At 49.7% G+C, this 57671-nt stretch carries 52 protein-coding genes (2 of these 52 only partly in view); 42 read left to right on the top strand and 10 right to left on the bottom strand.

Annotation, left to right across the window (positions count from 1 at the left end; all coding sequences use genetic code 11):
- From priA to spoVM, 10 genes are all read left to right on the top strand, one after another.
- Positions 1-231 carry the 3' end of a primosomal protein N' gene (gene priA, locus A3844_RS02545; RefSeq protein ID WP_074106505.1) on the top strand. It extends 2301 nt beyond the left edge of the window, so the window shows 231 of its 2532 coding nt (coding positions 2302-2532); its start codon lies off the left edge, out of view; its stop codon occupies positions 229-231.
- Between the two features lie 125 nt (positions 232-356).
- A complete protein-coding gene (gene def, locus A3844_RS02540) occupies positions 357-842 on the top strand; it encodes a peptide deformylase (RefSeq protein WP_074101679.1) in 486 nt (161 codons plus the stop codon).
- A gap of 5 nt (positions 843-847) precedes the next feature.
- A complete protein-coding gene (gene fmt / locus A3844_RS02535; RefSeq protein WP_074106504.1) occupies positions 848-1786 on the top strand; it encodes a methionyl-tRNA formyltransferase in 939 nt (312 codons plus the stop codon).
- A complete protein-coding gene (rsmB, locus tag A3844_RS02530) occupies positions 1783-3279 on the top strand; it encodes a 16S rRNA (cytosine(967)-C(5))-methyltransferase RsmB (protein WP_083606647.1) in 1497 nt (498 codons plus the stop codon). The genes fmt and rsmB overlap by 4 nt, the downstream gene beginning before the upstream one ends.
- Before the next feature lie 195 nt (positions 3280-3474).
- Positions 3475-4515 (top strand): dual-specificity RNA methyltransferase RlmN, encoded by a 1041-nt coding sequence (rlmN, locus tag A3844_RS02525; RefSeq protein ID WP_074101681.1) that lies wholly within the window; start codon positions 3475-3477, stop codon positions 4513-4515.
- Positions 4516-4521: 6 nt separating this feature from the next.
- Entirely contained in the window at positions 4522-5298 is a 777-nt protein-coding gene (locus tag A3844_RS02520) for a Stp1/IreP family PP2C-type Ser/Thr phosphatase (protein ID WP_074088601.1), read from the top strand.
- Positions 5295-7493, top strand: a complete 2199-nt coding sequence (gene pknB, locus A3844_RS02515; RefSeq protein WP_074106503.1) for a Stk1 family PASTA domain-containing Ser/Thr kinase — start codon at positions 5295-5297, stop codon at positions 7491-7493. The genes A3844_RS02520 and pknB overlap by 4 nt, the downstream gene beginning before the upstream one ends.
- Before the next feature lie 123 nt (positions 7494-7616).
- Positions 7617-8522, top strand: coding sequence for a ribosome small subunit-dependent GTPase A (rsgA, locus tag A3844_RS02510; protein WP_074088603.1), 906 nt, complete (start codon positions 7617-7619; stop codon positions 8520-8522).
- Between the two features lie 4 nt (positions 8523-8526).
- On the top strand, positions 8527-9195 hold the full coding sequence (gene rpe / locus A3844_RS02505) for a ribulose-phosphate 3-epimerase (RefSeq protein WP_074106502.1): 669 nt from the start codon (positions 8527-8529) through the stop codon (positions 9193-9195).
- A 282-nt stretch (positions 9196-9477) separates the two neighbouring features.
- Complete coding sequence (gene spoVM / locus A3844_RS02500) at positions 9478-9558, top strand: stage V sporulation protein SpoVM (RefSeq protein ID WP_020431362.1); 81 nt, start codon at positions 9478-9480, stop codon at positions 9556-9558.
- Positions 9559-9659: 101 nt separating this feature from the next.
- Here spoVM and rpmB read toward each other — a convergent pair whose 3' ends face one another.
- Positions 9660-9848 carry a 50S ribosomal protein L28 gene (gene rpmB, locus A3844_RS02495; RefSeq protein ID WP_019911441.1) on the bottom strand — a complete coding sequence of 63 codons (189 nt, stop codon included), beginning with the start codon at positions 9846-9848 and terminating at the stop codon, positions 9660-9662.
- Between the two features lie 191 nt (positions 9849-10039).
- Here rpmB and A3844_RS02490 point away from each other — a divergent pair, with 191 nt between their 5' ends.
- The 5 genes from A3844_RS02490 (at position 10040) to A3844_RS02470 (ending at position 15798) form a co-directional block, all read left to right on the top strand.
- The gene (locus A3844_RS02490; protein ID WP_074106501.1) at positions 10040-11818 is read left to right on the top strand and encodes a DAK2 domain-containing protein; all 1779 of its coding nucleotides are present in this window, start codon (positions 10040-10042) and stop codon (positions 11816-11818) included.
- Between the two features lie 102 nt (positions 11819-11920).
- A complete protein-coding gene (locus tag A3844_RS02485; RefSeq protein ID WP_074088606.1) occupies positions 11921-12781 on the top strand; it encodes a DegV family protein in 861 nt (286 codons plus the stop codon).
- Positions 12782-12794: 13 nt separating this feature from the next.
- Positions 12795-14846 (top strand): ATP-dependent DNA helicase RecG, encoded by a 2052-nt coding sequence (gene recG, locus A3844_RS02480; RefSeq protein WP_074106500.1) that lies wholly within the window; start codon positions 12795-12797, stop codon positions 14844-14846.
- A 72-nt stretch (positions 14847-14918) separates the two neighbouring features.
- The gene (locus A3844_RS02475; RefSeq protein ID WP_074088608.1) at positions 14919-15206 is read left to right on the top strand and encodes a stage VI sporulation protein F; all 288 of its coding nucleotides are present in this window, start codon (positions 14919-14921) and stop codon (positions 15204-15206) included.
- Positions 15207-15402: 196 nt separating this feature from the next.
- Positions 15403-15798 carry a DUF2500 domain-containing protein gene (locus A3844_RS02470; RefSeq protein WP_244169664.1) on the top strand — a complete coding sequence of 132 codons (396 nt, stop codon included), beginning with the start codon at positions 15403-15405 and terminating at the stop codon, positions 15796-15798.
- Positions 15799-15899: 101 nt separating this feature from the next.
- Here A3844_RS02470 and A3844_RS02465 read toward each other — a convergent pair whose 3' ends face one another.
- Positions 15900-16832, bottom strand: a complete 933-nt coding sequence (locus tag A3844_RS02465) for a C40 family peptidase (protein ID WP_244169663.1) — start codon at positions 16830-16832, stop codon at positions 15900-15902.
- Between the two features lie 323 nt (positions 16833-17155).
- Between A3844_RS02465 and A3844_RS02460 the strand changes: the two genes are divergently transcribed.
- The 20 genes from A3844_RS02460 (at position 17156) to A3844_RS02365 (ending at position 43036) form a co-directional block, all read left to right on the top strand.
- A complete protein-coding gene (locus A3844_RS02460; protein ID WP_074106498.1) occupies positions 17156-18196 on the top strand; it encodes an ABC transporter substrate-binding protein in 1041 nt (346 codons plus the stop codon).
- Between the two features lie 70 nt (positions 18197-18266).
- A complete protein-coding gene (locus A3844_RS02455; protein WP_074088611.1) occupies positions 18267-19193 on the top strand; it encodes an ABC transporter permease in 927 nt (308 codons plus the stop codon).
- Complete coding sequence (locus A3844_RS02450; RefSeq protein ID WP_074106497.1) at positions 19180-19974, top strand: ABC transporter ATP-binding protein; 795 nt, start codon at positions 19180-19182, stop codon at positions 19972-19974. The genes A3844_RS02455 and A3844_RS02450 overlap by 14 nt, the downstream gene beginning before the upstream one ends.
- A gap of 166 nt (positions 19975-20140) precedes the next feature.
- The gene (locus A3844_RS02445; protein ID WP_083606659.1) at positions 20141-21934 is read left to right on the top strand and encodes a sensor histidine kinase; all 1794 of its coding nucleotides are present in this window, start codon (positions 20141-20143) and stop codon (positions 21932-21934) included.
- Complete coding sequence (locus A3844_RS02440; RefSeq protein ID WP_074106496.1) at positions 21909-23468, top strand: response regulator; 1560 nt, start codon at positions 21909-21911, stop codon at positions 23466-23468. The genes A3844_RS02445 and A3844_RS02440 overlap by 26 nt, the downstream gene beginning before the upstream one ends.
- Before the next feature lie 148 nt (positions 23469-23616).
- A complete protein-coding gene (locus A3844_RS02435) occupies positions 23617-24942 on the top strand; it encodes an ABC transporter substrate-binding protein (protein WP_074103238.1) in 1326 nt (441 codons plus the stop codon).
- 107 nt (positions 24943-25049) lie between these two features.
- Positions 25050-25946 carry a carbohydrate ABC transporter permease gene (locus A3844_RS02430; protein ID WP_074088690.1) on the top strand — a complete coding sequence of 299 codons (897 nt, stop codon included), beginning with the start codon at positions 25050-25052 and terminating at the stop codon, positions 25944-25946.
- A 3-nt stretch (positions 25947-25949) separates the two neighbouring features.
- Complete coding sequence (locus A3844_RS02425) at positions 25950-26789, top strand: carbohydrate ABC transporter permease (RefSeq protein WP_074088616.1); 840 nt, start codon at positions 25950-25952, stop codon at positions 26787-26789.
- A 142-nt stretch (positions 26790-26931) separates the two neighbouring features.
- The gene (locus A3844_RS02420; protein ID WP_074103237.1) at positions 26932-27723 is read left to right on the top strand and encodes an SDR family oxidoreductase; all 792 of its coding nucleotides are present in this window, start codon (positions 26932-26934) and stop codon (positions 27721-27723) included.
- A gap of 259 nt (positions 27724-27982) precedes the next feature.
- On the top strand, positions 27983-28705 hold the full coding sequence (locus A3844_RS02415) for an MgtC/SapB family protein (protein WP_074088691.1): 723 nt from the start codon (positions 27983-27985) through the stop codon (positions 28703-28705).
- A gap of 83 nt (positions 28706-28788) precedes the next feature.
- The gene (locus tag A3844_RS02410) at positions 28789-29778 is read left to right on the top strand and encodes an aldose 1-epimerase (RefSeq protein WP_074106495.1); all 990 of its coding nucleotides are present in this window, start codon (positions 28789-28791) and stop codon (positions 29776-29778) included.
- Between the two features lie 245 nt (positions 29779-30023).
- Positions 30024-31832 carry an LTA synthase family protein gene (locus tag A3844_RS02405; protein ID WP_083606646.1) on the top strand — a complete coding sequence of 603 codons (1809 nt, stop codon included), beginning with the start codon at positions 30024-30026 and terminating at the stop codon, positions 31830-31832.
- A gap of 204 nt (positions 31833-32036) precedes the next feature.
- Positions 32037-33050, top strand: coding sequence for a substrate-binding domain-containing protein (locus tag A3844_RS02400; RefSeq protein WP_074106493.1), 1014 nt, complete (start codon positions 32037-32039; stop codon positions 33048-33050).
- A gap of 24 nt (positions 33051-33074) precedes the next feature.
- The gene (locus tag A3844_RS02395) at positions 33075-34937 is read left to right on the top strand and encodes a cache domain-containing sensor histidine kinase (RefSeq protein WP_074106492.1); all 1863 of its coding nucleotides are present in this window, start codon (positions 33075-33077) and stop codon (positions 34935-34937) included.
- Positions 34938-34964: 27 nt separating this feature from the next.
- The gene (locus tag A3844_RS02390; RefSeq protein ID WP_074088622.1) at positions 34965-36203 is read left to right on the top strand and encodes a response regulator transcription factor; all 1239 of its coding nucleotides are present in this window, start codon (positions 34965-34967) and stop codon (positions 36201-36203) included.
- A gap of 427 nt (positions 36204-36630) precedes the next feature.
- Positions 36631-37725, top strand: coding sequence for a multiple monosaccharide ABC transporter substrate-binding protein (chvE, locus tag A3844_RS02385; RefSeq protein WP_074103232.1), 1095 nt, complete (start codon positions 36631-36633; stop codon positions 37723-37725).
- Between the two features lie 105 nt (positions 37726-37830).
- Positions 37831-39360, top strand: a complete 1530-nt coding sequence (gene mmsA, locus A3844_RS02380; protein WP_074088624.1) for a multiple monosaccharide ABC transporter ATP-binding protein — start codon at positions 37831-37833, stop codon at positions 39358-39360.
- Between the two features lie 6 nt (positions 39361-39366).
- Complete coding sequence (gene mmsB / locus A3844_RS02375) at positions 39367-40530, top strand: multiple monosaccharide ABC transporter permease (RefSeq protein ID WP_074106491.1); 1164 nt, start codon at positions 39367-39369, stop codon at positions 40528-40530.
- 229 nt (positions 40531-40759) lie between these two features.
- Positions 40760-41428, top strand: coding sequence for a TraX family protein (locus A3844_RS02370; protein WP_074088626.1), 669 nt, complete (start codon positions 40760-40762; stop codon positions 41426-41428).
- A gap of 90 nt (positions 41429-41518) precedes the next feature.
- Positions 41519-43036: a copper amine oxidase N-terminal domain-containing protein gene (locus A3844_RS02365; protein ID WP_083606645.1), complete on the top strand. Its 1518-nt coding sequence runs from the start codon at positions 41519-41521 to the stop codon at positions 43034-43036.
- A gap of 76 nt (positions 43037-43112) precedes the next feature.
- On the opposite strand, the gene A3844_RS02360 is transcribed toward A3844_RS02365, so the two are convergent.
- A complete protein-coding gene (locus A3844_RS02360; RefSeq protein WP_074106490.1) occupies positions 43113-44543 on the bottom strand; it encodes a metallophosphoesterase in 1431 nt (476 codons plus the stop codon).
- A gap of 276 nt (positions 44544-44819) precedes the next feature.
- Here A3844_RS02360 and A3844_RS02355 point away from each other — a divergent pair, with 276 nt between their 5' ends.
- Positions 44820-45419, top strand: a complete 600-nt coding sequence (locus tag A3844_RS02355) for a nitroreductase family protein (protein WP_074106489.1) — start codon at positions 44820-44822, stop codon at positions 45417-45419.
- 121 nt (positions 45420-45540) lie between these two features.
- Here A3844_RS02355 and A3844_RS02350 read toward each other — a convergent pair whose 3' ends face one another.
- The gene (locus A3844_RS02350) at positions 45541-46755 is read right to left on the bottom strand and encodes a foldase protein PrsA (RefSeq protein WP_074102198.1); all 1215 of its coding nucleotides are present in this window, start codon (positions 46753-46755) and stop codon (positions 45541-45543) included.
- 217 nt (positions 46756-46972) lie between these two features.
- Positions 46973-47308 carry a LytTR family transcriptional regulator DNA-binding domain-containing protein gene (locus A3844_RS02345; RefSeq protein ID WP_074088630.1) on the bottom strand — a complete coding sequence of 112 codons (336 nt, stop codon included), beginning with the start codon at positions 47306-47308 and terminating at the stop codon, positions 46973-46975.
- A 221-nt stretch (positions 47309-47529) separates the two neighbouring features.
- Here A3844_RS02345 and A3844_RS02340 point away from each other — a divergent pair, with 221 nt between their 5' ends.
- The gene (locus A3844_RS02340; RefSeq protein ID WP_074106488.1) at positions 47530-48642 is read left to right on the top strand and encodes a lactonase family protein; all 1113 of its coding nucleotides are present in this window, start codon (positions 47530-47532) and stop codon (positions 48640-48642) included.
- A 145-nt stretch (positions 48643-48787) separates the two neighbouring features.
- On the opposite strand, the gene hfq is transcribed toward A3844_RS02340, so the two are convergent.
- Complete coding sequence (gene hfq / locus A3844_RS02335) at positions 48788-49009, bottom strand: RNA chaperone Hfq (protein WP_074088632.1); 222 nt, start codon at positions 49007-49009, stop codon at positions 48788-48790.
- Between the two features lie 110 nt (positions 49010-49119).
- On the opposite strand from hfq, the gene A3844_RS02330 reads away from it, so the two are divergent.
- The gene (locus tag A3844_RS02330) at positions 49120-49776 is read left to right on the top strand and encodes a phosphatase PAP2 family protein (RefSeq protein WP_074102195.1); all 657 of its coding nucleotides are present in this window, start codon (positions 49120-49122) and stop codon (positions 49774-49776) included.
- Between the two features lie 59 nt (positions 49777-49835).
- Here A3844_RS02330 and A3844_RS02325 read toward each other — a convergent pair whose 3' ends face one another.
- Complete coding sequence (locus tag A3844_RS02325; RefSeq protein WP_074106487.1) at positions 49836-50351, bottom strand: hypothetical protein; 516 nt, start codon at positions 50349-50351, stop codon at positions 49836-49838.
- 222 nt (positions 50352-50573) lie between these two features.
- Here A3844_RS02325 and A3844_RS02320 point away from each other — a divergent pair, with 222 nt between their 5' ends.
- Complete coding sequence (locus A3844_RS02320; RefSeq protein ID WP_074102193.1) at positions 50574-51605, top strand: FUSC family protein; 1032 nt, start codon at positions 50574-50576, stop codon at positions 51603-51605.
- A 270-nt stretch (positions 51606-51875) separates the two neighbouring features.
- The gene (helD, locus tag A3844_RS02315; RefSeq protein WP_074106486.1) at positions 51876-54233 is read left to right on the top strand and encodes an RNA polymerase recycling motor HelD; all 2358 of its coding nucleotides are present in this window, start codon (positions 51876-51878) and stop codon (positions 54231-54233) included.
- 121 nt (positions 54234-54354) lie between these two features.
- Here helD and A3844_RS02310 read toward each other — a convergent pair whose 3' ends face one another.
- The 3 genes from A3844_RS02310 to fsa all read right to left on the bottom strand — a co-directional run bounded on the left by A3844_RS02310 (position 54355) and on the right by fsa (position 56809).
- Complete coding sequence (locus tag A3844_RS02310; RefSeq protein WP_074106485.1) at positions 54355-55575, bottom strand: MFS transporter; 1221 nt, start codon at positions 55573-55575, stop codon at positions 54355-54357.
- 12 nt (positions 55576-55587) lie between these two features.
- Positions 55588-56031, bottom strand: a complete 444-nt coding sequence (locus A3844_RS02305) for a MarR family winged helix-turn-helix transcriptional regulator (RefSeq protein ID WP_074102190.1) — start codon at positions 56029-56031, stop codon at positions 55588-55590.
- A gap of 130 nt (positions 56032-56161) precedes the next feature.
- Positions 56162-56809 (bottom strand): fructose-6-phosphate aldolase, encoded by a 648-nt coding sequence (gene fsa / locus A3844_RS02300; RefSeq protein WP_074088639.1) that lies wholly within the window; start codon positions 56807-56809, stop codon positions 56162-56164.
- Positions 56810-57039: 230 nt separating this feature from the next.
- Here fsa and A3844_RS02295 point away from each other — a divergent pair, with 230 nt between their 5' ends.
- Positions 57040-57507, top strand: a complete 468-nt coding sequence (locus A3844_RS02295) for a hypothetical protein (protein ID WP_074088640.1) — start codon at positions 57040-57042, stop codon at positions 57505-57507.
- Positions 57491-57671, top strand: the beginning of a protein-coding gene (locus A3844_RS02290) for a macro domain-containing protein (protein ID WP_074102189.1). The gene runs 374 nt beyond the window's last position; only the first 181 of its 555 coding nucleotides appear in the window; the start codon lies at positions 57491-57493; its stop codon lies beyond the right edge, outside the window. The genes A3844_RS02295 and A3844_RS02290 overlap by 17 nt, the downstream gene beginning before the upstream one ends.

The raw sequence follows: 57671 nt of genomic DNA, 5'->3' as shown, positions 1-57671 counted from the left end.
TGGTTCGGCAGTCTGGATAAGCTGTCAACCGATGCGCTCGATTTACTTGGACCTGTCGCTTCTCCGCTGCCCCGGCTAAAAGGCAGATACAGATTTCAATGCATTATCAAGTGGCGCGGCCCCATTGATGCGATCGGACTGGCCCGACAGGTGGCAGAAGAACTTGAGGATTCGGTAAGAGATACAGGACTTCAAATCAGCCTGGATGTAGATCCGCAGATGTTGATGTAATCATCAGGCATGTTACAATAGGTACGCATTGCAGAGAATTCTTAAATGCGAATATAGAGCTGAAGCGAGCTTAGATTGATTAGAATTAGATATACTATAGAAATGTTCAAGGACGGTGTGTTTGTATGGCTATAAGGCTGATCGTGAAAGAACCGGATGAAGTGCTGCACAAGACGGCAAAGACAGTGACGAAAATAACCCCGAATGTTCAAAAACTGCTGGATGACATGGCGGATACCATGTATGACGCGGAGGGTGTTGGACTGGCTGCCCCGCAGGTTGGCATTTTGAAACGACTTATCGTAGTAGATGCCGATGAAGAACATGGATTGATCCAGCTGATCAACCCGGAAATTGTCAGCATGGAAGGAGAGCAATTCGGACCGGAAGGCTGCCTGAGCATACCGGGTTTAAATGGGGATGTGCGCCGTGCAGAGACCGTGACTGTTCGCGGACTTGACCGTGAAGGCAATGAGGTAACAATCACTGGGAGCGGCTTGCTGGCCCGGGCGTTTCAGCATGAGATTGATCATCTTAACGGGGTGCTGTTCACGGATATTGCCGAGAAGGTGTATGAGTATATAGCTGAACACAGCGAAACTGAGGAGTGAAGGATATGAAGATAGTGTTCATGGGAACTCCGGCTTTTGCGGTGCCTTCTCTGCAAATGCTGCTGGAGCAGGGCTATGAGGTTGTCGCAGTTGTCACCCAGCCGGATCGCCCGCAGGGACGTAAAAAGACACTGACGCCTTCTCCGGTGAAGGAAGCGGCTCTGGCTCTGGGGCTGCCGGTCCTGCAGCCTGAGCGGATGCGGCGTCCTGAGGCCGTGGCTGAACTGGCAACCTATGAGCCGGATCTGATTGTTACGGCAGCGTACGGACAGATTTTGCCTAAATCGGTGCTGGATCTTCCAAAGTTCGGTTGTGTGAACGTCCATGGTTCGCTGCTGCCGAAATACCGGGGCGGTGCTCCAATTCAGCGCTGTATCATTAATGGGGAAAAGGTAACCGGCGTTACTCTGATGTATATGGCAGAAGGCCTCGATACTGGTGATATGATCTCGCGCGTAGAGGTTCCCATTGAAGATACGGACACCTCGGGAACTTTGTTTGAAAAGCTTAGTCTCGCCGGATGTGAGCTTCTCATGAACGAAATGCCAAGGCTTATTGTTGGCCGCGTGCAGGCAACTCCTCAGGATGATAGTGAAGCCACCTACGCTCCAAATCTCAGCAGAGATGATGAACGGATTGACTGGAATGCGAATTCGTTTGATATCTATAACCGTATTCGCGGGTTGGTGCCGTTCTCTGGTGCTTTTACACTTTGGAACGGAGAAACATTCAAGATATGGGCTGCGCATAAACCTGACGGGAACAGTGTTAATAATCAAGCAGTACCAGGTACGGTGCTTGCGGTGAGTGACGACGGAGTTGAAGTGGCAACTGGTGATGGTAGTCTGCTGCTTACCTCAGTTCAACCGGCAGGTAAAAAAGCCATGACTGCAGCTGACTTTAGCCGCGGTGCTGTGATGAAGCCCGGGACGGTGCTGGGTTGAGCGCGGGGAATGGCGGCACGGACCGCAAAGGACCACAAGGGAAGCTTGACGGCGGTAACGGAGAGGCAAGACCAGCACGAAGCAGCAAAGGGAAAGGAAGCAACGGCAGGAATTCCCGGTCAGGTGCTCCGGGTACCCGGGCAGCCGATTCTGCCCGGGAAGTGGCGCTCGATATTCTTGTCCGTGTGGAGCAACAAGGAGCTTACAGTAATCTGCTGCTGAACAGCAGCTTGCAGAAGTCCACGCTTGGCCGTGAAGATACAGGACTGGCAACGGAGCTCGTATACGGCAGTATCTCACGGCTAATTACCTTAGACTATGTACTCAATGGCTTCGTAAGCAAAGGCATAGCCAAGCTCGAGCCTTGGGTCCGCAATTTGCTGCGTCTAAGCTTGTATCAGATCATGTATCTGGACCGTGTCCCGTCCCATGCAGCTGTCAACGAAGCGGTAAATATCGCTAAGAAACGCGGTCATCAAGGGATATCAGGAATGGTGAACGGGGTACTTCGGAGCGTGCTGCGTGCCGGAGAGCTTCCGGTTTTGCCAGGGAATCTAAGCCGCGAAGAACGCATTTCCGTACTTCATTCCCATCCTTTGTGGATGGTAAAACAATGGGCTGCACAGTATGGGTTGGATGCCGCTGAAGCGATGTGTGCCGCGAATAATGAACCTCCAGCGTCCAGTGTTCGCGTGAATCTTACGATGATTTCCCGCGATGCTCTGCTTGCGCAAATGGTTGAGGCAGGACTGGAAGCTTCTCCTTCCCAGCTTAGCCCTTATGGCATTATTATCAAGGGCGGCGGCAATCTTGCGCTCAGTTCCTGGTACCGCGATGGCTATTTGTCGGTACAGGATGAGAGTTCAATGCTGGTAGCTGAAGCAGTTGCACCTGGACCCGGCATGAGAGTGCTTGACTGCTGCGCCGCTCCTGGCGGCAAAAGCGCCCATATGGCTGAGCTGATGAAGGACGAGGGGTTCATTTATGCAAACGATCTGCATCCGCACAAAGCACAGCTGATTGAAGATCAGGCAAAGCGGCTTGGACTCGATAGCATTGGTACTGGCAGCAGTGATGCACTTCAGCTTGGGCAGAAGTTTGAGCCGGAATCATTTGACCGCATTCTGCTGGATGCACCTTGCTCCGGACTTGGAGTGATCCGCCGCAAACCGGATCTCAAATGGCGCAAACAGCCGCAGGATGTATCCAGTGTGGCTGCACTGCAGGCAGAGTTGCTGCAATCCGTATCAGGATTATTGAAGCCCGGAGGGATTCTGGTCTACAGCACCTGTACAACAGAACAGGCAGAGAACAGCAGAATTGTAGCTGAGTTTCTTAAAAATAACCCCGGCTTTAGTTCTGTAACCTTTGACTCCCCTGTATGGGAAAGAGTCGGGGGGACCGCGCTATCCGAGGGAGAAGGAATTCAGCTGCTTCCTCAGCATTACGGTAGTGATGGTTTCTTCATTTCCCGGCTGCAAAGACTCTTGTAAAATAGCAGTTCCGTAAGACATTTTCCGGTCTCCCGCCCGCTGGTCTTTATGCGTGGCGGGCTTTTCTTTTACCGTCTCTGAATTTTGTGTTAAAATAGGAAGAATGAGAAATAATACGCATATCATTAAAAAGAATGGTTTGGTGCGTATTCTGCTGAATTTCTATATCTTAAGAAAGTACAGGTGCTGAATCTAATGAAACCTTTAATATATGATTTTTCTCTGGAAGAGTTGCAGCAGTGGGCCAAGGATAACGGAGAGCCCGCTTTTCGCGGCGGCCAGATTTTTGACTGGCTGTACGTCAAACGGGTGAATGATTTTGAATCCATGAGCAACCTGTCCAAGGCACTGCGTGCCAAGTTGGAAGAACAATTCCGCATCACAGCTCTGACAGAGATCACGAAGCTGGAGTCCAAGGATGGTACTGTGAAATTCCTCTTTGGACTGCATGATGACCATGCGATAGAGACTGTTATTATGAAACACAATTATGGCAACAGCGTGTGTGTAACGACGCAGGTTGGCTGCCGGATAGGGTGTACATTCTGCGCCTCTACACTTGGTGGTCTTAAACGCGATCTGACCGCAGGCGAAATTGTGGCCCAGGTCGTCCGCTCCCAGCAGATTTTGGATAGCCGCGGTGAGCGGGTCAGCAGCATTGTCATCATGGGAACTGGTGAACCTTTTGAGAATTATGACGCTACTATGCGGTTCCTGCGTCTGATGATCCATGAGAAAGGCCTGAATATTGGACAACGGCACATCACAGTTTCTACCAGCGGGATCGTGCCTAATATATATAAGTTTGCAGACGAAGATACCCAGATCAATCTGGCCATTTCGATACATGCACCCAATGATACACTTCGGTCCAAGCTGATGCCGGTTAACCGGCGCTACCCTTTTGATGATGTAATTGAGTCCCTGCGGTATTATCAGGCTAAGACAGGCCGCCGGATCAGCTTTGAATATGCATTGATTGGCGGTGTTAATGACCAGAAGGAGCATGCAGAGGAGCTTGCAGGAGTGCTGAAGACTATGCTTTGTCACGTGAATCTGATTCCCGTGAATCATGTGCCTGAACGCAAATATGTAAGGACTTCTCGCAATGATATATTTGAATTTCAACGTATTTTGGCTGACCACGGTGTTAATGTAACCATCCGCCGTGAGCAGGGCCATGATATAGCGGCCGCATGCGGACAGCTGCGCGCCAAACATATGGAGTTGGGGTGAGGATATTTGATCAGAACAGTTCATGCCAGCGACATTGGCCGGGTACGTACCGTCAATGAGGATTCAGTCTGGATCGGCGTGACACGCAGCGGTTATACCCTCGGCATTATTGCCGATGGAATGGGCGGACACTTGGCTGGCGACACTGCGAGCCGTCTTGCTCTGGAGACAATAAAGAATGCCCTGGACGGGCTTCAGCCTGATCTTCCGGAGGAAGAACTTCAGGGTGCGCTCACTGCTGCCATCTATGAGGCCAACAGTGCAGTCCACAATGAGGCTTCCAGCGATGAGAAGTACCATAACATGGGCACGACTGTCGTTGTTGTTCTTCTGAAGGGTCCGACCGGATATATCGGCCATATCGGGGACAGCAGAGCCTATTTAATTAAGGATGGAGCAGCCGTGCAGTTAACCGATGATCATACGCTGGTCAATGAGCTGTTCAAGAACGGCCAGATCAGCCTCGAAGAACTCGACAATCATCCGCGCAGAAATGTTCTGACCAGGGCGCTGGGAACGGATGCCGAGGTTACGGCTGATCTTGCACCTGTTCATCTGTCACAAGGGGAACTTTTGCTTCTGTGCAGTGACGGCCTGAGCAATTTCGTCAGCCAGGAGCATCTGGGCAAAGTGGCAGGAATTCATGAAATATCCCTGGAAGAAAGAGCGGACCGTTTACTTCAGCTGGCTTTGCTTGCCGGCGGTGGCGATAACATTAGCGTCGCTATGCTAGAACATCAAGGAGTGGCCGCTGTGCCCGAAACAAAGGAGTGGGATAAATGATCGGTCACGAATTGGGCGGCCGTTACCAAGTTATCGAACGGATTGGAGGAGGAGGAATGGCGCTCGTCTATAGAGCCCATGATATCCTGCTTAACCGGAACGTAGCGATCAAAGTTTTACGAAACCAGTTTGTACATGACGAGGAATTCATCCGCCGTTTCCGGCGGGAGGCGCAATCTGCTGCATCCTTGTCTCATCCGAATGTGGTCAGTATCTATGATGTAGGACAAGAAGATGAAATTCATTATATTGTTATGGAATATGTAGAAGGCAAGAACCTGAATGAGATTATTAAAGAACGTGCCCCGCTCCAGGTAGATGAATCTATCCGTATAGCATCTCAGATATGCGACGCGCTGGACCATGCGCACCAGAATCAGATTATCCATAGGGATATTAAGCCCCACAACATTCTGATCGGCCGCAATGGACGAGTTAAAGTTACGGATTTTGGAATTGCCCGGGCAGTTACGTCCACTACTATAACCCAGACAGGCTCTGTAGTCGGATCGGTGCATTATTTCTCGCCAGAGCACGCCAAAGGGGTAGCGACGGGGGAGAAGTCCGATCTGTATTCCTTAGGGATTGTCCTTTACCAGATGCTTACCGGAGTACTACCTTTTTTGGGCGAAAGCCCGATCAGCGTAGCTTTGAAGCATTTGCAAGAGGAGTTTGAAGAACCCCGGCTTCTGAATCCGCTGATTCCGCAAAGCGTGGAGAATGTTATTTTAAGGTCTATGCGCAAGAATCCGGAGGAGCGGTATCAGTCCGCCAAAGAAATGCTAAAGGACTTGGAAACCTGTCTGCTGCCGGAACGGCGAAGCGAATCCAAGGCTCAGTTCCATGATGAAGAGGATGAGGACAGAACCCGTGTTATTCCGGCGATCCGGCCGATGCAGCGGGGGCTTAACAGCCGTGGTGGCGGAGAAGACCGGATGAGGCGTGATGAAGAAGAAATGCCGCGAAGCTCCGCCAAACGGAAACGGGGACGTCCAGTGCTCTGGATCAGCCTTACTTTACTGCTTCTGCTCGCAATGGGTGGCCTGGTTTGGTATGTGAACGACAAGTTCGACGTAGGTGAAGTGGCGGTTCCTACGGTGACTGACATGTCCTTTGAAGCAGCCAAAGCGGAGCTCGCCAAGGTAGGGCTTACCGCAGAAGAACCACCAACAGAAGCATATAATGCAAATAAAGAACCCGGTATTGTATGGAAGCAAAGTAAAGAGCCGGATACCATGGTCAAAGAGGGCACTTCTATAGCTCTTACCGTAAGTATTGCCAAGGAGCTGCCTGCGATGATCGATTTAACGGGCAAACCTAAAGAGGATGCAGAAAAGCTGCTGATCGCAGAAGGTGTGGAACAGAGCCGGATTACAGAGGATCCACGCTTTAGCGCGGACTTTGCTGAAGGGCAGGTCATAAGCACAGAGCCGGCCACGGGTAGTCCTTACGATCCTGAGACAGCAACGATCAAACTGATTGTCAGCCAGGGACAAGAGACAACACCTATACCAGATCTCAAAGGACATACCAAGGAAGATGCACAGGCTATGCTGGAGGCAGCCGGTCTTGTTCTTGGTGAAGTTAAAGAGGAATCCAGCTTCTCTGACGAAAAAGGTATAGTCATAAACCAATGGCCTTATGAGAAAGGGGATACGGCTTCACCGGGTGAGAAGATCAATATTACGGTAAGCACAGGTTACCCTCCAGAAGCCTTGGAATATACGTTCAAAGTGCCGGTAGCCCCTTCGCTCGAAGGTAAAAAGACTAAAATCCGCATTATTTATGCTGATGCCCGCAAGGATGGCGAGAACCAGGAATGGGGAACCCGAACAATAGCCAAAAGCCAGAATCTGTCGGTGAATTTATTGCTTGCTCCCAATAAGGACGGCTCTATCTCTGTCTACCAGGATGGTGACTTCATCGCAACCTACACCATTAAATATTCAGACGCCAAAAATGGAACCGTACCTGATCCGGAGCCACCGGTTCAGCATACCCCTGAGCCGACTCAGGCCCCTACAGACGTCCCGGCTTCTGCCGATCCGACGGTAGAACCGGAGATTTTGCCTCCTTCTAATGGAGATGGCAACACTGGTGCAGGGAATCAGACCGGATTGACGACAGATAATGCCGGCAATGTACAGACAACTTCGAACAAAGACAAAGTTAAGGATAAGGGAAAAAGCAAATAAATGGATATAAGCTGCAGCAGTACAGAAGGTATTCCTGAGCTGCTGCAGCTGGCAGAATGACCCGGGAGCTTTTAGCAGACTTGGGTCATTTGTGCAATATCAGGAGAGGACGGCTCATGATGTATGCCTGAAGGAATTATAATCAAAGCATTAAGCGGTTATTATTACGTTAAGCCGCTCCGTGAAGGATTGATTGCTACTGAGGAAGAGGCTGTGCAATGCAGGGGGCGGGGAATCCTCAAGAAGAAAGGGATTGCTCCGCTTGTAGGAGACCGGATTAAATATGTTCTGACCGAAAATGGGGAAGGCATGGTCGATGAGCTGCTTCCAAGGGAGTCCGAGCTGATCCGTCCGCAGGTAGCCAATGTCAAACTGGCGGTGCTTCTATTCTCCGTACGCGAGCCGGACATGAACCTGAATCTCCTCGATAAATTTCTGGTTCACATTGAGCACTCCGGTCTGGAGACCCTCATTGTGCTGACGAAGCAGGATCTGGCTGACGATGAGGGAGAAGCCACAGCGCTTGTCAAAGCGCTGTACGAGCGCATAGGTTACGAAGTGATGGTCACCAGTTCGCTTACTGGCTCCGGCAGCGATGAGCTGCGGAACCGTCTGGCTGGAATGATCAGTGTCTTCTCCGGCCAATCGGGTGTCGGTAAGTCTACACTGCTGAACCGCCTTGTCCCTGGCCTTGAACTCGAAACGGGAGAGATCAGTCTTCGATTAGGCCGAGGACGCCATACTACCCGCCATGTGGAGTTGATGGATATCGGCAACGGCGGTTTTGTAGCTGATACACCCGGCTTCAGCCAGTTGGATTTTCTGGAACTGGGCGTGGAGGAGTTGTCCACCTGCTTCAGGGAATTTGCTTCGTATGCTGAGAGATGCAAATTCCGCGGCTGCAGCCATCTGCATGAACCGGGCTGCCATGTCATTCAAGCTGTGAATACGGGAGAGATCGCAGGCAGCCGGTATGACCATTACAAGCTGTTTTACAATGAAATGAAAGATAAAAAGCGGAGGTACTAACCCTATGATAACAATCGCACCATCGATACTATCAGCCGATTTTGCCGCACTGGGTGCGGAGGTTGCAGAAGCCGAAGCCAGCGGCGGAGACTGGATTCATGTGGATGTCATGGACGGCCATTTTGTGCCGAATATTACCCTTGGACCCCCGATTGTAAAAGCAGTAAAAGCACACACAACGTTGCCGCTTGATGTCCATTTGATGATTGAGAATCCGGAGCGTTATATCCCTGAGTTTGCAGCCGCTGGAGCAGGCATTATTACAGTGCATGCCGAGGCTTGTGTTCATCTTCACCGAGTAGTGCACCAGATCAAGGAGCTTGGTCTAATGGCTGGTGTGGCGATTAATCCGGGTACAGCCGCAGCAGCTGTAAGAGAGGTACTTGAAGATGTAGATATGGTGCTAGTAATGACTGTGAACCCCGGTTTCGGAGGACAATCGTTTATACCGCACACGGTGAAGAAGATCCGCCAGATCCGGGAATGGGCCCGGGAAGTAAATCACACCTCTCTGCGGATTGAAGTAGATGGTGGTATCGCCAAAGAAACCGCTCCGCTCGTTGCTAGAGCAGGTGCGGACGTTTTGGTGGCCGGAAATGCAGTGTTCGGACACAGTGACCGTGCTGCTGCGATCAAGGCCATTCGAGAAGCGGCTGAGGCAGCCCTGCGTTAAACGTAAGCGACACATTTGATCTAATGGTATAGGCCAAGTTACTGACGCATAAATATGGTTACATGAGCAGAAGCCTCATGTAGCCTTTTTTTGAATATTCGAAAGTGTATGTTCCGCTATAACCTTTAACTTTCTATTTTTTGAGAAACAAAAACACCGCCTCTTTCGGAGGACGGCAAAATCGTTTCTTCTTATTCAATAAGGGAGGTCTGCATTCGTTACGTTAGCGGCACGCCAGGAAAGTCTCCTACCGTACGGCATGAATTGATGGGAGGGTTAATGATGAAATTTTACACGTTCAAGCTGCCAAGATTTTTGGGAGGTTTTGTTAAAGCGATTTTGAACACGTTTCAGAAAAGTTGAAGACGGAATAGAAAAGAAAACATGAAAAAAAGCACCTTACATATGTAAAGGGTGCTTTTTGCTTCATATGAGATATCGCTAGGTCTTAGGATAATCCAAGACTAAACGCGTTCAACTTTGCCGGCTTTCAAAGCACGGGTGCTGACGTACACGCGTTTCGGTTTGCCGTTCACGAGGATACGGACCTTCTGAACGTTAACTCCCCAAGAGCGACGGTTGCGGTTGTTCGCATGCGATACATGGTTGCCGCTGCCCGGTTTCTTGCCAGTTACAGTACATTTGCGGGACATAGATTACACCTCCTTGTTACTTACACCTGCGTAAAACAATACTTAAATATAATATCACAGCAAAATTTGCTTCGTCAACCGCTTCAAAAACATTTATTTCTTTTGGCTCTTATAGTACAATATAAATTAGTGTATTATGTCCAGTTAATCATAGAATTGATTAGGCATGAAGTTAGGAAGGGGAATTCTCATTGAGTAAGCGTTCTATAAACGGAACAGATTTTACCGCAATGGTACTCGCCGGAGCGGAGAAGCTGCAGCAGCATGCAGAGCACGTCAATTCCCTGAATGTATTCCCGGTACCAGACGGTGATACGGGAACCAACATGAATTTGACGATGACTGCAGGCTCGAACGAATTGAAGAAAAATAATACCGCCTCCGTTGGCCAATGTGCAGGAGTATTGTCTAAAGGTCTCTTGATGGGCGCACGGGGGAATTCCGGCGTTATTTTGTCACAGCTGTTCAGGGGTCTTGGACGGTATGCAGCCCAATACGATGAATTGAACACGCAGCAGTTCGCAGCAGCGCTGCAGACTGGGGTGGATACAGCCTACAAAGCGGTAGTCAAACCGGTAGAGGGAACGATACTTACAGTTGCCAAGGAAGCTGCCAGACATGCCGTCTACTATGCCCGGCGCACGACGGATGTAACCGAACTGATGACTGAGGTTCTGGCCAAAGCCAAAGAAGCGTTAGCCAATACTCCGGAGCTTTTGCCTGTTCTTAAGCAGGTAGGGGTAGTCGATTCCGGTGGTCAAGGGCTGGTATACATTTATGAGGGCTTCCTTCAACATTTGATGGGAAATGGAAGCATAGCAGCACCCGCTACTGCGCAAGGACAAGCTCCTGCTCCAGCTGCGGCACCGGCAGTGCTGACCAAACATGACAATGTATTGTCCTCCGTGCAGTCCTCTGCACAATCCCAGCTGTCTACGGAAGACATTGAATTTTTATACGACATGGAGTTTTTTATCAACCGGTTGCTCGGGAATTCTATAAAAGCCAATTTTGATGAGGAATCTTTTCGGAAAGCGCTGGCAGTGAATGGTGATTCGATTATCGTCATATCGGATGATGAAACCATCAAGGTGCACGTACATTCCAAGACTCCGGGCGAAGTGCTGAATCTGGCGCTCCAATACGGTGAAATTACGCAAATTCATATCCTTAACATGCGCGAGCAGCACCGTGATCTTCTATCCGCCGGAATGGATATTGCACCTATGCCAGAGGTGTTTGCAGATATTCCTAAGGAAGAGAGCAGTGTGCAGGCACCTGCGGTTCCACCCGCGGATGATATGGCCCTGTACGGATTCATTGCCGTGTCTTCGGGGGAAGGCATCTCTGATATCTTCAGAAGCCTTGGGGTAGATGCTATTCTATCCGGCGGACAGACGATGAATCCGAGCACCGAGGATTTCGTTAATGCGATCTCATCCATTTCTGCGAAACATATTTACATCCTGCCTAACAACTCGAACATTGTGCTTGCCGCCCAGCAGGCCAAGGAATTGCTCGAAGGCGAACGTGACATTACCGTTATTCCAAGCAAAAGCATCCCGCAGGGAATTGCTGCCGCCTTTGCTTTCCAGGAGGACGATGCGGTGGACACGAATACAAGCAACATGCTGGAAGCAATCTCCCAGGTAAAATCAGGGCAAGTCACCAATGCGGTCCGTGATACGGTGATCGAGGAACTGGAGATCAAATCCGGACAGTATATCGGGATATCCAACTCGAAGATTGTATCCGCTGCCGATGATCTGCTGGAGGCAAGCCAGGCGCTGCTCACAAGCATGCTTGTGAACGGTGATGAGATTGTCACCATTCTGACCGGTGCTGAAGCGGAGGAGAAGGTTACGGAATCACTGGAAAACTGGCTTGAACAAACCTTCCCGCAGGTGGAAGTTGAGGTCCATGAAGGCGGCCAGCCGCTGTATTATTACCTTTTCTCCGTCGAACCGTAGGCCTACACTTACTCCTTATATAGTCTTAAGCAGAATCAGCTGTAGCGTCCTTAACCAAGGCTGCCGTTATGTCTGCCAAATCATAGTTTGGGGAGGAAATCCATGAATCGTACCGTAATTGTCACCGACAGCACTTCCGATATCCCGCCGTCCATGGCGGAAGCGTATGGGATTGAGGTTGTTCCTTTGACCCTGATGTTCGGCGGGGAGGCATTCCGGGATAATGTGGATATGACGCCGGAGCAATTCTACGAACGCCTTCCCCGTTCATCGCAGCTTCCGACCACTTCTCAACCATCGCCGGTTGAGTATATGAACGTGTACCGGGGGATTCAGGAACGTGTACCGGGTGGCCGGATTCTATCGTTTCATATTTCCTCCGGTCTTAGCGGTACGTATCAATCGGCTGTTCTGGCTAAATCCATGCTGGAAGAAGAAGGAGAATCCATTACTGTAGTCGATTCTCTCTCCGCTTCCTATGGATTCGGATTTATGGTGGTTGAGGCAGCGAGACTGGCTGCACAGGGCCATAGCCCGGAAGATATTCTGACAAGAGTGGAGAATCTCCGCCAATCCCGCAAGCTGTATTTTCTGGTCGATACACTGGAATATCTGCAAAAGGGCGGCAGAATCGGCAAAGCCTCCGCATTTCTGGGGACACTGCTTAACATCAAGCCGATCTTGTCCATTGATGCGGAAGGAATTATCTATGCAGTCGAGAAGGTAAGAGGCCGTAAGAAGGCTGTAGCCCGCATGATCGAGCTGTTCAAAAAGGATCTGCCGGGTGTGGACAAAATCAACGTGGCCGTGGGTCATACGGCTGAACCGGCTTCCGGCGAAGAGTTCCTTAAGGAATTGGCCGGACACTTCACCCTGGAAGAGAAAGTGCTGACCAATGTGGGTCCTGTGGTAGGGAGCCATGTCGGCAACGGTACCTTAGCCGTTTTCATTTGGCCCGCGTAAATAGGGGATGAATATGGGACTATCTTTGGATTCAATCGAAGTGAAACAAATAAATGGCGTGAGCGCTCAAAAGCAAAATGAGCTTCACGCCTTTGGCGTCTTTACGGTGAAGGATTTGCTGGAGTATTATCCATTCCGCTATGATGATTTCCGCCCCCGCTCTCTGAGTGAGATCAAACACGGCGACAAGGCTACTCTGGTCGCTAAGGTTATTGGCATCCCTGTCCTGCAGCGTTTTGGGGGCAAATCCCGTCTGAGCTGCAAAATGGTTGCTGAGCCTTGGATGTTTACAGCTACTTGGTTCAACCAGCATTATGTGCGTGAGCAGCTGACAGTGGGGCGTGAAATCGTAATTACCGGTAAATGGGACCAGAAGCGAAATGCGATTACTGTAACCGATTATGAATTTACTGACCGGGGAGAAGGCAAAATAGGCACCCTACAGCCGGTCTATTCCGTGGGGGGCAAGATTACGCAGTCTTGGATACGCAAGATGATTCATCAGGGACTGCAGCAGTATGGGGAGCTTATTCCAGAAATTCTCCCGCATACGATCATACGGAAATATGATTTCATGTCCCGTAAACGGGCAATCGCCACCATCCATCAGCCAGAGGATACACGTGAAGGCCAGCAAGGGCGGCGGCGGATGGTATATGAAGAACTGTTTCTGTTCCAGCTTAAGGTTCAGGCCTTCAGGGTGCTAAACCGCGGCAGAATGGATGGAGTGGTGCATACGGTGGACAACGCCACAGTCCGGCAGTTTGTCCGCAGTCTGCCGTTTGAGCTGACGGATGCACAGAAGCATGTGGAGCTGGAAATCCTCCAGGACATGCGTTCGAAGTCTTGTATGAACCGGCTTTTACAGGGAGATGTGGGCTCCGGCAAAACCGTTCTTGCGGCAATCGCCCTGTATGCCACCGTGAAATCCGGATATCAGGGGGCACTGATGGTCCCTACTGAGATTCTCGCGGAGCAGCATATGCGCTCACTCACCAAGATGTTTGAGCCATTTGGGATAACGGTGGGGCTTCTGACAGGAAGTGTGAGCGGACGTAAACGGAAGGATCTGCTGGCCTCGCTGCAAATGGGTATGCTCGATATTGTGGTAGGCACCCATGCCTTGATACAGGAAGATGTTTTCTTCCGTGGGCTGGGGATGGTGGTCACGGATGAGCAGCACCGTTTTGGCGTCAACCAGCGCAGTATTCTGCGCCGCAAAGGCTACAATCCGGATGTGTTGACGATGACGGCAACGCCCATTCCTCGTACGCTTGCGATTACTGTCTTCGGCGATATGGATGTGTCCACACTTTCTGAGCGTCCTAAAGGACGTGTACCGATCACGACCTATTGGGTGAAACCTGATCTGATGGAGCGGGTATTGAAGCTGGTCAGCCGTGAGATCGATCAGGGCAGGCAGGCTTATCTGATCTGTCCATTGATTGAGGAATCGGAAAAGCTGGACGTGCAGAACGCGATTGATCTGCATATTCAAATGTCGCAGTCGTTTCCAAATTATAAGGTCGGTCTGCTGCACGGCCGGATGACACCTGGTGAAAAGGACGAAGTCATGCGGGCCTTCTATAGTAATGAGGTTCAGCTGCTGGTCTCCACAACGGTTGTAGAGGTCGGTGTCGATGTGCCCAATGCCACACTAATGATCATTATGGACGCAGACCGCTTTGGACTGTCTCAGCTGCATCAGTTGCGCGGCCGGGTGGGGCGGGGCCAGCATGCATCCTTCTGCGTGCTTGTAGCGGATCCGAAATCTGAAATCGGACGTGAGCGTATGACGGCGATGACGGATACAGATGATGGTTTTGAGGTGTCACGAAGAGATCTGGAGCTGCGCGGTCCGGGTGACTTCTTTGGAACCAAGCAGAGCGGGCTGCCAGAGTTCAGACTGGCTGACATGACCGCCGACTTTGAGGTGCTGGAGCAAGCCAGGGATGATGCTGCCGGATTGCTGAAGGAAACGGATTTCTGGACCTCGACCGACTATACGGCACTGCGCAGCTACTTGCAGAATGAGCAGATTTTTCAAGGGGACTTAATAGATTAATTTAATTAGGCACATGTGTCACCTTACTCTCATATACTGTGAATGATTGGAATATGACAGGAGGTGCTGCGCGTGGGCTATCAGCAATTTGGAATCAGTCCCCAGCTGGTGGATCGCATCAAGCTGAAGATGAAAAATCCGGCTGTTAAAGAACGAATTAAGAATATGATCAACGGAGTTTCCAAGCAAGAGCTTCAGGATACTGCGGTGGTGCGCAGACTGGTGCGAAATGCTTCGGCAGTAATGGGGGAGAAGTTGACTTCAACCCAGGAAGATCAAATTGTAAAATTTGTAATTGCCCAGAAGATCGACCCCAATAATACGTTTCATCTGATCCGGCTATGGGGGATGTTTCGGTAGAACCTCTCATTTTGGAACAACAGTATGAATCATCAGGTATTACCTTAAAACGCGTTCACGCTGTATTTAGCGGTAACGCGTTTTTGCTTGAAATCTGGCTTAGTAGACAGGAAATAATGAAACCAGACTAGCTATACTGCGTAAATCGTAGTAAAACAGACCTTTTAAGATAAATTTGCGAAGGAAGTGATACATTTTGGATGGATGGAGCAGTTTTGGCGCTTTTGATGATTTTCAGCAGCGCAGCGGATTTCAGAGTTTTATTCAGGAAATGCCTTTGTTCATGAAGCTTATGTTTATATTGATCATAGGAGTTTTTGTCTTTGTTATCTTCAAATCACTGAAGGCTTGGTCAACTAACAACGCAAGTCCGCTGCTCTCCGTACAAGCCGCAGCCGTCACGAAACGTACTGAGGTATGGGGAGGCTCGGGTGATTCCAGCGCAAACACCAGGTATTATGTCACTTTTCAATTTCAAGATGGCAACCGTGTGGAGCTGATAGTGCCCAGCCAGGAGTTCGGGTTGATTGTCGAGGGGGATAAGGGCCAGCTTAGCTATCAGGGAACCCGGTTCAAAGGTTTTGTCCGTTAGACCTGGGACTCAGTCGGCATAAAAAATGCAAGGGATCTTGGGCCTCGGCTGTCCGAAGGCCTGATCTCCTTGCATCTTGTTGGGTACCCAGCTGCTGCCGGTTAGAGAACTCTCTGCATATGAAGCATGACATGGCTCCAATAGCCGCTGTCCAGATCACTGATCTGGACCCCCGGATCACCCCAGGTATGAATAAATTTGCCGTCTCCGATGTAGATACCGACATGTCCCGGAACCGCATCACTCGCAAAGCGTCCGGGGACTGTGAAGAAAATCAGGTCTCCAACCTCAAGCTCGCTGCGGCTTACCCGTCTGCCCAGATTGTCCTGGTCCTTAGCTAAACGGGGAAGGTCGACTCCGAATTTCTTGAAGACATGACGGGTGAATGAAGAGCAGTCGAACCGCTTGGTTTCCTCGTAAGGCCCTGCGCCGAATTCATACGGGACACCCAGGAACTTTTTGGCATAGGCAACAAGCTCTCTGCTGTCTGTTGCGGACAGGCTTTGAATACGCAATGGTTTTGCTTCCTCGGTATTACTGGTTCCTGCAGTGTCCACCTTATTAGAGGGGGGAGCCACGTTAATCTCGCCGGTACGTGGATTCCACCCTACTTCGGTCTGCAGCAGCTTGGATAGTGAAGTAGGTGTGATATAAATTTGACCGTTTCGGCGTACCGGAGCATCCGGCAACTTTATCTTTTGTCCCAAGGAGAATACTTGCGTAGAATCTGGATGCAGCATGTACATTACATCGGTATAGCCGATTTTGGCATAACCCCCGCTGGAGGTATCATCCTTCATCCGGTAACCGATCGAAGAGGCCGCTGGTTTCAGAGGAATCCAGTATTTACCGTGGCTGTCGGTGAATGAAGCTTTTTCATAGTAACTGCCTGAAAGTGATCCTGCAGGTGTTACAGTATTGACCTTTGGTTTCTGATCGCTTGTGCTGTAGCTGCAAGCAGTATTAGCTATAATGGCTATAGACAGCAAAGCTGCTGCAGCAATCGATTTTGCGGGTCTGTTTGTTGTCATCATGTCACGCTCCATGTTCAAACTGTAATTTAAGTTTGTGCAGGGAGCGTTTTTTTATGTAGGGAGGGATAAAGGGAATCAATGTCAAGATCAAACGGAGAAGCCGAACCTTATTTAACCACGGAGTAATATTGTAAAAAATGGTCATGTCATAAGTGATTGACGGAAAATGAACCTTTATATAAGATAAGCTTATTATATTTACGTTTTAGATGCGGGTTTCGCGGCAGCTTATGCTTTAATGCTTTTAAAGATAAAAGCACTACTGCTGAGTCGCTACCATTGAGGCACGCGCTGAATCCGTAAAAAGAAGAGGGGTATATAGGATGAAAACAAAAAAATTATGGCTCGGCCTAAGTCTATGTGCAATGCTGGCGGTTACTGCCTGCGGGACTAACAATAATAAAGGTGCGGATTCAGGAAGTACGAATTCAGGAAAAGCAGATTCCAAAACTTACAAAATAGCGATCTCCCAGTATGTCGAGCATCCTTCTCTGGATGCTACCCGGGAAGGATTCCTGGCCGCACTGAAGGATGCCGGAATCGTAGAGGGCAAGAATCTGAAGGTTGACCTGGAGAACGCCCAGGCAGACTCGTCCAATAACCTGTCAATCGCCCAGAAGATTGCGGCAGACAAGAATGACCTCGTGCTGGGGATCGCAACTCCTTCTGCACAGGCTGTAGTTCAGGCAGAAGGCAAGGATACACCCATCCTGTTCGCAGCGGTTACCGACCCGCTAGACGCGAAGATTGTCAAGGATCTCGATCATCCCGGGGGGAATGTATCCGGGGCATCAGACACCAACCCTGAGGCAATCACAAGACTGATGACTTTTATTGCCGAACAGTTCCCGAATGTCAAAAAGCTGGGCCTCATTATTAATGAAGGGGAACCTAATGCTGTGGTTATGGCTAACATTGCCAAGACCGAGCTGGACAAGCATGGCATCGAGCTGGTTAAAGCGGCAATTACCAACACCTCTGAAGTGAAACAGGCGGCAGAATCGCTTGTTGGCCGTGTGGATGCCTTGTACATCACACTGGACAACTCGGTAGTAAGCGCTGTGGACACGATCATTCAGACTGCTAATGACAACAAAATTCCATTTTTCTCCGCTGACCGTGATACGGTGGAGAAGGGGGCTTTTGCAACCGTGGGCTTCAAATATTATGACCATGGCTACCAGGTAGGACATATGGCTGTGGAAGTGTTGAAGAATGGCAAGAATCCGGGAGACATGAAGGTAACGATGCAAGAGAAGCTGGACCTTATTCTGAACCTAAAAGCTGCAGCAGCACAGGGGATAGAAGTTACGGATGCTATGAAGGCTAAAGTCTCGGATCCGGATACAAATATTATTCAATAAATGGTAGATATATCAATGGGGGGACTCCGGCACAGGACCACCCCTTGCCGTTTGAGGGAGGAAGTCAGCGATGTTTGATTCAATCATTGGAGCCGTGGAAATGGGCTTGTTATATGCTTTTATGGCTCTAGGTGTATATATTACATTCCGTATTCTTGATTTTCCGGATTTGACTGTGGATGGCAGCTTCACAACGGGGGGAGCCATTGCCGCAGTAATGATTACGCACGGCTACTCGCCATGGCTGGCCACTATATGTGCACTTGGAGGCGGTATGGCAGCAGGGATGTGTACCGGACTTCTGCATACGAAGGGGAAGATCAACGGACTCTTGTCCGGAATATTAATGATGATCGCACTGTATTCCATTAATTTGCGGATTCTGGATAAACCTAACGTTTCGATCATGGGTGAGGATTCTTTATTTACCTCCATTAATCCGCTTCTGGTCATGCCCATTGTGATGATTGCGGTAAAAATCCTGATGGATCTGTTTCTGCATACCGATCTGGGGCTTGCTCTCCGGGCCACTGGCGACAACTCCCGAATGATTCGAAGCTTCGGGGTGAATACGGATAGCACCACTATCCTTGGCATCAGCCTGGCTAATGGAATGGTGGCGCTCTCGGGTGCGCTGATAGCCCAATACTCTGCATTTGCTGATTCTACTATGGGTATTGGAATGATCGTCATTGGACTTGCTTCGGTTATTATCGGCGAGGCTATCTTTGGAGCCGGAAATGTATTCCGGGCAACCCTTGCAGTAATTCTGGGTTCTATCGTCTATCGTATTGTTGTAGCGCTGGCACTTCGGGTTCCCTGGCTGAAGGCTTCGGATCTTAAATTGATCACTGCGATCATTGTCATTATTGCACTGGTGTTCCCTTCGGTTCAACGTTTCATGAAGCAGAAGAGAATCGCGCGCAGACGCAGTGCTGAACTTGTGCATGAGGCGCTGGGCAACAAGAATGGGGGGGCAGCCGATGCTAAAGCTTAATAGGGTATCCAAGCTGTTCAATCCGGGCACCCCGGATGAAAAAATAGCGCTGCTCGGTATTGATCTTGAGCTCCGCAGTGGTGACTTTGTGACTGTGATCGGCAGCAACGGTGCAGGCAAGTCCACACTCATGAATGTCATCTCCGGTGTGATGAAACCCGATCTTGGGGAAGTACGCATTGAGGGGAGCCCGATCAGCGCACTGCCAGAGTTCCAGCGGGCCCGCTGGATTGGCCGGGTATTTCAGGACCCTATGGCCGGTACGGCACCGCATATGACGATCGAAGAGAATCTGGCGATTGCCTACAAAAGAGGCCAGGGCCGCAGAATGTCCTTCGGAGTCTCGGCTGCACGGCGGACCCTGTTTCGTGAACAACTGAGCCGGCTTGGCATTGGCCTGGAGAACCGGCTGAGAGCCAAGGTAGGACTGCTCTCCGGCGGAGAGCGGCAGGCACTTAGCCTGCTCATGGCGACCTTCACACATCCGCAGATTCTGCTTCTGGACGAGCATACGGCTGCACTAGACCCTGCACGAGCCGAATTAATCACTGGGCTGACCAAGTCTATTGTCCGCGAGCTGAACCTGACAACACTTATGGTTACCCATAACATGGAGCAGGCTATTCGTCTCGGCAATCGGCTGATCATGATGGACAAGGGCAGCATCATCCTTGATATTGATGAGGACCGCAAGCAGGATCTGACCGTAGAGCGGCTTCTCGGTGAATTTGAGGCCATCAGCGGACATAAGCTGGCGGATGACCGGATGATGTTAGGATAGACGCGACGCGCTGAGTATGCAATGAGTAAACCGAAACTTGGAATTCAGTCAAATGTGACTGGATTTCCAAGTTTTTTTGGTTTATATTTCCATGGGAGGAACTTTCGATTAATATATAATGAAGTATAGGTTTTACATCTAAAGAGAAAGCAGAGTGAGACGCATGATGTTTTACAAAAATAAGAGCGCTTTCAAAAACTCGGGAATCTTTAGCAAGATGATCATGCTGATTTCGTTTTTACTGTTGCTGTCGTTTTTGTTCTCTCTGATCTTCCTGCAGTATGTGTATCGTATCTATGACCATCAAATTTATGAAAAAGCCTCTGAGGTGCTGGGCATGTCTTCGATCAGCATCGAAAACGAACTGAAAGAGCTGGAGCAGCTGTCTTTCACTGTCGTTTCGGATGAACAGATCCAGAATTGCCTGCGGCAATTATTGGATAATCCTTCCCCGTATCAAAGACAACTGCTCCACAACAAAATCATCAACCGGCTTGTGGCCTTTGCAGGTGCGGAGAAATATGTGTATTCGATGATGATGTTGGATGCGAATGATGGTGTGATGACGGCGGGCAACCGGGAAGGGCTGTCACAAGCTCTGCAGGACCAGCTCAAACCGCTCGCCATCGAAGGTGCAGGCAGTAATGTATGGTATACCCAGGGAAGTAAAAATTCACTTTTGGCAGTTAGGCAAATCAAATCGTACACAGGTTCCACCTTTACGCTAGACAATTTGGGGACACTTGTCATCCGTATCCGCGTCGAGCGGATTATTGCTGACAGCACCAGCACAGCAGAGGATGGAAGCCAGCTCATTGTAATGGATAAGGGTACCGGAGAGTCCATATACCCTGGAGATCCACTCCTGCTGCCGCAGGAACTGGCTGAGGAGGTGCGGCGTCAGGAATCCTACAGGACCGTCAGCTATAGCAAGGGCACCTATTTTGTAGCCAAAACGAACTCGTCGTATATGGACTGGACCTACGTTAATGCTACGCCGTTCAATGAAATGTTCAGGCAGATCACCTTTGTCAAAAGATTGGTTGTAGTCATCTTCGGCTGTATCCTGCTGCTGGGGCTGCTGCTGGGTTACCGGCTGGCACGAAGCATTGCCCGGCCCATCTCGAAACTGACCGAAAAGATGAGGCGGATTGAGAAGGGCGACCTGGACAATCTGGAGGAGCAGGCGTTAGGTTATGTCTCGCAGACTGCGCAGGATGAAGTAAGCCAATTGAACCGCACCTTCAAAATGATGATCCGCCGGATCCGGGAGCTCATCGATGAGAATTATGCCAAGCAGCTTGTGATTAGAGAAACAGAGTTGAAAGCGCTTCAAGCCCAGATTAACCCGCATTTTTTGTACAATACGCTGGAATCGATCAATTGGCTGGCGAAGGTCAACAAGCAGAAGCAAATATCTGAAATGGTTGAGGCGCTGGGCTTTCTGCTGCGGAGCTCAATCGGACTGAAAGACCCGCTAATATCCCTGGAAAAGGAGCTGAACATCGTCCGCAGCTATGTTATTATCCAGCGCACACGATTTGAGGAGCGTCTGGATTTCCGGCTGGATGTGCCTGATGACCTGCTGGATGCGCTGATTCCGAAGCTGACACTGCAGCCGCTGGTAGAAAATGCGATCCGGTATGCGCTGGAGCCGAATATTGAGCCGTGCCTTATTTCGATCTCAATCTCTATGACCGACAGCGGGCTGGATCTTAGGGTCAGTGACAACGGTCCGGGAATGACAGCGGAATTCATCCGCGAGCTGCAGCAGGGCAGAATTCAGACTCGTGGCGAGGGGATCGGGCTGGCAAACATCACAGAGCGTATTCAGATTATTTTTGGACAGGAATGGGGAACGGAAATAGAGAGTATACCTGGAGCCGGCACGACGATTCATGTACACATTCCGTATTGGAGAGGAGAAATCAGACATGTACAGATTGCTGCTGGTGGATGATGAACGCTTGATTCTGGAAGGGATCTCCCAAGTGGTGGATTGGGGGCTGGCAGGTACCGAGCTGGTGGGGACGGCACGCAACGGCATTGAGGCACTGGAACAAATCGGGAAGCTGGAACCAGACATTGTAATCACTGATATTTCCATGCCGGGCCTGGATGGGCTTGGGCTTGTGGACCGCTGCAGCGTACAGTATCCCGGGATAAAATTTGTAATGCTGACCGGGTATAAGGATTTTGATTATGCCTGCAGCGCCATGCAGCATGGAGTGAGGCATTACCTGCTGAAACCCTGCAATGAGAAGCAGATTCATGAGGCGTTGACCGAGCTTGTGCAGGAGCTGAATGAGGAGAGCCGCCGCGAGCAATTCGTCACCGAGATGAAGCATCGCCTCACCAAGGTGCTGCCGCATGTCAAAGCACAGTTTCTAAAGGAATGGATTTCCAATAAAACGTACGGGAGTCACGACCTGGATTATTATCAGGAGCTGTTCGGCATTGAGCTGGGCGGCAAAGGTGTCCGGCTCATCCTGTTCAGGCTGGAGGAGTCTGTTGAGTATGAGCATTTGTTCGCCCTGCAAAATATTGCCCAGGATATGCTAAGTGAGGTGCTTCTCTGTACGACAATTGGCTCCCAGTTGCTGATCCTGCTGGAACAGCCGGAAGAAGCGGACCCTCAGCATGATCTGCTGGAACGGATTGCTAGCGTGAAGGAGATCTTTTTTAACTTTTACAAAATCCATGTAACGATCGCTGTCAGTGATAAGGGACGGATGAGTGAGTCGCGTTGTCTGTACCGGCAGACGCTGCAGTGCATGAATCACCGGTTTTATCTTGAAGAAGGCAGTCTGATCACCGGAAGTGATATTCCCTCTGATGAGCTCAGCGGCCATGGCGAAATAGATCTGCAAGAGGAACAGATTTGCCTGCTGATCAAAGCCGGGGACCAACATGCTGTTGTGAACGAGCTGGGCCGCTTATTCGGCGTGCTTGCAGACCAGCGTTTGGAGATGAATGTGACGCGTTCCTATGTGCTTCAGCTGTACTCGGCGATGATCCGGTTATGCATTCCCGACGAGCGGAGCCGGTTTACTTCCGGGCTGGCAGAGCTGGCGGAACTCGGTACACTGGGGAGTCTAAAAGCTTTTGTCATGAATGCGGCAGAACGGCTTACCGCCATGTATGACCGTCATTTTGTGACCCGACAATCTGCGATTGTAGATAAAATGCTCCATATCATCGAGGCCGATTATCAGAACTCGGAGCTGTCGCTCGGCTCGGTGGCTGCTGAGATGCTCTATATGAATCCCGACTACCTCGGGAAAATATTCAAAAAAGTAACCGGTGAGAAGTTCTCCAACTATGTCACCAGCTACCGGATTGGCAAAGCCTCCGAGCATATTATCCGCAGCGGCGATGTGAAGGTATTTGAGCTGGCAGAGCTGTACGGATTTGGCGGCAATGCCCAATATTTCAGCCAGGTGTTCAAGAAGGTGACCGGGAAGACGCCGACGGATTTTATGAAGCCCCAGTAAGGAATAGAACACTTGAACCTGATTATTGAACAAAGATGACGGTTTTTTGTATTCAAGAAAGTGGCGGAATTTGAGAAAATTTAGTCATGGAAGCGTTACCAGTCCAACTGGACTTCCTACTCACTTTACGAAAAGGGGAGATATCCAATTGAAAAAGAGATTCGCATTATTGGCTGTTCCGATGCTGCTGTCCATGCTGGCCGGATGCGGCGGCAACAATAACAACACTCAGGATTCCGCTGCGGCCGACGCAGCAACCAACCAACCGGCGAAGGCAACGGCTGCCAGTTCTTCAGAACCTGTAACGCTGCGGATTGCCTGGTGGGGCAGCGATACGCGCCATTCGTATACCCAGCAGGTCATTGATATGTATGAAGCCCAGAATCCGAATGTGAAGATCGAACCGGAATACGCATCTTTTGATGATTACTGGAAAAAGCTTGCTCCCCAAGCTGCAGCTAACCGCCTCCCTGATATTGTACAAATGGACGTGTCCTACATTAATCAATACGGCTCTAACGGCCAGTTGGAGGATTTGACGCCCTACCTGAACAAGACGATCCAGGTGGGTGATGTGAATGAAAATGTACTCTCTACCGGAGTTATTGATAGCAAACAATACGGTATTCCACTGGGAGTTAACGTGCTTGGATTCCAATACGACCCTGCATTACTGAAGAAAGCCGGTGTAGACGCGATTCCTGAGAACTGGACCTGGGATCAGTACAAGGAGATTGCCATGAAAGCCAAAGACGCCGGACTTTTCATGGATTCCTCCATGGCTGCGGATATTTTCTTCAACTACTATCTGCGCACAAAGGGCCTGTCACTCTACAACACAGACGGCTCCGCACTGGGCTACGATGATGATGCACTGTTCAGAGACTTTTTCGGGATGACTTCCGATCTCATTGCCAAAGGTGCAGTGCCGTCACAAGACAAACTGAGCCAGAACAAAGGCGTTATCGAAGAATCGGACATCGTTAAAGGAACCGGAATCGGCATGTGGCAGTGGTCGAACCAGTATGTGGCCCTGCAAATCGCAGTGAACCGTCCAATGGAGCTGGCCCCAATGCCGGGTCCGGATATGGAAAAAGGCCTGTATATGCAGCCAAGCATGTACTGGTCAGTTACAGCGAACTCCAAGTCCAAGGAGGAAGCAGCCAAGTTTATCGATTTCTGGACCAACAATGCTGAGGCAAACAAGCTGATCAAAGGTGAACGCGGCGTACCGATTTCGAGCAAAATTAAGGAATCCCTCGCTACGGAATTAACAGATTCCGGTAAACAGGTGTTCAAGTTCGTAGCAGATATGGAGCCTAAAACTTCACCAATGAGTCCTCCTGTAGGTTCGCCTGAAGTGGTTGCCTTGCTGACCGACCTTGCAGAGCAAATGAACTTTGGCCAGATCAAACCGGATGCTGCTGCAGCACAGTTCCGCAAAGAAGCCAGCGAGATTCTGGCGAACCGCTAAAACGGTAGATACCATACTGTGAATTCTAACTAGATAGGAGTTGGAGAACGTTGGGCTTAAGCAATCCCCTTACCTCAAGTCCGCGGGCCTATAGAACGAAGAAACCGCTGGGCCACCGGTTGCGCAAGAATTTGACGGGTTATGCCTTTATCAGTCCATTCATCATCGGGTTCCTGTGCTTTACACTGGTGCCGATGGCTATATCCCTGTATCTGTCTTTTACCAAGTATAATCTCTTCGCCCCGCCGCGCTGGATCGGATTTGACAATTATACTAAAATGTTCACCGGCGATCCCAAATACCTGCATTCCCTTAAGGTTACGCTGCTGTATGTGTTCGTTGGTGTACCGCTCCGGCTGGGCTTCGCCTTGTTCGTAGCGATGATTCTGAATACCAAGTCCCGGATGGTGGGCGCTTACCGTACAGTGTATTATCTGCCTTCCATCATCGGGGGCAGTGTGGCAGTCTCCATCATGTGGCGCAATATTTTTAGTGACACCGGAATTATCAACGGCATGCTTGGCTTCTTCGGCCTGGGACCTGTCAGCTGGTTCGGCAATCCCAATGCCGCACTATTCATGCTGATAACGTTATCGGTCTGGCAGTTCGGTTCATCGATGCTGATTTTCCTTGCCGGTCTAAAGAATATCTCAGGTGAGATGTATGAAGCAGCGAGTGTGGACGGGGCAAGCTTTTTCCGTAAATTCTTCAAAATCACTCTGCCGCTGCTAAGTTCAGTTATCTTGTTCAATATGGTTATGCAGACCATCAGTGCATTCATGACCTTTGTGCCTGCTTATATCATCTCCAAAGGCGAGGGCGGCCCAATGGACGGTACGATGCTCTATTCCCTGTATTTGTTCCGCCAGGCCTTCATGTTCAACAACATGGGGTATGCCTCGGCTATGGCTTGGGTGATGCTGCTGCTGGTAGGTATTATGACAGGCATTCTGTTCAAAACATCCAAATCATGGGTCTTCTATGAATCGGGAGGGGGAAAGTGAGCCATGGTGAAAAATAAAATCAAATGGCCAATCTACCACATTCTGATCGGCGGACTCGCTATTATCATGCTGTACCCGATTCTGTGGATGGTCCTGAGCTCCTTTAAGGAAAGCCGTCTGGTATTTGTTACCGCACAGACCCTGCTGCCGCATCCCTGGGAATGGGGCAATTACGCCAAAGGCTGGGAAGGCGTAGCCGGTTACTCCTTTGGAGTGTTCATCAAGAACTCTTTTGTGATTGTTATCGTCGCCACAATTGGTGCCGTATTCTCTTCGTCACTGGTAGCGTTCGGCTTCGCCCGCAACAAATTTGCCGGACATGGCCTTTGGTTCGGGATCATGATGATGACCCTGATGCTGCCGGCTGACGTGGTGCTGGTTCCGCAATATATTATTTATACCAAGCTGAATTGGCTGGACAGCATCCGGCCGATCGTAATTCCACAGTTCTTCGGGGTTCCATTCTTCATCTTCCTGATGCTGCAGTTCATCCGCACAATTCCCGCAGAGCTGGATGAAGCAGCGACAATTGACGGCTGCGGCAAGTTCAGACTTTATTACAAAATCATCCTGCCGCTGATCCGACCATCGATGGCAACAGCAGCGATCTTCTCCTTCTACTGGCGCTGGGAGGATCTGCTGGGGCCTGTGCTCTACCTGAATTCACCTTCCAAGTACACAGTGTCCATGGGCCTCAAAATGTTCCTGGACAGTGAGTCCGTATCCAACTGGGGCCCGATGTTCGCCATGTCCGTACTGAGTCTCACACCGGTTATGCTGATCTTCTTCATTTTCCAGAAGCAGATTGTGGATGGCATCAGCACAAGTGGTCTCAAGGGCTAAGCATGTGATGGGGAAAGGGTGTGCTGAAGTGAAATGCAACGGGCAGCCCAGCCTTTTGCCGATTCACTCCCGGGTATGCGAGGTATAAGTTAGGGAAACAACTTAACTAGAATGCGTAATTACTTAGGGAGGGACATCAGGTATGGCAGAACAAAAGCTTCAAGGCAAGGTAGCCATTGTCAGCGGGGGCGGATCTGGCATCGGGCGGGCGTCCGTGCTGGAGTTTGCCCGGAACGGGGCGAAAATTGTGATGCTTGACCGTACGGTCGAGCATGCCGAAAAGGTGCGCCGGCAGGTGGAGGGAGAAGGCGGAGAAGCCGTAGTCATTGAATGTGACATTGCTGAACCGCAGCAGGTGGAAGAGGCGGTGAAGCAGGCCGCAGCCAAATGGGGCAGACTCGATATTGTCTTCGCCAACGCCGGTATTAATGGAGCGATGACACCGATTGAAACCATGGACATCGCATCTTGGGACCAGACTATGAACATTAACCTTCGGGGTACCTTTGCCACTGTCAAATATGCGATTCCTTACTTGAAAAAGAATGGCGGCAGCATATTGATCAACAGTTCCATTAACGGCAACCGTGTCTTTTCAAATATCGGCTTCTCAGCTTACAGTACTACCAAGGCGGGTCAAGTGGCTTTTATGAAGATGGCTGCGCTGGAGCTCGCGCAGTACAAAATACGTGTCAATGCGATATGCCCGGGTGCAATCACTACGAATATTGACGACAACACGTATCCATCCGAAGACCTGAAGGAAGTGCAGATCGCTGTGGAATTCCCGGACGGCGGAGAGCCACTGGAAAAAGGGCCAGGGCGTCCGGATCAGGTGGCTAAACTGGCGCTGTTTCTGGCTTCAGATGATTCCGATCACATTACCGGTACAGAAATCTTTTGTGATGGTGCCGAATCACTGCTGCACGGGTAACCTCTTCTAACCGATAATAAGCAAGCATACCTTTAATGAAGCAGTTGTCTGGAGAAACGGGTTCTGTCTTCTGCACTTGTACAGCCCTGCAGGCTGTAAGTATAGCAGAGTACAGCGATACCGTTTCTTCGTGTTTTAATGACGGGTCGCATAGGCGGCTATTCAGTAAAATATTTGGACGCCTGTATTAAAGATGGCGCAGGCGTTGCTGCTTAGGTATACTATTTTTATCGTCTTAGAAGAGAGGGCACTTATGAATATGGATCTTAATCTGCACATGGAATCGATTATCAAACTGCTTGTGGCCATGCTGTTCGGGCTGTTCATCGGGATTGACCGGCAATTAAAACAGAAACCGCTGGGGATCCGGACCAGTATGGTCATCAGTATCGCAAGCTGTCTGGTGACACTCGTCTCCATTCATGCTTACGACAAATTTGGCGGAACAGAGCATCCCAACATGGACCCGATGCGTCTTGCGGCACAGATTGTCAGCGGGATCGGGTTTCTCGGAGCAGGCGTAATTCTCCGGCGGGGCGGAGATGCGATTTCAGGCCTCACCTCCGCAGCGCTGATCTGGACGGCGTCCGGGATCGGAATCGCGGTCGGAGCAGGCTTTTATGTGGAAGCCGGGTATGCAGTCGTACTGCTGATGTTCGCTGTCAATGCTGTACCGCATCTAATCAAGGTTATTGGGCCTGAGGTGCTGAACAAGCACGAAATCTCTGTCAAAATCATCATGGAGCCTAATTATGTGCTGACAGATGTGATCCAGAAAATTGAAGAACGTCATGCGGTCGAATCCCGGAAGACGAAGAAGAACGGCAGGACGATCCGGCGAATGAAAATCAAGGATCTGGATGACGGAAGACAAATGATCGATATGCTCATTTCTGCTCCAGACCGTGAATACTCAACGGAAATCTATTATGACGTGAAGAAAATTGAGCATGTGATGAGCGTGGAAGTGGAACAGTTGTAAAAATGACATATTCCCTCCTGGGCAGATGTGGTAATCTATCTAGGAGAGCGTCATTTTGAGATTATGGAAGGGAGAAACACACAATGACAATTACAGCTTACGAAGGACTATATGAAGGAGAGGCTGCAGTCTGGCTAAAAGCAGGCCGGTATGAGGCAGCCATTCTGCCGGGTATTGGCGGCAATCTGATCTGCTTCCGCGATACCGAAAACGGTTACCGTTTCCTCCATGAACCAGGTGCGGATGAGATGGAAGCGTTCAAGGCGAACCCGGGAATTCACGGTATCCCAGTACTGTTTCCGCCGAACCGTTATGAGGACGGGGAGTTTCCGTGGAACGGACAAACCTATCATCTCCCGGTAAATGAAGCAACTACTCACAACCATCTGCACGGGTTCCTGCATACAGCGGCTTGGCAGGTAGAAGAATTCGGCAGCGGTATGAATGAGAGCTTCGTCACGGTATTCATTAAGGTCGATGAGAATCATCCATCCTATCAATACCTCCCGTTCAAATATACGGTCAAACTGCGCTATAGCCTTGGCGAAGCCGGCCTGTCCCAGCAACTCCTGGTGCATAATGATGGTGAGGAACTTATGCCCTGTCTGCTAGCCTTCCACACCGCGATTAACGCACCTTTTGCACCGGGAAGCACCCCTCACGATTACCGCGTGAAGCTGACCATCGGGAACCGCTGGGAGCTTAGCAACCGCATGCTGCCGACCGGATCCTTCCAGGAATTGACCTCAGATGAGATTGCTCTTCGCGACGAGGGCTTGTATCCTTTCTACGCACCAATGGACAATCATTACACCGCAGCCGCACAGAATGGACGCAACCGTATGGAGCTTACGGACAGCAAGGCTGGAGTCACACTCGTATACGATGTGGGTACTTCCTATAAGCAATGGATGATCTGGAACAATGGTGCAACCGAAGGGTTCTTCTGTCCGGAGCCGCAGATTAATCTGGTTAATGCTCCAAAGGTGGATCTTCCTGCAGATGATATCGGTTTGTTTGGCCTGGAGCCGGGCGAATATTGGGAAGAAACCAGCCGGATTTATGTAAAATAATTAGTACTCAACAACAGCTGAAATGCTGTTGTTGGAAGCCGAAGGCCGGTTTGTTTGTAGGTGGAAAATTATATAGAACCCAAAAATATGGACTTGGGTAAGCCGTCACGACGCACGAATGTCGTGGCGGCTTTTCCTGCGGAAATTAACAATTAATTTACATAGATTTAATTTTGTGAATATGCTTTAATGCTCCTTTAAGCTAAGAGGCGTATACTGTACGTTTAGTACAGATAGGAGTGAAAATGATGCGTTATGTTCTACCTTCCAAAAAATTGGGTGTTCTGCTGCTTAGCTTACTGCTGGGCGGTTTTGTACTGAACTTTTTTGTTCAAGCGGCTTCGCTGGATATGGATTTCTGGAGTGTGCTCCATTGGATCGGGAAGTCCTATTGGCTGTATGTAGGCGGAAGCTTGTTCTTTTTCTTTGTCCTGATGGCTTTTTCGTTGATATTGCCCAATCTATATATAGGCCCGGTAGTTGGATCACTCTTGATTCTTCTGCTGGGCATCGCCAATTACAAGAAGCAAGGGACGACAGGGGAGCCTCTATTCCCTTGGGATTTGATGCTGATGAAGAACGCCGGAGAAATGAGTAAGATCACCAAAGGCATGATTTCACCTTTTGCGGCAGGACTTGCACTTCTGGTGATCGCTGCAGGGGTGTGGCTGCTGTTTAAGCTTCCCAAGATCAAAGTTCAGTTGCCGCTGCGTTTGCTGCTCACTGCGGTGTCAGCGGGTATGGTTGCCGGCTTTATAGTGATGGTTAGCGGGCAAACTACGTTTGCTTCCTCGCTGAATTACCAGAATATTTTCTGGAACCAGAAGGTGAATTACTCCCAAAATGGCTTTGTGTTCGCATTCACAGGAAATCTCCGGCAGAATCTGCTGGAGGAACCGGAAGGCTATAGCCGCGGGACGATAGAAGCCATTGCTGCAAAATACGGCTCCTTGCCGGATACGACCGCTGCGCAAACTGTTGTGGAGCAGCCGAACATCATGTTCATGATGGATGAGGCGTTTTTTGATCCCACCCGGTTGCCAAGTCTTAAGTTAAGCGAAGATCCGCTGCCATTCATTCATCAGGAGGAGAGCGTGACCCCGGCAGGATATCTGCTCTCTCCTGAGTTCGGCGGCAATACAGCGAATGTGGAATTTGAAGCGCTGACGGGGATGTCGATGTATTTTCTGGGGGACGGGTCGATTCCTTACCAGCAGCGTATAGTCAAAATGTCCTCGTTGCCCTCCATCGTCAGCATCCTGAAGGACAGAGGTTATCAGACACTGGCATTGCATCCGTTTGATGAGACATTTTACAACCGGAACCGGGTGTACCCTGTACTCGGGTTTGACCGCTTTACGAGTGAGAAGGATTTACCGCTTGCAGAGCGGATAACTCCGGACGGCTATATTTCTGACAAAGCAGCTGTGCAGGAGGCTATCCGTGAACTGAAGGCTGCAGATGCTCCAACCTTTTTGCATATGGTGACCATGCAGAATCACTTTCCATTTACCAAAGGTCTGAACGGTCCGAATACCATTACTGTGCAAGGTGCTAAGGCTTCCTGGAAAGATGAGCTGGAAACGTATGTTCAGGATACCCGGCTGACCGATGAGGCATTATCTTATTTGCAGCAGGAGCTGAAGACGATTGAACGGCCGACCATTGCTGTGTTCTGGGGGGATCATCTTCCGGCGCTGTCGGCTGGAATCTATACGGATGCGGGCTGGGATCAGGAACCGCGGCTGAAGCATGAAACCAAGCTGATGATCCTTGCCAATTTTGATATCGGCCAGAAGCCTCTGGGAACGCTGAGCCCTGCCTACCTTGGACCCACTGTGTTCAACTTGTCAGGACAATCATTGCCGCCGTTCTATAAAATGCTGGAACAGGTACAGGCACAGCTAACCGGTCTAAGCAAAAGCGTGCTGATCGGCGCTTCGGACGGGATAACCACCGTGACATCTGTGCAGCAGTCGTTACTGGACGACTATCGTATGGTGGAGTATGATCTGTTGGAAGGAAAAGGGTATGCAGAGGATTTGATGTTCTGAATAGAAGAAATGTTCCAGGGAAATAATGCTCTTAAAGACGAGAACTCCGCTGTTATCGCGGGGTTCTTTTGTGTATTCTGTTGTCTGGGAAAGGGGATTTCTGGTACATCAATTGACGGAATCAGCATGTTGGACTTAACATATGAGGGTGGAAGCGACTAAACCGCAATTGGTGTTATTTTAAATATTGAAAGGGGTTACATTTTGAAAAAGCTGGGGCTTGTCTATGTGCTTCTGATTGGCCTTTTCCTGATTTATGTGCTGAATTACAAGCTGCAGCCTGGCCCGGAGGACCCGTGGGAAACCGCCGGCCTGCGCGGTAATATCGAAGATAAGTACGTAATGGTTACGTTCCAGATTGGCATCGATTACTGGAAAAGTGTATTGAAAGGCTTTGAGGATGCGGCAGAGGAGCTGAATGTTTCCGTAGAATATCATGGCTCAACCCAGCATAATGCCAGTGAGCAGATGACAGTGCTGGAGCAGACGATTGCCAAAAAGCCAGCGGGAATTGCCATATCGGCGGTGAATTCTAAACTTCTGACGGCTACGATTAACAAAGCGGTGGAGAGCGGAATTCCGGTGGTGCTGTTTGACTCGGGGGCACCTAACAGCAAAGCGTATTCTTTTCTCGGAACGGATAATTACAACGCCGGCGTTGAAGCTGCCCGCAAAATGGCTGAGCTTACCGGGGGGAAAGGCGAAGTGGCGGTTATTACAACACCTGATCAGCACAATCACCAGGAACGAACCGATGGATTCAGCCGTACGATCCGCAGTGAGTTTCCGGAGATGAAACTGGTTTCGGTCAAGGACGGCCATGGTGATCAGATAGCTTCAAGGCAAGCGGCTGAGCAGCTGTTGCTTCAGTATCCGAAGCTTAAGGGAATATTCGCCACGGAGTCGAACGGCGGAATTGGCGTGGCCGAAGCCGTGCAGGCGCAGCAGGGAGATCATTCCATTTTGCAAATTATCAGCTTCGATACGGATAAACTGACGCTCGATCTTGTAAAAGAAGGCAGGATTGCCGCGACGATGGCGCAAGGAACCTGGAACATGGGTTATTGGTCGCTGACAGAGCTGTTCCATTTACACAGTGATTTGCAGGAAAATCCGAATGCTTACGAGGGAAGCAAACCGAGGCCCGTACCGGATAAGGTGGATACCGGGATTGATGTGGTGACCCGGGCCAATGTGGAGAATTACTATGCCAAGTAATCAGCCGCAGGGGAGGAGTTGCCGATGCTTAAGCGTGTCCTGAATATGGAAAAGCTGAAGCTGAACAACCTCCCGATCCGCTATAAGCTGATCATTCATTTTCTCCTGATCAGCATTCTTCCCTCCATCGGACTGGGGCTGCTTATCGGCTGGACGGTCGACCGGATTGTGGAGGAGCAAAGCAATGAGAATACGATGCAGCTCATCGGGAAGGTCAATTCCTCACTGGAAAATGAGGTGGAAGATCTCCAGAAGATCACCTACCTGATTTCTTTTGACCCCGGTGTGCAGGCCTTTCTAAACGGTTCAATGAACGATCCGGCGCAAGCTATGAGATGGGCTGATGGCCGGGAGCCCGCGGAATATAACATCCGCAAGTTTCTTCAGGGTTTTACCACCCTTAGTTCCGAGATTGCTGGTATTATGCTGGTTAATCGAGAAGGCGAATTTATCAGCAATGAGATGTACACCCGTCCGGGCACAGCTGTGAAGAGCGAGGCCTGGTACAAAGAAGCGGAAAACAATAAAGGGATTTTCAAAATCATCGGACACCCTTATGGCCGTGCTGTAAGGTCGCATGTTGACTATAAGGAGAGCGAGATGGTGTCTGCTGTAAGAGCTATCGTTGACCCCGAGACACAGGTGGTTCAGGGAGTAGTACTAATTGATCTGAAGCTGAGGGTTATCGCCGAAACGGCCAGAGATGTCACGCTGGGCAAAACGGGTTATCTTACTATCGTCGACAGCAGCGGGGAGATGATCTATGCGCCACAACATCCTTTTATGAAAAATATCCCGAAAGGGTTACTCACCGAAACCTCGGGCATTACCTCAGAGACCGCGGCTGGCCGCCATTTGCAGCTCATTTACCGGACCTCATCCTTTACGGGGTGGACAACGGTGGGTGTGTTCCCGATGGAGGAATCGGCGTTTGGGGTACGGGAGATTACGTTTAATGTGGTCACCTTTGTTTTTATTGTCTGTATGCTTGGGATGACTGCCTCATTCTATCTGGCGCATTCCATTTCTCGTCCAATCGGACAACTGGCCTCCTTTATGAGCAAGGCGCAGTCCGGTGATCTGACGATCCGATATTGGGGCAACCGATCCGACGAAATTGGGCTGCTGGGCCGCAGCTTCAACTCCATGCTGGCGCAGATTGCCCGGCTGCTCTCGCTTACTGAGCTGCAGGCTCGGCAGAAGCGGGAAGCGGAGCTGCGCAGCCTGCAGGCGCATATCAAGCCGCATTTTCTCTATAACACATTGGATACAATCCACTGGATGGCCCGCAACAAAGGGGCGGACGATATAGCCGAAGTGGTTCAATCCTTATCCAAGCTGTTCCGGCTGGGTCTCAGCAAAGGCAGTGATCTGGTTCCACTGTCCGACGAGCTGGAGCATATGGTGAGCTATCTGAAGATTCAACAGGTGCGTTACAGCAGCAAGCTGGCTTACCGCATTGAAGTGGAACCGCAGCTTGATGAGCTGTACGTGCTTAAGCTGCTTCTGCAGCCTATTGTGGAGAACGCGATCTATCACGGCATCAAGGAGCGGCGCGGTCCCGGCCATATTTCCATAGAGGTGGCACAGCAAGCAGGTGAGCTGTACCTGACGGTCCGCGATGATGGGGCAGGGATGACACCGGAGCGGCTTGCCATGCTGCAGAAGCGTCTTGCGGCTGTTGGCAGCAATGCCGGAGATACGGGGGACATCGAGCAGCCGCTGCCGGACAGTGCGGGCAGCGGCTATGGCATTCTGAATGTGCAGGCCCGAATCCGGCTCACTTATGGAGAACCGTATGGGCTGCAAATTGAAAGTGAACGCGGGGTGGGAACGGTAGTGACTGTGCGTCATCCGGTTGTCCATGACAGCTATCCTGTGGATTGAATTTGAAGGAGAAGGAGCTGCATCGCAATGGATACCTGGAAAGTTATGATTGCCGATGATGAAGCGATCATCCGTGAAGGGATTAGAAAATGTGTGGATTGGGAAGGCCTCGGACTGCAGGTCGTTGCGGAAGCGGAAGACGGTGAAGAAGCCTTGGATTTGGCCGTCCAGCATAAAGTGCATATTGCATTAGTAGATTTGAATATGCCGATCATGCATGGCATTGAACTGATGAAGCAGCTTCGGGAGCAGCTACCTGAATGTAAAATCATCGTTATAACCGGCCATGATGAATTTTCCTACGCCCAGGAATCAATCCGTCTGCAGGTGCATGACTATATTCTTAAGCCTGCCGAGCCCAGGCAATTGATGCAGGTGCTTCGCGGGGTCAGGGATCTGCTGGTCTCGGAGAAGCAAAAGAACCAGCATCTCCAGCAGGCCTCCCGGCAGATCATTAAGAATTTCCCGCTGCTGAGAGAACGCTTCTGCCAGGAATGGCTGGAGGGGAATCTGAGCCAGGGTGAGATCCGGGAGCAGCTGCACTTCTTGCAGCTGCCACAAGAGCGTCCAGAAATAGTAGCCATTATCCGCTGGAGATGGGAAGCGCAGAATTCCGGACTACAGGAGAAAGAACGGCAGCTGTTTCTTTTTGCAATAGAGAACATTGTTTCAGAGCTGCTTCAGAACTCTATAAAGGTGATCTTCCGGGATGCTGCAGGTCAGATCATTCTTCTGCTGTGGGATGCGGCAGGAGAAGCGGTGCTGGCCGGGGTTGAAGCCGTAGTGCGAAGCCTTCTCAAGATTGCCGTTGAGGTTGGCATCGAGCCTGTTGAGGGAGATCCCACAGGTCTGACAGCCGCCTACCGCAAATGCAGAGTGAGCCTCTCCAAAGAACAGCCTTTGTCGCCCCTGGTCCGCAGAGCCAGGCAGTACATGCTGGAGCACTTTAGCGAATACGGTCTTACTCTGGAATTCATAGCCGGCAGCCTTCAAGCCTCACCGGTCTATCTCAGCCGGCTGTTCAAGCAGGAGCTGGGTGAATCCTTCGGAACGTATCTGACCCAAATCCGTATCCGTAAAGCGGCGCAGATGCTGCACTCAACAGAACTAAGCATAGGCGAAGTGGCGGAACGCACGGGTTACGAAACCCAGCATTATTTCAGCACCGCCTTTAAGAAGCATACAGGTGTATCCCCTCTGCAGTTCCGCAAAGGTGTGCTGCCCGGAGATGGAGAGCGTGCAGGCCGCGAAGGAGAGCAAGACTAAACTCATATACTGTAAAAAGGAACCACATGCGGCTAATCCCGCATGTGGTTTATTTATTCTCATTTCATTTAAGATGAACGAAAGACCTACCAAAGGTCAGAAGTGGCGGAGGTGAAGTTTGGAGCTGGAGGAGCGGTAGCGTCCGCCTTTATGTTTGGATTTCACCCGTAGACAACGGTTTAAATCAGGAAATCCAAACATAACAGCGGCCGGAAGCCCAAACATTCACCGCAGTCACGACCAAGGCCGATTAAATAAATCAAAAGTTCAACATAAATATCATTTTTGAAAACGCTGACAAAAGTTCTGATTTTATAAAAACAGTAGCCTGAGTGTAAATACGGACCCCTGTTCCCCTTGCTATACTCAACTTGTCAGACGGGCAGACTGCCCGGGACAACAGAATAGTTCAGGGGGTAGCGCAGATATGAAAAAGTATTCATTACTCATGCTGGCATTGGCACTTGTACTGGTTTTATCCGCTTGCGGCAATAACGGAGGGAACAGCTCCGGCGGCAGTTCGGAAGGAACGAAGGGTAAGGTGGGCATCGCGATGCCGACGAAGTCCTCTGAGCGCTGGGTGAACGATGGCAATAACATGGTAAAAGAATTTAAGAGTCTGGGTTACGGTACGGATCTGCAGTACGCGGAGGATGTTGTTGAGAACCAGGTATCTCAAATCGAGAATATGATTACCAAAGGCGTGAAGGCCATTGTTATTGCTTCGATTGACGGTGAAGCCCTGACGGATGTCCTGCAAAAAGCGCATGATGCTAACGTGAAGATCATTGCCTATGACCGTCTGATCAAGAAAAGCGAATTTGTGGACTATTATGCTACCTTCGACAATTTCAAAGTCGGTGTGCTGCAGGGCTCTTACATTGAAGAGAAGCTGGGCCTGAAAGAAGGCAAGGGACCGTTTAACATTGAACTTTTCGGCGGTTCACCGGATGATAACAACGCCTACTTTTTCTTTGACGGAGCCATGTCGATCCTGAAGCCTTACATTGATTCCGGCAAGCTGGTTGTCCGCAGTAAGCAGATTACAATGGATCAGGTAGCTACATTGCGCTGGGATGGGGCAGCTGCTCAAGCCCGGATGGATAATCTCCTGAGTGCTAATTATGCCAGCGATAACCTGGATGCTGTCCTGTCCCCTTACGATGGCATCAGCATTGGCATTCTTTCCTCACTGAAAGGCGTGGGCTACGGTTCGGGCGACAAGAAGCTTCCGGTTGTTACCGGGCAGGACGCCGAGCTTGCCTCCGTTAAGTCGATTCTGGCCGGAGAGCAGACACAGACAGTATTCAAGGATACCCGCGAGCTGGCCAAAAAAGCGGTAGAGATGACGGAAAGTGTACTGAACGGCACGGAAGCGGAAGTCAATGATACCACCACTTATAATAATGGAGTCAAAATTGTACCGTCCTATCTGTTGGAGCCTGTATCTGTAGATGCTTCCAATGTAGATAAAGTGCTGGTCGACGGCGGCTACTATACCAAAGAACAGCTCGGCAAATAACCGGTTGCGAATGCTTTTAGCGGGGAATGCGGCGGCAGTTCTTAAAGAGGCTGCCAGCCGCAACAACCGCTGCCACAGTCTTAATGGAAAGCTGGGTGAGAGGCAATGAACGAAATTATTCTGGAAATGAAGGGCATTACCAAAACCTTTCCCGGTGTCAAGGCACTGTCCAACGTGAACCTGAAGGTCAAAGCCGGAGAGATTCACGCGCTCTGTGGAGAGAACGGGGCCGGGAAATCCACCCTGATGAAGGTACTGAGTGGAGTCTATCCGCATGGAACGTATGAAGGGGATATTTTATTTCAAGGACAGGTCTCCCAATTCAAGGATATAAAGGATAGTGAAAGCCTGGGGATTGTCATTATTCATCAGGAGCTGGCTCTGATTCCGTATCTGTCCATCTCGGAGAACATTTTTCTCGGCAATGAGCAGGCAAGTCGCGGGGTGATTAACTGGAATGCAACGACAGTGAAAACCAAGGAGCTGCTTCAGACCGTTGGTCTCAGCGAGTCGCCGTTCACCCGGGTATCGACGATCGGTGTAGGCAAGCAGCAGCTTGTGGAAATCGCCAAGGCGTTGTCCAAAGAGGTGAAGCTGCTCATACTCGACGAACCGACAGCAGCACTGAATGAAGATGACAGTGAAAACCTGCTCACACTGATTCTGGAACTGAAAAAGCGCGGGATTGCTTCAATTATCATATCCCACAAACTGAATGAAATTGAGAAGGTGGCAGACTCTGTGACCATTCTACGGGATGGGCAGACGATCCGCACTTTGGATATGAAGCAGGATGAGGTTACCGAGGACGTCATTATTAAAGGCATGGTGGGTCGTGATCTGACCAACCGTTATCCGGAGCGGACGCCGGACCTGGGTGAGACCATTTTCGAAATCCGCGATTGGGAAGTCTACCATCCGACTCAGGCGGGCCGCAAAATGCTTGACAAGATCAACCTCCATATCCGGCGCGGGGAAGTGGTAGGCATAGCCGGACTCATGGGAGCGGGGCGGACGGAGCTGGCAATGAGTGTGTTCGGCAAATCGTATGGCAGACGGATCAGCGGCCAGCTATTCATGCATGGCAAAGAGGTTCATCTGAACGATATCAACAAAGCGATCGATAGCGGATTGGCCTATGTAACGGAAGACCGTAAGCATTATGGATTGATTTTGATCGACGACATCAAACGGAATATTTCGCTTAGCAGCTTGAAGAAACTGTCCCGCCGGGGTGTCATTAATGAGAACGAGGAAGTGCTGGTCGCTGAGGAATACCGCAGGAAGCTGAACATCAAGACGCCAAGCATTTTACAGAAAACGGTGAATCTCAGCGGAGGCAATCAGCAAAAGGTTGTCCTCAGTAAATGGATCTACGCCCAGCCGGATATCCTCATTCTTGATGAGCCTACACGTGGAATCGATGTGGGAGCCAAATATGAAATTTACTCCATCATTAATGGGCTGGCGGCAGAGGGCAAAGGGGTGCTGGTCATCTCGTCTGAGCTGCCGGAGATTATCGGGATGTGTGACCGGATTTATACCATGTGCGAAGGCCGCATCAGCGGCGAGGTAGAACGGCAGGATGCATCACAAGAGCTGCTGATGAAATATATGACACGAAGCAGGGGGTAGCACGTCATGGGAGCGATTAGTGAAATTTTTAAAAAGAATATCCGCCAATACGGCATGATCATTGCTTTGATCTTTATCTCGATTTTCTTTCAAATTCTTACAGACGGTATTCTGCTCAAGCCGCTTAATGTAACCAATCTGATCCTGCAGAACAGCTATATTCTGGTGCTGGCAATCGGGATGGTGCTTGTGATCATCACTGGACATATCGACCTTTCAGTAGGCTCCGTAGCCGCTTTTATCGGGGCACTGTCAGCGATTATGATGGTGGATATGCATTTGAACCCGGTGCTGGCGGTTATTCTTTCATTGCTGATGGGGGCACTGGTTGGAGCCTGGCAGGGCTTCTGGGTCGCCTATATCAAAATTCCTGCGTTTATCGTAACACTGGCGGGGATGCTGCTGTTCAGGGGGCTGACGATGATTGTGCTGAATGGCCAGTCCATTGCGCCTTTCCCCAAAACGTTTCAAAAGATCAGCTCGGGGTTCATCCCGGATTTCTTTGGCGGCAGCTCGCTGAATGTCCTGACACTAGTTGTGGGCGTTGTACTTTCCGTGCTGGTCGTGTACCAGGAGTTCCGGAACCGGAAAGTCTCTATAAAATACGGCTTTGAGCAAACCTCTGTCTGGCTGTCCGTTGCCAAGGCTGCAGCGCTTGTGATTGTCATTAACCTGTTCTCCTATGTCATTGCCCAATATAACGGGATTCCGAACATTCTGGTGATCTTGATGGTGTTGATCGTCATCTATTCCTTCGTTATGAATCATATGACGATGGGACGGCATATCTATGCTCTTGGTGGCAATGAGAAGGCAGCCAGTCTCTCCGGTGTCAAAACCAAACGTGTCACCTTCTGGGTATTCGTCAATATGGGCGTGCTTGCAGCCCTGTCCGGTCTGGTGTTTGCAGCACGTCTGAATTCGGCGACACCAAAAGCCGGCACCAACTTCGAGCTGGACGCCATCGCGGCCTGCTTCATCGGAGGAGCATCTGCTTCAGGCGGGATAGGAACAGTGGTGGGCGCCATTATCGGCGGCCTGGTCATGGGCGTTATGAACAACGGTATGTCACTCATCGGCCTCGGCGTCGATTGGCAGCAGGGCATTAAAGGCCTGGTGCTGCTGCTGGCAGTGGGCTTTGATATTTACAATAAATCGAAGACCTCATAAGCGAAGCGGGCAGACTTGATAGAAAGAAAAGAATAAGGGAACCGTTCCTGGTATTCCAAGGGAGGGTTCTTTTTTTTATCGGGTAGTTAAAATTGGAAGTACTTTCTTAGTAAAAAGCTTACACCTCTGCTATAATGTTCTCAGTACACGGTTGGAAAGAGGACAGTTCCATGATCATTTCATCGACGAAGTCATAGTTATCCCTTAATCATTTAACTGGAGGCTTCAGATGCAGATTCTCGCGATGGTGACCATGCTGATTGATCATATCGGCTACATTTTTTTTCCGGGGGAGATGGCCTGGAGATATGTGGGGAGAATTGCTTTTCCAATATACTGCTACGCGCTGGTGCAAGGGCATATACATACATCATCAAGACCCCGTTATTTGCGCCGGCTGCTGTGGATTGCGCTGTTCGCTCAGATTCCCTATAATCTGGCGCTTGATCCGGGCGGGTGGAATGTCGTATTTACCTTGCTGCTGTCTGCGGCAGTGTTGTTTATTCTGGATAAGCTGCCAAACCTCTGGTACGGCATTCCTGTAGTGATTCTTGCTTTTGTTCTCATGGACCGGCTGCCGCTGGATTATAACGCCTATGGTCTGCTGCTGGTGCTGATCTTCCGTTATGCCCGTTCCTACTGGCTGATTCTGGCCCATTTCGTGTTGAATGGCGTGTATCTGTTCTATTATGGCTGGCGGGTGCAAATGTTCAGCGTCGTGCCTACCATTCTCATAGTAACGGCCCCTGGTTTCTGGAGGCTTCTGGAGAACAAACGGCTGCCGCGCTGGATTTGGTGGTCATTCTATCCGGCCCATCTGGCTTTGCTTGCCTTAGTGAAGATTCTGTTTTTTCAGGAATGGGTATTTATAGAATGGCGGAGTCTGTTTACAATATAATCCTGTTACCGGATACACCCTATATCACCCGATCCTCCCTCTTTAGAGTTGATGGATATAGATTGCAAATATAACTAGAGGAGACATGCTATGAAGAAAATGAAAGCAAGAACCAAGTGGTTACTCCCGATTCTCGCAGTGCTGCTGATTCTGGCGGGTTGCCAGAATGTGGCAGGATTTGATGTCAACAAGGCGCTTCTGGGAGATCTGGATGTAAAATCTTCTGAATCCAGCACCACCTTGTCACTGAAGGCAGTGCCTGCCGCAGGAATTAGCGCGGAAGATAAAGAAATGGTAGATCTCATCAATTCTTTCTCCTTGAACCTTAGCAGCATGAAGCTTCAGGACAATGGCAACGTATCTGCGGCCGGAGTTGTAGGCTATAAGCAATTATCTATTCCTTTTACATTCTTTATGGATAAAGAGGCTGTTGTCTTTACCGCAGAAGGTGCCAAACAGCCATTCTACTACCCGATTAAAGGGTATGAGGAATCCATGGGCATTCAAGGGCTTGACCAGAACAAGGCACAGGAGATTTCCAAGCTGTTGACCTCGTTCGTGGTGAAGAATCTGCCGAATCCCGGCGCGATTAGCGTAGCCTCTGTAAATGAATCTGTATATGGTGAACAGCTGAATTTAACTAAGCTACATACGGAGATTACGGGCGACGAGATGCCGGCGCTTGTGAAGAGCTTCCTGAAATCCATTTCCAAGGATACTGAGGGCTTTACCAATTTCATCAGCGGTCTCTATGATTATCTGTACCCGCTTCTGGAAGCGAACGGTGTAGGCGCAGATGAACTCAGCGATCTGGGTCTGGGTGAAATTCCTCTGGAAAACAAGGAAGGTGTAGTGACTGTGGCGCATGATGCGGCCAAATTGGCTGTAGATGCACTTCTGCTTGTCTATGATAAACAGTTGGATAATCTTTATGCTTCAACACCGGAACTGAAAACCATCCTCAGCAAAGAGACCAAGCTGAATATTGATATGTTTGTGGATAGCGGATTCCATGTGCGCAAGCAGAATATCAATCTCTTCGTCGCATTGCCAGCCAGTAAGGACCTGCCTCTTCAGAGCATTTCCCTCAAAATGGATACGCAAACCTGGAATGTGAATGGTGCAGTAACTGCTAATCCGATCTCGACAAAGGGAGCGTTGGATTTGTCTTCTGCCGAGCTTACTCCGGGGCAGACACTCCGAAGCTTTGAACCAGGTTCAGATGTATATAACATGCTCAAGAATGATTTGAATATCACTGCGAAATCTCTGATGATTGCACCGGATGATGATTACTATTATCCGATTGTTGAAGGAAACACCACTTATGTGCCACTGCGGTATCTGGCAGAAGATATGGATGCTGTAGTCGAGTGGGATGGGGCTAACCGCGCCATCAATGTTACCGATGACGTCTACGGAGATAAGCTGGTATTCAAAATCGGCTCTGACAAGGTTCTGATCAACGGAAAGACAGTGAAGCTTGCCCAGCCGGTATTCGTGGACGAATACGGTGATGCTTATGTACCGCTTCGTCTGCTGGCAGAAGCGCTTCATGCCAAGGTAGAAAAAGATGAAGATGGTTACATCTACATTGACCGTCCGTAAACAAACATTAACAACAAAAAGCCGGAATCTCTTATACAAGAGGTTCCGGTTTTTTGTTGTGCCACGCCGTGATGTTTCAATTACTCAATGATTTAGGTTGGGTCAATACCATGTCAAGCGAGACATTGCTGAGTACTTTATCCTCAGCCATACTCTGTATATAACCGGACATGAAGCCGCCATCCATGCCCATCCACAGTTTATAACCCGGCATGGACTTGATCTCATCCAAAGCATTGGCAGCAGTTCCGGCGAAATAATTCACGTTCAGCCGGGCCATCACTTTAGCCATCGATTGTTTTTCACTTTCGCTAAAGGTGGAGTCTTTGAGGCGGGCCATCGCCTTGTTATACGATTGCCCGGCGAATACCCCCTCGGCGTAGCTTTTAAAGGCCAGTAAATGGGGATCGGTATTTCCATTAGCCTTGGCCCAGCCTTCAACATCTACTGCCGCAGTGTGATAGGTTACAGCCCTGGTTACAGGATCAAAGCTCATTTCACCATATTGATGCGGGTTCACGGCCATGGCACTGGTAGCAATATCATAGACTGGAGTGTCTCTGGAGTCAGTCGTACCGTCTGGATCGCGTGCGATATCCTGCATATGGATATGCCCGGACAATACAAGATTAAGCCCGTCCTTACGAAGTGTCTTCATGGTTTCCTGACTGTTGTTAAGCTTGAATCCCGACACAGACATGGAGGTGTGGCTGAGAAGGTTATGATGCATCACCGTAATGATCGAGGCCTGTTTCTCAGCTGCCAGCTTCGCGCATTCATCCATCCAGGAGAGGGTAGAAGGGAGGATGCGGCCGTCCGTCTGGGGAAATCCGTAGCTTTCATTGTTGGCATACTGGCTGCTGTCGATCATCAGTAGATATAGCCCCGGTGCCGCTTGAACGAGGTAGCTTAGGCTGTCCTTGTCACGGGAGATTGCTTCATTATAGCCAAAATCAGAATACAGCTCTGTAAAATCCCCCGGAGTGATATGCTCCGCAACGATCTGTTTGTCCGCTTTGAACGATCTCGCCCAGGGATTATTCAAGTCGTGATTACCAGGAATGACATAGACATCGGTGCCTGATGCTTCCACACGTTTCAACTTCTCCGCCAGCTTCTTATGGCTGCTTGCTTCCCCGTTATTGGTAAGATCACCACTGAGAATCAAAAATTCCGGCTTCTTCTGCTGCGCGTCATAGACGAGGGCTTCCATTAGTTCATCGCTATAAGGCAGGATTTTCCCGTCTCCGCCGTTCACGTAGGCCTGAAAGGCTTCTCCGCCATCCTGAAGGTCCTTATCGAGATAATGGGTATCTGTAGCCACCCAGAACGATACAGGAGCTGTTGCGTTCTCAGCAGTAGCTACGCTGGATTCCGCAGCATTCCCTAATGGCAATGGAGTGTCTTTACAGCTAGCGAGAATGAAGCTGGCAGCCATGAGTATGGTAAGTGTATATAGATTTGTTTTTTTTGAAGAAAATATCCGTTTATTGTTGTGGATTTTCATTATATCAATCAACCTTCCTTCTGCACTTTTGCTGAACTATTGTAGCCTATTTGGTGCAGAATTGTATATCGAAAAGTGAGTAACTGTTACTTAATCTTCAGATTGGAGTATAGAAAGTAGGGGAACGCGCATAATTTTGTACAAGAACTGCGACAATAAGGGGTGGTATGAAGAATCAGGCAAAAGGAAAAAGTTGTGAATGGGTATTGTTTTTTCGGAATTAAAGTGTTAAGATTTAAAAAAGTAAGTAACTAAACAAATGGAGGTATTTATATCATGTCTAAGAACTTTTTTGAAGCAGTAAAAGGCAGACGATCCATCTATGCAATCAGCAAAGAATCCCCGATTTCCGATGCAGAGATTCAAGAGATTGTAGAAGCGGCCGTTCTACATAGCCCAACTTCTTTTAACTCCCAGAGCTCAAGAGCGGTAGTACTGCTTGGAGATAAGCACGATAAGGTGTGGGATATTACAGCGGATACCCTGCGCAAAATTGTACCAACAGAACAATTTGAAGGTACTGCACAGAAATTGTCCTCTTTCAAAGCTGGCTACGGTACAGTATTGTTCTTTGAAGATCAGGCAGTAGTGAAGCATCTGCAAGAGAACTTTGCCCTTTACGCTGAGAATTTCCCGATTTGGTCAAACCAGTCCTCCGGAATTCTACAATTCGTAGTTTGGACTGCATTTGCTGATGCGGGTCTTGGAGCTTCCTTGCAGCACTATAACCCTTTAATTGATGATGAAGTAAAAGCAACCTTTGATATTCCGGCAGACTGGAAGCTTATTGCTCAAATGCCTTTCGGTAAAACCGTTAACGCACCGGGTGAAAAAGAATTCCAGCCGATCGAAGAGCGCGTAAAAGTAATTAAATAAGGGAACTGTAACTTGAAGAACCAGTAACACTTATCAGTTTGTACGAATTAAAAAAAGAGGACGGCGGAAGCGCCTGTCCTCTTTTTGAAGTGGTTCTAATTCGGCTCGGGAGTAATTCCCCTTACTTTGTAGTCGGAGCTTCTGTTGCAGGAGCTGCGCTGGCATCAGGAGCCGCGCTTGTAGCAGGAGATGCGGATGCTTTAGCTTTGGCATCAGTCAGTGTATTCGTAATCTTGGCAGCTGCAGTCAGATCCTGAAGCCAAGTGGAAGACATTTCGGATACCTTTTTAGCTTTTAGGGTTTTGGTGATTTCTTCTTTCTTCTCGGCAAGTGTGTATTCATGAGCTTCTTTACGGTCAGTTACTTTAATAACATGGTAGCCGTATTGAGTTTTGACAGCGCCGCTGGTTTCACCAACCTTGAGCTTGAAGGCAGCATCTGCGAATTCAGCGACCATATCGCCTTTCTTGAAGAAGTTAAGATCGCCGCCTTTATCCTTGGAGCCAGTATCAGCTGATTTCTCTTTCGCGAGTGTGGCAAAATCCGCGCCATCTTTCAGCTGTTTCACAATGGCATCCGCTTCTTCTTTGGTTTTTACTAGAATATGGGAAGCCCGGACTTGTTCTTCCTGGTTAAAGGAAGCTTTATTTTCATTGTAGTATTTGGAAATTTCATCATCAGTGACAGTTACTTTAGGCTCAACCAGCTTGCGGATTTTAACTTGCAGCGGCATTTGCTTTTTCAGATCGTCCAGCGTCATCGAACTTTGCTGCAAAGCGCTCTTGAGTCCCTCTTCACCGCCGAACTGTGTCTTCAGGTCTTCAATCTCAGCAGTGATGTCGGCATCGGTAACTGTAATGTTAGCCTTTTTGGCCTCCTGGTCAACAAGCGTGGTGGTGATCAGGTTCTGCAGAGTGGCTGCCCCGCCGGCTTCAACCAGCTTGTCGTAGAGCTCAGCTTTGGAAATATCGGTACCATTGACGGATGCAACAGCTACTTTGCTGTCATCCTTCTGGAATGGCTGCACGATGAGAACAACAATAAGGGCTGCAGCGAGGACAAGCGATGCGATCATCCAGCCCTTGCCGCCTTTAGCAGATGGGGTGGAAGGAGGTGTTCCATCGCCGACTTTGTTCATAACCGGAACATTGGCAGCGCTGTCAGGTGCGTCCTTCTCTTCGAATACTTCTGCCGCTTCCTGCGCGCTTACGGGTTCCAATTCAGGAACTGAAGCGGATTCTTCTCCTAATCCTTCATTGATACCGGAAGTGCTGTTATCTTCCGTCGATCCATTGTTGTCCAGATGTTCATTCTCATTGAAATCCTTTTTGTCCATTATAATTAATGACTCCCTTCAATATAGGTGTTGCCTGTCTTTCTACAACTTTACCAGAAATCAGGATTCCAAACCTTAAGAAAGTATAAAAAAGCTGATTTACTTTTTAAGTTTCTCTTAAGATACAAGGAAAAAGCCGGAGCGTCATGGGTATCCCCATGCGTTTCCGGCTTCTGGTAGGCTCCGTATTTTTTTCCTGCGGCGGATATGTAACCGCTTAAGAGCTGAGGCTTTTCAGCAGATGGCGTATGCTTTCCTGTTTGCGTCTTGGCACGCGGACAGTCTTGGCGTACAGACCCATCTCTCCGAAATAAATACTGTCGTCTTCGATGGAGCTGATCTTGTTAAGATTGACGTAACAGCCCCCATACACATGGTAATAACTTGGATTAGATAACAAACGGTTAAGCTGCTCGGCAGTCATTCTCTTTTTAATATTATAGTTTCTGCCGTGAAAAATGACCAAATCATGGTCCCCGACCTTAAAGAACAGAATGTCCGTTTCCACCTCGAAGTCCTCATACACATTTCTGGCTTCCAGCAGGCTGCTCATTCATGTTCCCCCTTTATACAAAATTAAAACTCAATGTTAGCGCTTTCATTATAACATAACGTTTTACCCTTGAGAAGCCTTATTTTTAAAATGTTTTATGACATTTTTAGCTTGCGATTTGTCATAGACGCTGAAAAAATGTAAATTAATAAGATGGCTACAGTGAAATTGGGTTGTAATGGCCCACAATATGGATGAACCATTTGAGGAGGATTACCGAGATGAAAGACAATACTAGACTGCTGCTGTTTACCGGTTCCTACGCAAGCGCTGAAGAAAGCGGGGTTCAGGTATATGAATTGGATAGAGCAGCGGGAGGCACGCTTGCACTGGTGGATAAGGTACAGGGTATAACAAACCCGACCTTTGTTAATGTAAATGTTGCTGAAGGACGGCTGTATGCCATTGGAGAAAAGTTCAATGGAGAGGGGGGCAAGGAAGGGGAAGTGGTTTCTTTTGCCATTGACCCGCAGTCCGGCAAGCTCACCGAATTGGACCGCATTTCGACCATGCCAGCCACAGGCAGCAATCAAACCACAACTTGCCATATCTCAAGAGATTCTCAAAGTGAGTATATTATAGTGTGCAGCTATCACGGAGGACTGGTGGGACTGGTGACTCTGGATCAGCAAGGTCTGCCGGTCCGGCTGGAGGATACCGCAGTACATACGGGACAAGGAAAGATGCATGGGCAGGACAAGCCTCACCCGCATTCCGCAATCTTCAGTCCGGATGAGAAATTCCTGTTCGTTTCCGATCTTGGACTTGATGTGATTCGTAAGTACCAGATTAACCATGACACCCGGACGCTGGAAGCAAAAGGAGATACCCTACTTCATGATGGAGCCGGACCGCGTCATTTCGTTTTTCATCCGGACGGTAAATCCGCCTATGTTATCAATGAGTTGGATAGCACAGTTACTTCTTTTCTTTATGATAATACAGCCGGTACGCTTCAAACGGTTGCCACCATTTCTACACTGCCTGATGGCTACCCGTCTGCAGACAATAGCTGTGCCGAAATCGCTTTGTCCGCAGACGGACTCTATTTGTACGGATCAAACCGCGGGCATGACAGTATTGTGGTGTATGCCGTTGATCCTGCAACCGCCAGGCTTACACTGGTGGAGCATGTATCCACCCATGGCGGGCATCCCCGCCATTTCGCCCTAACCCCTGACGGCGCTTACCTGATCGCTGCGAATCGTGATGGCAATAATCTGGTTGTATTCAGCGTTGACCGTGTAAGCGGAAGACTTATCTTCACGGGCAATACAGCTGAGGTATCCAAACCGGTGTGTGTAAAACCTGTATATTTCCCGGTGATGATATAAACTCCCGGAGAACCCGGCTCTGTGACAAATACAAGGATGATGTACATGGTTAGTTCTTTAGATCCTTATATTTTAAGCAAAAGGAACACCGGAGCTGCTTGCTCCGGTGTTCCTTTTGAAAAGAAGGTTCCGTGGAAAAATATTCTTATTTTAGCGAAACAGGCTTCAGCGGCACAATGGTGGAAACAGCCGATTTGAACAGTACATTCTGTCTACCGTCACCCTGGCCCTGCAAAGTGATGGTGTAAGCGTCATAGGAGGTTACATATCCTTGCATTTTAACTCCATTGGTTGTAAAGATTGTCACGGGAACCTTGGTTGAAATGCACTGGTTCAACAAACGTTCCTGTAATTTCAGAGTTTCCACTTCGGCAGCACTCCATCTTTTTTTGAATTGTTTTCCAGGACATTATACCACGGGGAAGACCCTCTCTGGAAATGGAGTCGCTCAGCATTAGAATAGACAAGGGGGTAATTATGCTGCAATTTCAATCTGGATCCAGAGGTTTCCGGGGTTTTTTATGGTTTCTGCTAGCTTTTGCTGTGATTGCTGTGTTTGTTAAGCTGGACCGGATCTCTGGTTTTGATATCACAATTATACATGTTGTACAATCAGCGGAAATCCCGGCTCTCACTTCACTGGCCAAAGGATTATCCCTGGTGGGCTCCTCAAAAATTGCAATCGGGATTTCGCTGCTGACCATGATGCTGTTGTTTTTTGTACTGAAGCATAGAATGGAATTGCTTTTGTTCCTCATAGTCGGCTTAGGCTCACAGATGCTGAACACATGGATGAAGCTTTGGTTTCACCGGGAGCGCCCGAACATCCACCGGTTAATTGAACAAGCGGGATACAGCTTCCCGAGCGGACACTCTATGGCGGCGTTTTCCCTCTATGGTGTGCTTGCGTACCTGCTATGGAGGCATATGAGGGGCGGAACGGAGCAGGTACTGTTGATTCTGTTCACTGTACTTATGACTGGAGGTATTGGCTGGAGCCGTGTCTATTTGGGCGTGCACTACCCAAGCGATGTTATTGGAGGATATGCTGCCAGCGGGGCTTGGCTGATGTTGTGCATTACCTGTTTTGAGGCGTTCCGGAATTCACGGAAGCAGAGGCAGCAGCACCCATGAAAAATGCGGATTCCCATTAACGCTCACCTGGGAATCCGCATTTGGCGGCATGACCACTTTTACCGGTTATCCTTGGCTCGCGGTGAGTTTGAGGGCTTTTGGGACTCCTGAAAATGAGCGGTGCGGCTGATACTCAGCTTCAGCAGTGCGGGCAGGCTGGCTTTCAGCTTATTCGCCTCTTCCCGGGTTACCTGGCCGTTTGTAATCGAAGCTTCAAGCTTCAGGCTTGCCGCTTCACTTAGCTTTTGGATATATTGATCCTCGGTCCATCCTTTTTTCTCCCGGGCTAGAGCATACAGGGTTTTTCCCGCTCTCAGGCTGCGGATTAACTCGGCACGGTCCATCTCCAGTAACTTGGATGTCTCATTGATGATGAAATGTCCGCCTCCGGCTCTGAAACCTTTGTCCATATGCGGGGCATGGGGACGCGGTTGTGCTTTCTCAGCATGAACCGCCGAATCCGGTGTAGCGGAAGGAGTTCTTCCGGCTGTATTTTCGGCAAAAGCGGCGGCCGGAGCCAAGCAGAGGAGTAGCGCTGCTGTGAGAGCTGTGATTTTTTTGACATTGTTGCTCATGGTTTCACCTCGGCTGTTATTTGTGGGACTGCTGTAACCAGTATTCCCCGAATGCTGAAAGAATCCTGAAGGCTGCCTTAAGACATACTAAAATTCGCCAGCCTGCATCCTGGGTAATAATGTCTGTACTAATAGAGATGAACCAAAGCGGATCAGGATATACATATTTGTACGTAGTGATATCGATGAAGTAACGCTTACAAAACTTTAGGAGGGATGGATTTGGCTTTTGGCGCCCGCATACTCAAAACCGGATTGGCAGTAACACTTGCCCTCTATCTGTCCGCTCTATTGCACTTCACTTCCCCCGTGGGCGCGGCGATTGCAGCGATATTCGCCATGCAACCCTCCATCTACAGATCCTGGCGGTACTTTCTGGATCAGATTCAGACGAGTACTATGGGGGCGGTTCTGGCGCTGCTGGGTGGAATGCTGCTGTCCAACGAACCGATTGCTGTCGGTCTGGTATGTATTCTCGTGATTATGATCAGTATGAAAATGAACCGGGCCGATACGATCGGTCTGACCCTGGTAACTGTAATCTCAGTCATGGAGGCCTCGGGGCAGTGGGATTTTGCCTTAACCCGTTTTTTGCTCACGCTGACCGGTATTATTTCAGCATTCATTATTAATATCGCTGTATTTCCTCCGCAGCCGCGGAAGCAGTATATCCAGCAGATTGAAAATGTATTCGGCAGCTTGTCGCTGCTGCTGCGGACGGCGGTGTCGCATGAAATGAAGGAGAGCGTCTTCCGCGATGAGAAAAATGCGCTGGAAGGCTCGATCCGGTCACTAGCCGACAAATACACTTTGTTTGAGGAGGAGCAAAAGCAGCTTCGCAGGGCTAAATACAGCCAGACCCGGCAAATGGTCGTCTACAAGAATCTGCTGGCTTCACTGCAGAAAGGGTTTGAGGTGCTGGAGGCGGTGGAACGGCATTATTTTCAGGCCGAACGTACAGAGCTTACAGATGAGTTATTCGACCATCATTTGGAGCAGCTGATCAAGTACCATGAGACAATTTTGCTCAAATTCGAAGACAAACTAAAGCCGGGAGCGACCGATATTGCCCCGCTCGGCGGGGATAACGACCGTTTCCTGCAAGCAGCAATCAACGGCTATGATGCCGGGAAAAACGGACAGCTGAGATTGTCTGTTGTGGCAGCAGCGATCTATGACTATGGGTACCAGTTGGAGCGTCTGGATAAAGTGGCGGACCAGATCAACCGGCTTTCAGGGGATGAAAAGGAATAGTTCGCCATTCCGCATGGATATGCGAATGTTGACCACCCATCTGATAATGGAGCATACTTTATAGTGTTCAGCATGTAAGGTTAACTAGTCTAGACAGAGCAAAAAGATCCGGCCCCTAGTGGGACCGGATCATCAAAGACTTGATTAAGTGTGATGCAGTTGATACAATAAAAAGATATGGGAAAATCGTTTGCGATAAAACATAAATGCGCAACTTAATTATAACATGGGTAAGGGTGAATGTCAACCTTCCAAAGGGGATGAATTGCAATGGAGAAACATGATAGTGAATGGAAAGAAGAGCAGGAAAGGGTTAACGGGATTACGAAGCTGTTGTCAGCCCATATCCGGCGGTTATCCGAGGAACTCGGACTTCATCGCAGTGATGTCGTCGATATGCGTAAGGACTTCTGGGAAGAGGTTACAGTGAATTTCAGCAGCCCGGATGACCTCGGGGAAACCTCAACAAGTCTGCGGCAGCAGGCCCAAATTCTGAACGAACGTGAGCGCCATCATCTACAGTCAAGCAAAGCGCTTAAAAAATATAGAAAGCTGGTTGTATCTCCCTATTTCGGCAGGATTGATTTCAAGGAGACACCGGAAGCCGGGACAGAGCAGATTTATCTGGGCATCGGCTCACTTATGGAGGATAACGGCACTTTCCTGATTTACGACTGGCGCGCACCGATCTCCAGCCTTTACTATGACGGGGCTCCCGGGCCGGCAGCCTATGAAACGCCAGGCGGGCTAATCTCCGGAACGATGGAGTTGAAGCGCCAGTTCGTCATCGATGACGGGACGATAGAAGTCATGTTTGATACAGGTGTAACCATCGGCGACGAGCTGCTTCAGCAGGTACTCAGCCACAGTGCTGACGACCGGATGAAGAGTATCGTAGCGACGATTCAGAAGGAGCAGAATGCCATCATCCGCAATGACCGGAGCCGGATGCTGGTCGTTCAAGGGGCAGCGGGCAGCGGTAAAACCTCAGCCGCATTACAGCGCGTAGCCTATCTGCTCTATAAATACCGTGAAGTACTGCAGGCAGACCAAATGCTGCTCTTCTCGCCCAATCCGCTTTTTAACAGCTATGTCTCCACTGTGCTCCCGGAACTGGGTGAAGAAAACATGCAGCAGACCACCTTCCAAATGTACCTGGAGCACCGGCTGGGCCAGGAGTTTGAGCTGGAGGACGTCTTCAATCAGACAGAAAGTCTGCTGAATGCCCCTGAAGGACCAGAGGCGTCCACACGCAGAGAGGGAATCGCCTATAAATCCTCTGTGGCCTTTCTGGATGTGATCCGGCGTTATGTCAATCTTCTAGAGCATGAAGGGATGCTATTTAAGCCGCTTGTATTTCAAGGCCGGGCAGTTGTGAGCAAGGAAGAGATGGAGCGCAAGTTCTACAGCTTTGATTCCAGCATTAAACTGGCGAACCGTATCGATCTTATGACAGGCTGGCTGCTCAAAAAAATCGCTGCGTTCAGTGTGGAAGAACGGGAGTCGCAATGGGTAGAGGATCAGATTGAGTTAATGGATTCCAGCGACTATCAGCGGGCCTACAATATGCTTCGCCGCAAGGGCGGCGGCCAGAATGATAGCTTTGATGATTTCGATATGGAGAAAACCTCGCTCGCCAGATTCATCGTCAGCCAGCGTCTGAAGCCGCTGCGCGGCTGGACCAAACGCGGAAGATTCGTAGATGTGAAGGGGCTGTACAGCCTGCTTTTTGCAGACCGTGGATTAATGGAGCGTCTGAGCAGCAGTCAGAAGCTTCCTGATGTCTGGGACAACATCTGCCGGCAGACGATAACATCAATGCACCAGAACGAGCTTGCCTATGAAGATGCCACACCTTTTCTGTATCTGAAGGAACTGAGCCAGGGTTTCCGTACGAACACACTGATCCGCCATGTGATTGTAGATGAGGTGCAGGATTACTCTCCTTTCCAGCTGGAGTTCATGCGGCGACTGTTCCCGCGGGCCAAAATGACAGTGCTCGGCGATCTGAATCAGGCGATTTATGCCCAAGGTGAGGTACTGGGAGATCTGGGTGGACTGGTCAGCATCTATGGGGAGGAGAACACAGAGGTGATCTCATTGACCCGCAGCTACCGTTCCACCTATGAGATCGTTGAGTTTACGCGTTCGATGATTCCCGGAGGGGAAAAGATCGTTCCTTTCAACCGCCGGGGAGAATCACCACAGCTGACCGTTGTGGACAACGAGGAGGGGCTGCTGGCTTCAGTAGAACGGGATGTACTGAATCTGCATTCCATGGGCTATCATTATGTAGCGGTCATCTGCAAGACAGCGGAAGAGAGTGCCAAGGTTCATGCCGAGCTGCAGGACAGACTTCAGGTAAGACTGGTTACAAAGGATACGCCCAATTTTCAAAGAGGAACACTGGTACTCCCCGCCTACCTGGCCAAAGGTGTAGAATTCGATGCCGTGATCATTTACGACGGCTCTGAAGCTAAATATGGCCGGGAAAGTGAACGCAAGCTGTTCTATACCGCATGTACCCGGGCGATGCATTTGCTGCATATCTACAGTCTGGGCCAGCCCAATCACTTCCTGCCTGCTGAGGTTCGTGAGTCTGTGACCGCCGGGGCTTCACAGATCTAAACGCAGGAATACAGTACAGTGCAAAGACCGCCTCCAAAAATTGATATTTGGAAGGCGGTCTTTTTCTGAATATTCCTCAGAGTGGTCTTAAGTGACCTCAGTGGAACATCTCTGGCAATATCTATTTGGCTGCTGGGTGGCTAGTGGAAGGTTCTTGTGCAAGGCTCCGGCGTTTATTACGTGAAGTAAGGAGTATCACTGTATAGATCAACAGCAATAAAAGCGGGGCAAGGGTTGAATAACGGTACATGACAGCATAGCTGGTATACAGTGCAACCGAACCGAGAATCAGGGAGCCAAGGGCTACACCCAGATCCAGTGAGTTGAAGAACATACCGTTAGCCATCCCGCGCTGACGGGGCTCTACGGATTGAATCATCCAGGTCTGCAGTGCAGGCTGCATCGAGCCAAACCCTATTCCATAACAAATTGCGGCTGGAAAAAGGGCGCCTGTTGATGAAGCGAAAGAAAGCAGCAGCAATCCTGCGATAATGAATAGACTTCCCGGAATAAGCAGGGCTGGCGGGCCGAAACGGTCATAGATTTTACCGGACAGAGGTCTTACAACCACAATGGCAACGGCATTGAACAGGAAGAAGTAAGCGATATGATCCAGATGAATTTCCGTACCAAATAGAGCCAGAAATCCCAGCAGGCCTCCATAAGAGACGGCTAGCAGGAAATTAAGCACGCAGGGTACGAATAGTCTGCGGAAGGCTCCGCCCTTAAGTTCCGATACCGGTGCACTTGCCGGTTCCTTATGATGTGCAGGCAGCTTCGTGGTCAAACGGTAGCCGAGTGGCACAATCAGCGCCAGGACTGCTGCTGTGCAGATAAGCAGCGAACCGAAGCCGGGTCCCTGCAGCAGACTGAGTCCGATCAGCGGGCCGGCTGACATCGCCAGGCTCGTAGATAGGCCGAAATACCCCATACCTTCGCCCATTCGCCGGATCGGGATCACATCAGAGGCCATTGTCGGGAATGCGGTGCTGGCCATGCCGAAGCCAACCCCGAACAGCATCCGGAGGAGCAAGAGAGCAAGAATGCTTCCTGCCCAGTAGTAGCCAATCACCGCAGCAAGGGAAACAGCCAGTCCAAGGAAGATCAGCAGATTGCGGCCGCCCTTCTCCATAGCCTTTGCGGAGAAGAGGCGTGAGGCAATGGCGCTTAGTGCGAATAGACTGGTTACAAGACTGACTTGTACGGAAGAAGCGTGGAGTGTTCCTTCGGCATACGCAGGGAGGGTGGAGAGGGTCATTTGCAGACCCATGAACAACATTAAGTTACAGATTGTGAGAATAATAAAAGACGGGGTCCATAATCGCTCAGATGTATGATTCAAAACGGGTTTCTCCTATTCTTTAAGCGTATTTCCGGTGTTGTGATAGATCAGCTCCAGCATGGAGCGGAGGTCTTCCAGCTGCTCTGGGCGGAGTCCATTAACAGCTGTTGTAATCATCTGTTGCTCTAGAGAAACCGTTCGCTCAATCAATGACTTGCCTGTCTCAGTCGCATAGAGCTGGAAGGCACGCCGGTCGGTGGGGCTCATGGTCTTGTGTATGAAGCCTTTCTTCTGCAGCAGTTCAACAATGCGGGCGGTAGTCGGCTGGTCCTTGGCGGCCGCAGTGGCAACCTCTTTCTGGTTAATGCCTTCACGGTTACAGATCATCAGCAGGATAGACCACTGCTCCGGAGTGATGTCATAAGGCTTAAGGACACGGGCAAATGCATTGGAAATCCTCCGGTGCGTAGAGCCGAGAAGAAATCCGAGGAAATCTTGTGGTGAAGAAAAGGGCATGATTACTCATCCTTTCACAAATACTTGTCATAACAATTATATTCAAGACATCTATATATGTCAATGTACAACAAAAAAGCCTCTCCCCGCATCTGCGGAAAAAGGCTGGTAATGTATTGGTAATGGGTGCTTAGACTTGCGGAACTTTCTCCCAGTCTTTCAGGAAACGCTCGATACCGCTGTCGGTCAGTGGATGCTTCCAGAGAGAAGGCAGGAGGGAGCCCGGAATAGTTGCAATGTGCGCACCTGCAATTGCTGCCTGCTCCACATGTGCAATGTTGCGGATACTTGCAGCGATGATTTCCGATTGAAGTCCGTAGTTGGTCAGGATGGTCTTCAAATCCGAGATCAGCTTCATGCCGTCAACACCGATATCATCCAGACGTCCAACAAACGGGCTGATATAGGTTGCGCCGGCTTTGGCGGCCATCAGTCCCTGGGCTGCCGAGAAGATGAGGGTTACGTTCGTTTTAATGCCTTTTTTGGTTAATTCATAACAAGCTTCCAGACCATCTTCAGTCATCGGCAGCTTGATAACCACGTTAGGTGCCCATTCAGCGATTTCGTAAGCTTCCTTCAACATTTCTTCGGCTTTCAGACCGATGACCTCAGCGCTGACAGGGCCTGGTACAATCGCAACGATTTCTTTGATAACATCTTTGAACAGTCTGCCTTCTTTGGCGATAAGCGACGGATTTGTCGTTACGCCATCCACTAATCCGAGGCGGGTAATACGTTTGATTTCTTCAATATTTCCGGTATCCAAGAAAAATTTCATTTCGTGGTATCCTCCCTTGGTTTGATATGGATTGACAAACATTTTTGCACCACTTCATTATGAATCATGGTGCTGGAAGTTTCAACTGTTAATATGAATATTTCAAAATAACTTTATAGAATTCCAGGTAAAATGTTAATTCAGCGCGCTGTGCCCATTCCCTGACACGTTCGTCACGTGATAATATAGAAGCGGTGTTGCCCATATCGCCGAAAGGGCAGGTGTCAGATATGTTTATAGTATATGCAGGGGTTGTCGCCTTTCTTTTATTTGCTGCCGGAATCATTGCTTTCCAGAACAGCAGGCTGGTTGCCCAGCAGGAAGCGGATGAATCTGCAGGACGCATCAGCAGTTTAATGTATTCTGTCTATCATCAGTCCTTTTCATACAATGATGAGCGGCCGGAAGCGGTTCCTTTGTTTCAATTTAGCGTTCGTTCACTTCTGGAGGGGCAGCTTGCAGGCGGAGAAGTCGACAAGACGATAGCCCTGTGCCGGGTTCCTGCAGGAGGCGGTGAAATGGCACTCTCTGACGCTCAGAGCTGGATGCTGGGCAATATCCGGCAGTCTTCTCTGCGGGGCGAGCAGATCCAGGCGGATTCTTTTACGGACAACGCATTGAGCAATGGGGAGAAAGAGATGATCCTCCGTTTGGAATCGGCTGTGAAGGAGGAGACCGCAGATGCAAATCATCATTAACCATGTAGCCATTTCCACCCGGCAGGGTGACATTACCGCCTGGCAGGGAGACATGATTGTAAATGCTTCGAATTCGGGCCTTTTTGGCGGTGGTGGTGTGGACGGCGCGATTCACCGGGCTGGCGGACCGCAAATAGCTGAGGCATGTGCAGAGATCCGTCACA

The organism is Paenibacillus helianthi, assembly GCF_001909055.1.
GTDB classification, from domain to species: domain Bacteria; phylum Bacillota; class Bacilli; order Paenibacillales; family Paenibacillaceae; genus Paenibacillus_AQ; species Paenibacillus_AQ helianthi.
This window is presented reverse-complemented; position numbering and strand designations above follow the sequence as displayed.

Coding starts and splice junctions, on each gene's coding strand:
- def (WP_074101679.1), top strand. CDS start 357: ATGGCTATAAGGCTGATCGTGAAAGAACCGGATGAAGTGCTGCACAAG.
- fmt (WP_074106504.1), top strand. CDS start 848: ATGAAGATAGTGTTCATGGGAACTCCGGCTTTTGCGGTGCCTTCTCTG.
- rlmN (WP_074101681.1), top strand. CDS start 3,475: ATGAAACCTTTAATATATGATTTTTCTCTGGAAGAGTTGCAGCAGTGG.
- pknB (WP_074106503.1), top strand. CDS start 5,295: ATGATCGGTCACGAATTGGGCGGCCGTTACCAAGTTATCGAACGGATT.
- rsgA (WP_074088603.1), top strand. CDS start 7,617: ATGCCTGAAGGAATTATAATCAAAGCATTAAGCGGTTATTATTACGTT.
- rpe (WP_074106502.1), top strand. CDS start 8,527: ATGATAACAATCGCACCATCGATACTATCAGCCGATTTTGCCGCACTG.
- spoVM (WP_020431362.1), top strand. CDS start 9,478: ATGAAATTTTACACGTTCAAGCTGCCAAGATTTTTGGGAGGTTTTGTT.
- rpmB (WP_019911441.1), bottom strand. CDS start 9,848: ATGTCCCGCAAATGTACTGTAACTGGCAAGAAACCGGGCAGCGGCAAC.
- A3844_RS02485 (WP_074088606.1), top strand. CDS start 11,921: ATGAATCGTACCGTAATTGTCACCGACAGCACTTCCGATATCCCGCCG.
- recG (WP_074106500.1), top strand. CDS start 12,795: ATGGGACTATCTTTGGATTCAATCGAAGTGAAACAAATAAATGGCGTG.
- A3844_RS02465 (WP_244169663.1), bottom strand. CDS start 16,832: ATGATGACAACAAACAGACCCGCAAAATCGATTGCTGCAGCAGCTTTG.
- A3844_RS02460 (WP_074106498.1), top strand. CDS start 17,156: ATGAAAACAAAAAAATTATGGCTCGGCCTAAGTCTATGTGCAATGCTG.
- A3844_RS02455 (WP_074088611.1), top strand. CDS start 18,267: ATGTTTGATTCAATCATTGGAGCCGTGGAAATGGGCTTGTTATATGCT.
- A3844_RS02450 (WP_074106497.1), top strand. CDS start 19,180: ATGCTAAAGCTTAATAGGGTATCCAAGCTGTTCAATCCGGGCACCCCG.
- A3844_RS02445 (WP_083606659.1), top strand. CDS start 20,141: ATGTTTTACAAAAATAAGAGCGCTTTCAAAAACTCGGGAATCTTTAGC.
- A3844_RS02440 (WP_074106496.1), top strand. CDS start 21,909: ATGTACAGATTGCTGCTGGTGGATGATGAACGCTTGATTCTGGAAGGG.
- A3844_RS02425 (WP_074088616.1), top strand. CDS start 25,950: ATGGTGAAAAATAAAATCAAATGGCCAATCTACCACATTCTGATCGGC.
- A3844_RS02420 (WP_074103237.1), top strand. CDS start 26,932: ATGGCAGAACAAAAGCTTCAAGGCAAGGTAGCCATTGTCAGCGGGGGC.
- A3844_RS02415 (WP_074088691.1), top strand. CDS start 27,983: ATGGATCTTAATCTGCACATGGAATCGATTATCAAACTGCTTGTGGCC.
- A3844_RS02410 (WP_074106495.1), top strand. CDS start 28,789: ATGACAATTACAGCTTACGAAGGACTATATGAAGGAGAGGCTGCAGTC.
- A3844_RS02405 (WP_083606646.1), top strand. CDS start 30,024: ATGATGCGTTATGTTCTACCTTCCAAAAAATTGGGTGTTCTGCTGCTT.
- A3844_RS02395 (WP_074106492.1), top strand. CDS start 33,075: ATGCTTAAGCGTGTCCTGAATATGGAAAAGCTGAAGCTGAACAACCTC.
- A3844_RS02390 (WP_074088622.1), top strand. CDS start 34,965: ATGGATACCTGGAAAGTTATGATTGCCGATGATGAAGCGATCATCCGT.
- chvE (WP_074103232.1), top strand. CDS start 36,631: ATGAAAAAGTATTCATTACTCATGCTGGCATTGGCACTTGTACTGGTT.
- mmsA (WP_074088624.1), top strand. CDS start 37,831: ATGAACGAAATTATTCTGGAAATGAAGGGCATTACCAAAACCTTTCCC.
- mmsB (WP_074106491.1), top strand. CDS start 39,367: ATGGGAGCGATTAGTGAAATTTTTAAAAAGAATATCCGCCAATACGGC.
- A3844_RS02370 (WP_074088626.1), top strand. CDS start 40,760: ATGCAGATTCTCGCGATGGTGACCATGCTGATTGATCATATCGGCTAC.
- A3844_RS02365 (WP_083606645.1), top strand. CDS start 41,519: ATGAAGAAAATGAAAGCAAGAACCAAGTGGTTACTCCCGATTCTCGCA.
- A3844_RS02360 (WP_074106490.1), bottom strand. CDS start 44,543: ATGAAAATCCACAACAATAAACGGATATTTTCTTCAAAAAAAACAAAT.
- A3844_RS02355 (WP_074106489.1), top strand. CDS start 44,820: ATGTCTAAGAACTTTTTTGAAGCAGTAAAAGGCAGACGATCCATCTAT.
- A3844_RS02350 (WP_074102198.1), bottom strand. CDS start 46,755: ATGGACAAAAAGGATTTCAATGAGAATGAACATCTGGACAACAATGGA.
- A3844_RS02345 (WP_074088630.1), bottom strand. CDS start 47,308: ATGAGCAGCCTGCTGGAAGCCAGAAATGTGTATGAGGACTTCGAGGTG.
- A3844_RS02340 (WP_074106488.1), top strand. CDS start 47,530: ATGAAAGACAATACTAGACTGCTGCTGTTTACCGGTTCCTACGCAAGC.
- A3844_RS02330 (WP_074102195.1), top strand. CDS start 49,120: ATGCTGCAATTTCAATCTGGATCCAGAGGTTTCCGGGGTTTTTTATGG.
- A3844_RS02325 (WP_074106487.1), bottom strand. CDS start 50,351: ATGAGCAACAATGTCAAAAAAATCACAGCTCTCACAGCAGCGCTACTC.
- helD (WP_074106486.1), top strand. CDS start 51,876: ATGGAGAAACATGATAGTGAATGGAAAGAAGAGCAGGAAAGGGTTAAC.
- A3844_RS02305 (WP_074102190.1), bottom strand. CDS start 56,031: ATGCCCTTTTCTTCACCACAAGATTTCCTCGGATTTCTTCTCGGCTCT.
- fsa (WP_074088639.1), bottom strand. CDS start 56,809: ATGAAATTTTTCTTGGATACCGGAAATATTGAAGAAATCAAACGTATT.
- A3844_RS02295 (WP_074088640.1), top strand. CDS start 57,040: ATGTTTATAGTATATGCAGGGGTTGTCGCCTTTCTTTTATTTGCTGCC.